Source organism: Cysteiniphilum sp. 19S12-1, assembly GCF_052030685.1.
Lineage (GTDB): Bacteria > Pseudomonadota > Gammaproteobacteria > Francisellales > Francisellaceae > Caedibacter.
Window position 1 is genome coordinate 57,672 of sequence record NZ_JBQAJM010000005.1, and the last position, 50,845, is coordinate 108,516.

Annotated in this window: 58 protein-coding genes and 1 pseudogene (1 of these 59 running past the window's edge); 25 read left to right on the plus strand and 34 right to left on the minus strand. The window is 38.1% G+C overall.

The annotated features are described in order from the left end of the window. The 9 genes in view from minD to ACTS4L_RS02675 are tightly spaced (at most 22 nt apart) and all read left to right on the plus strand, a layout consistent with a single transcriptional unit that may run on beyond the window. Positions 1 to 27 carry the end of a septum site-determining protein MinD gene (gene minD / locus ACTS4L_RS02635; RefSeq protein ID WP_440616057.1) on the plus strand. It extends 828 nt beyond the left edge of the window, so only the last 27 of its 855 coding nucleotides appear in the window; its start codon lies beyond the left edge, outside the window; it ends in the stop codon at positions 25 to 27. Position 28: 1 nt separating this feature from the next. Continuing rightward, positions 29 to 325: a cell division topological specificity factor MinE gene (gene minE / locus ACTS4L_RS02640; protein ID WP_440616059.1), complete on the plus strand. Its 297-nt coding sequence runs from the start codon at positions 29 to 31 to the stop codon at positions 323 to 325. Then, positions 325 to 1,122: an ABC transporter ATP-binding protein gene (locus ACTS4L_RS02645; RefSeq protein ID WP_440616060.1), complete on the plus strand. Its 798-nt coding sequence runs from the start codon at positions 325 to 327 to the stop codon at positions 1,120 to 1,122. Before minE ends, ACTS4L_RS02645 begins: the two co-directional genes overlap by 1 nt. 15 nt (positions 1,123 to 1,137) lie before the next feature. Next, entirely contained in the window at positions 1,138 to 1,908 is a 771-nt protein-coding gene (mlaE, locus tag ACTS4L_RS02650) for a lipid asymmetry maintenance ABC transporter permease subunit MlaE (protein WP_440616062.1), read from the plus strand. A 3-nt stretch (positions 1,909 to 1,911) separates the two neighbouring features. Next, a complete protein-coding gene (gene mlaD, locus ACTS4L_RS02655; protein ID WP_440616063.1) occupies positions 1,912 to 2,409 on the plus strand; it encodes an outer membrane lipid asymmetry maintenance protein MlaD in 498 nt (165 codons plus the stop codon). Beyond that, a complete protein-coding gene (locus ACTS4L_RS02660) occupies positions 2,406 to 3,143 on the plus strand; it encodes an MlaC/ttg2D family ABC transporter substrate-binding protein (protein WP_440616064.1) in 738 nt (245 codons plus the stop codon). Before mlaD ends, ACTS4L_RS02660 begins: the two co-directional genes overlap by 4 nt. Continuing rightward, positions 3,115 to 3,420, plus strand: a complete 306-nt coding sequence (locus ACTS4L_RS02665; protein ID WP_440616065.1) for an STAS domain-containing protein — start codon at positions 3,115 to 3,117, stop codon at positions 3,418 to 3,420. Before ACTS4L_RS02660 ends, ACTS4L_RS02665 begins: the two co-directional genes overlap by 29 nt. 20 nt (positions 3,421 to 3,440) lie before the next feature. Then, complete coding sequence (locus ACTS4L_RS02670) at positions 3,441 to 3,692, plus strand: BolA family protein (protein ID WP_440616066.1); 252 nt, start codon at positions 3,441 to 3,443, stop codon at positions 3,690 to 3,692. A gap of 22 nt (positions 3,693 to 3,714) precedes the next feature. Continuing rightward, complete coding sequence (locus ACTS4L_RS02675) at positions 3,715 to 4,149, plus strand: MAPEG family protein (RefSeq protein ID WP_440616067.1); 435 nt, start codon at positions 3,715 to 3,717, stop codon at positions 4,147 to 4,149. 9 nt (positions 4,150 to 4,158) lie between these two features. On the opposite strand, the gene ACTS4L_RS02680 is transcribed toward ACTS4L_RS02675, so the two are convergent. Together ACTS4L_RS02680 and ACTS4L_RS02685 are read right to left on the minus strand one after the other, a co-directional pair. After that, entirely contained in the window at positions 4,159 to 4,485 is a 327-nt protein-coding gene (locus ACTS4L_RS02680) for a helix-turn-helix domain-containing protein (protein WP_440616069.1), read from the minus strand. Positions 4,486 to 4,676: 191 nt separating this feature from the next. Continuing rightward, positions 4,677 to 5,600, minus strand: coding sequence for an ROK family protein (locus tag ACTS4L_RS02685; protein WP_440616070.1), 924 nt, complete (start codon positions 5,598 to 5,600; stop codon positions 4,677 to 4,679). 257 nt (positions 5,601 to 5,857) lie between these two features. Between ACTS4L_RS02685 and rpsA the strand changes: the two genes are divergently transcribed. The 6 genes from rpsA (at position 5,858) to ACTS4L_RS02715 (ending at position 10,952) form a co-directional block, all read left to right on the plus strand. Continuing rightward, positions 5,858 to 7,519, plus strand: a complete 1,662-nt coding sequence (gene rpsA, locus ACTS4L_RS02690; RefSeq protein WP_440616071.1) for a 30S ribosomal protein S1 — start codon at positions 5,858 to 5,860, stop codon at positions 7,517 to 7,519. A gap of 447 nt (positions 7,520 to 7,966) precedes the next feature. Beyond that, positions 7,967 to 8,167: a hypothetical protein gene (locus tag ACTS4L_RS02695; RefSeq protein ID WP_440616073.1), complete on the plus strand. Its 201-nt coding sequence runs from the start codon at positions 7,967 to 7,969 to the stop codon at positions 8,165 to 8,167. Positions 8,168 to 8,234: 67 nt separating this feature from the next. Further along, entirely contained in the window at positions 8,235 to 8,555 is a 321-nt protein-coding gene (locus ACTS4L_RS02700) for a TusE/DsrC/DsvC family sulfur relay protein (RefSeq protein ID WP_440616074.1), read from the plus strand. Then, positions 8,555 to 9,841 carry a lipopolysaccharide biosynthesis protein gene (locus ACTS4L_RS02705; RefSeq protein WP_440616076.1) on the plus strand — a complete coding sequence of 429 codons (1,287 nt, stop codon included), beginning with the start codon at positions 8,555 to 8,557 and terminating at the stop codon, positions 9,839 to 9,841. The genes ACTS4L_RS02700 and ACTS4L_RS02705 overlap by 1 nt, the downstream gene beginning before the upstream one ends. A gap of 325 nt (positions 9,842 to 10,166) precedes the next feature. Next, positions 10,167 to 10,700 carry a peptide-methionine (R)-S-oxide reductase MsrB gene (gene msrB, locus ACTS4L_RS02710; protein WP_440616077.1) on the plus strand — a complete coding sequence of 178 codons (534 nt, stop codon included), beginning with the start codon at positions 10,167 to 10,169 and terminating at the stop codon, positions 10,698 to 10,700. A gap of 3 nt (positions 10,701 to 10,703) precedes the next feature. Further along, positions 10,704 to 10,952: a hypothetical protein gene (locus ACTS4L_RS02715; RefSeq protein WP_440616079.1), complete on the plus strand. Its 249-nt coding sequence runs from the start codon at positions 10,704 to 10,706 to the stop codon at positions 10,950 to 10,952. A 19-nt stretch (positions 10,953 to 10,971) separates the two neighbouring features. Here ACTS4L_RS02715 and ACTS4L_RS02720 read toward each other — a convergent pair whose 3' ends face one another. Continuing rightward, complete coding sequence (locus tag ACTS4L_RS02720; protein WP_440616081.1) at positions 10,972 to 11,919, minus strand: acetyl-CoA carboxylase carboxyltransferase subunit alpha; 948 nt, start codon at positions 11,917 to 11,919, stop codon at positions 10,972 to 10,974. A gap of 12 nt (positions 11,920 to 11,931) precedes the next feature. Continuing rightward, positions 11,932 to 13,224, minus strand: a complete 1,293-nt coding sequence (locus tag ACTS4L_RS02725) for an MFS transporter (protein ID WP_440616083.1) — start codon at positions 13,222 to 13,224, stop codon at positions 11,932 to 11,934. A gap of 180 nt (positions 13,225 to 13,404) precedes the next feature. Here ACTS4L_RS02725 and ACTS4L_RS02730 point away from each other — a divergent pair, with 180 nt between their 5' ends. The 5 genes from ACTS4L_RS02730 to ACTS4L_RS02750 all read left to right on the plus strand — a co-directional run bounded on the left by ACTS4L_RS02730 (position 13,405) and on the right by ACTS4L_RS02750 (position 18,554). After that, positions 13,405 to 13,704 (plus strand): ArsR/SmtB family transcription factor, encoded by a 300-nt coding sequence (locus tag ACTS4L_RS02730; protein WP_440616084.1) that lies wholly within the window; start codon positions 13,405 to 13,407, stop codon positions 13,702 to 13,704. Between the two features lie 29 nt (positions 13,705 to 13,733). Next, complete coding sequence (locus ACTS4L_RS02735; protein WP_440616086.1) at positions 13,734 to 15,920, plus strand: heavy metal translocating P-type ATPase; 2,187 nt, start codon at positions 13,734 to 13,736, stop codon at positions 15,918 to 15,920. Between the two features lie 262 nt (positions 15,921 to 16,182). After that, the gene (locus ACTS4L_RS02740) at positions 16,183 to 17,340 is read left to right on the plus strand and encodes an iron-containing alcohol dehydrogenase (RefSeq protein ID WP_440651682.1); all 1,158 of its coding nucleotides are present in this window, start codon (positions 16,183 to 16,185) and stop codon (positions 17,338 to 17,340) included. Positions 17,341 to 17,490: 150 nt separating this feature from the next. After that, entirely contained in the window at positions 17,491 to 17,952 is a 462-nt protein-coding gene (locus ACTS4L_RS02745) for an excinuclease (protein WP_440616087.1), read from the plus strand. 68 nt (positions 17,953 to 18,020) lie between these two features. Next, the gene (locus tag ACTS4L_RS02750) at positions 18,021 to 18,554 is read left to right on the plus strand and encodes a hypothetical protein (RefSeq protein WP_440616088.1); all 534 of its coding nucleotides are present in this window, start codon (positions 18,021 to 18,023) and stop codon (positions 18,552 to 18,554) included. A gap of 6 nt (positions 18,555 to 18,560) precedes the next feature. On the opposite strand, the gene ACTS4L_RS02755 is transcribed toward ACTS4L_RS02750, so the two are convergent. Both ACTS4L_RS02755 and pyrB read right to left on the minus strand, forming a co-directional pair. Beyond that, positions 18,561 to 19,424 (minus strand): class I SAM-dependent methyltransferase, encoded by an 864-nt coding sequence (locus ACTS4L_RS02755; protein WP_440616089.1) that lies wholly within the window; start codon positions 19,422 to 19,424, stop codon positions 18,561 to 18,563. 9 nt (positions 19,425 to 19,433) lie between these two features. Beyond that, positions 19,434 to 20,369 carry an aspartate carbamoyltransferase gene (gene pyrB / locus ACTS4L_RS02760; RefSeq protein WP_440616090.1) on the minus strand — a complete coding sequence of 312 codons (936 nt, stop codon included), beginning with the start codon at positions 20,367 to 20,369 and terminating at the stop codon, positions 19,434 to 19,436. Between the two features lie 97 nt (positions 20,370 to 20,466). On the opposite strand from pyrB, the gene coaE reads away from it, so the two are divergent. Then, positions 20,467 to 21,072, plus strand: coding sequence for a dephospho-CoA kinase (gene coaE, locus ACTS4L_RS02765; protein WP_440616091.1), 606 nt, complete (start codon positions 20,467 to 20,469; stop codon positions 21,070 to 21,072). Here the strand turns inward: coaE and truA are convergent. From truA to ACTS4L_RS02790, 5 genes are all read right to left on the minus strand, one after another. Continuing rightward, positions 21,036 to 21,833 (minus strand): tRNA pseudouridine(38-40) synthase TruA, encoded by a 798-nt coding sequence (gene truA / locus ACTS4L_RS02770; protein ID WP_440616092.1) that lies wholly within the window; start codon positions 21,831 to 21,833, stop codon positions 21,036 to 21,038. The two genes, coaE and truA, sit on opposite strands and share 37 nt — an antisense overlap. A 52-nt stretch (positions 21,834 to 21,885) precedes the next feature. Next, positions 21,886 to 22,416, minus strand: coding sequence for a M15 family metallopeptidase (locus ACTS4L_RS02775; protein WP_440616093.1), 531 nt, complete (start codon positions 22,414 to 22,416; stop codon positions 21,886 to 21,888). Beyond that, the gene (locus tag ACTS4L_RS02780; protein WP_440616095.1) at positions 22,409 to 22,957 is read right to left on the minus strand and encodes a DUF4823 domain-containing protein; all 549 of its coding nucleotides are present in this window, start codon (positions 22,955 to 22,957) and stop codon (positions 22,409 to 22,411) included. The genes ACTS4L_RS02775 and ACTS4L_RS02780 overlap by 8 nt, the downstream gene beginning before the upstream one ends. Positions 22,958 to 23,078: 121 nt before the next feature. Then, positions 23,079 to 23,654, minus strand: coding sequence for a GTP cyclohydrolase I FolE (gene folE / locus ACTS4L_RS02785; protein ID WP_440616096.1), 576 nt, complete (start codon positions 23,652 to 23,654; stop codon positions 23,079 to 23,081). 13 nt (positions 23,655 to 23,667) lie between these two features. Further along, the gene (locus tag ACTS4L_RS02790) at positions 23,668 to 24,444 is read right to left on the minus strand and encodes a type III pantothenate kinase (RefSeq protein ID WP_440616098.1); all 777 of its coding nucleotides are present in this window, start codon (positions 24,442 to 24,444) and stop codon (positions 23,668 to 23,670) included. 174 nt (positions 24,445 to 24,618) lie between these two features. Here ACTS4L_RS02790 and ACTS4L_RS02795 point away from each other — a divergent pair, with 174 nt between their 5' ends. Further along, entirely contained in the window at positions 24,619 to 25,809 is a 1,191-nt protein-coding gene (locus ACTS4L_RS02795) for a Bcr/CflA family efflux MFS transporter (protein WP_440616100.1), read from the plus strand. Positions 25,810 to 25,888: 79 nt separating this feature from the next. Here ACTS4L_RS02795 and ACTS4L_RS02800 read toward each other — a convergent pair whose 3' ends face one another. From ACTS4L_RS02800 to ACTS4L_RS02830, 7 genes are all read right to left on the minus strand, one after another. Continuing rightward, complete coding sequence (locus tag ACTS4L_RS02800) at positions 25,889 to 26,521, minus strand: hypothetical protein (protein ID WP_440616101.1); 633 nt, start codon at positions 26,519 to 26,521, stop codon at positions 25,889 to 25,891. 262 nt (positions 26,522 to 26,783) lie between these two features. After that, a complete protein-coding gene (locus ACTS4L_RS02805) occupies positions 26,784 to 27,950 on the minus strand; it encodes an acyl-CoA desaturase (RefSeq protein ID WP_440616102.1) in 1,167 nt (388 codons plus the stop codon). A 108-nt stretch (positions 27,951 to 28,058) separates the two neighbouring features. Continuing rightward, positions 28,059 to 29,069 (minus strand): glucokinase, encoded by a 1,011-nt coding sequence (locus ACTS4L_RS02810; RefSeq protein WP_440616103.1) that lies wholly within the window; start codon positions 29,067 to 29,069, stop codon positions 28,059 to 28,061. A gap of 38 nt (positions 29,070 to 29,107) precedes the next feature. Beyond that, positions 29,108 to 29,989: an SGNH/GDSL hydrolase family protein gene (locus ACTS4L_RS02815; protein WP_440616104.1), complete on the minus strand. Its 882-nt coding sequence runs from the start codon at positions 29,987 to 29,989 to the stop codon at positions 29,108 to 29,110. Beyond that, complete coding sequence (locus ACTS4L_RS02820) at positions 29,976 to 30,695, minus strand: glutamine amidotransferase-related protein (RefSeq protein WP_440616105.1); 720 nt, start codon at positions 30,693 to 30,695, stop codon at positions 29,976 to 29,978. Before ACTS4L_RS02820 ends, ACTS4L_RS02815 begins: the two co-directional genes overlap by 14 nt. A 25-nt stretch (positions 30,696 to 30,720) precedes the next feature. Continuing rightward, positions 30,721 to 31,629, minus strand: a complete 909-nt coding sequence (locus ACTS4L_RS02825; protein ID WP_440616107.1) for a ParB/RepB/Spo0J family partition protein — start codon at positions 31,627 to 31,629, stop codon at positions 30,721 to 30,723. Beyond that, entirely contained in the window at positions 31,626 to 32,267 is a 642-nt protein-coding gene (locus tag ACTS4L_RS02830; RefSeq protein WP_440616109.1) for an AAA family ATPase, read from the minus strand. The genes ACTS4L_RS02825 and ACTS4L_RS02830 overlap by 4 nt, the downstream gene beginning before the upstream one ends. Before the next feature lie 182 nt (positions 32,268 to 32,449). Here ACTS4L_RS02830 and ACTS4L_RS02835 point away from each other — a divergent pair, with 182 nt between their 5' ends. Then, positions 32,450 to 33,052 carry a UPF0149 family protein gene (locus ACTS4L_RS02835; protein ID WP_440616110.1) on the plus strand — a complete coding sequence of 201 codons (603 nt, stop codon included), beginning with the start codon at positions 32,450 to 32,452 and terminating at the stop codon, positions 33,050 to 33,052. Between the two features lie 27 nt (positions 33,053 to 33,079). Then, positions 33,080 to 33,949 carry a MipA/OmpV family protein gene (locus ACTS4L_RS02840; RefSeq protein WP_440616111.1) on the plus strand — a complete coding sequence of 290 codons (870 nt, stop codon included), beginning with the start codon at positions 33,080 to 33,082 and terminating at the stop codon, positions 33,947 to 33,949. A 148-nt stretch (positions 33,950 to 34,097) separates the two neighbouring features. On the opposite strand, the gene ACTS4L_RS02845 is transcribed toward ACTS4L_RS02840, so the two are convergent. The 7 genes from ACTS4L_RS02845 to ACTS4L_RS02875 all read right to left on the minus strand — a co-directional run bounded on the left by ACTS4L_RS02845 (position 34,098) and on the right by ACTS4L_RS02875 (position 40,186). After that, positions 34,098 to 36,347, minus strand: coding sequence for a heavy metal translocating P-type ATPase (locus ACTS4L_RS02845; RefSeq protein WP_440616113.1), 2,250 nt, complete (start codon positions 36,345 to 36,347; stop codon positions 34,098 to 34,100). A gap of 34 nt (positions 36,348 to 36,381) precedes the next feature. Beyond that, positions 36,382 to 36,789: a heavy metal-responsive transcriptional regulator gene (locus ACTS4L_RS02850; RefSeq protein WP_440616115.1), complete on the minus strand. Its 408-nt coding sequence runs from the start codon at positions 36,787 to 36,789 to the stop codon at positions 36,382 to 36,384. 173 nt (positions 36,790 to 36,962) lie between these two features. Beyond that, the gene (gene def / locus ACTS4L_RS02855) at positions 36,963 to 37,478 is read right to left on the minus strand and encodes a peptide deformylase (protein WP_440616116.1); all 516 of its coding nucleotides are present in this window, start codon (positions 37,476 to 37,478) and stop codon (positions 36,963 to 36,965) included. A 271-nt stretch (positions 37,479 to 37,749) separates the two neighbouring features. Continuing rightward, positions 37,750 to 38,421 carry a uracil-DNA glycosylase gene (gene ung / locus ACTS4L_RS02860; protein WP_440616117.1) on the minus strand — a complete coding sequence of 224 codons (672 nt, stop codon included), beginning with the start codon at positions 38,419 to 38,421 and terminating at the stop codon, positions 37,750 to 37,752. Between the two features lie 5 nt (positions 38,422 to 38,426). Next, entirely contained in the window at positions 38,427 to 38,927 is a 501-nt protein-coding gene (locus tag ACTS4L_RS02865) for a hypothetical protein (RefSeq protein WP_440616118.1), read from the minus strand. Positions 38,928 to 38,941: 14 nt separating this feature from the next. Beyond that, positions 38,942 to 39,721, minus strand: a complete 780-nt coding sequence (gene rlmB / locus ACTS4L_RS02870; protein WP_440616119.1) for a 23S rRNA (guanosine(2251)-2'-O)-methyltransferase RlmB — start codon at positions 39,719 to 39,721, stop codon at positions 38,942 to 38,944. Positions 39,722 to 39,727: 6 nt separating this feature from the next. After that, positions 39,728 to 40,186, minus strand: a complete 459-nt coding sequence (locus ACTS4L_RS02875; RefSeq protein WP_440616120.1) for a hypothetical protein — start codon at positions 40,184 to 40,186, stop codon at positions 39,728 to 39,730. A 211-nt stretch (positions 40,187 to 40,397) separates the two neighbouring features. Between ACTS4L_RS02875 and ACTS4L_RS02880 the strand changes: the two genes are divergently transcribed. Further along, positions 40,398 to 41,849 (plus strand): APC family permease, encoded by a 1,452-nt coding sequence (locus ACTS4L_RS02880; protein ID WP_440616121.1) that lies wholly within the window; start codon positions 40,398 to 40,400, stop codon positions 41,847 to 41,849. A gap of 20 nt (positions 41,850 to 41,869) precedes the next feature. Here ACTS4L_RS02880 and ACTS4L_RS02885 read toward each other — a convergent pair whose 3' ends face one another. From ACTS4L_RS02885 to ACTS4L_RS02925, 9 genes and pseudogenes are all read right to left on the minus strand, one after another. Next, positions 41,870 to 43,582, minus strand: coding sequence for a BatD family protein (locus ACTS4L_RS02885; protein ID WP_440651684.1), 1,713 nt, complete (start codon positions 43,580 to 43,582; stop codon positions 41,870 to 41,872). Further along, positions 43,575 to 44,672 carry a tetratricopeptide repeat protein gene (locus tag ACTS4L_RS02890; protein WP_440616125.1) on the minus strand — a complete coding sequence of 366 codons (1,098 nt, stop codon included), beginning with the start codon at positions 44,670 to 44,672 and terminating at the stop codon, positions 43,575 to 43,577. Before ACTS4L_RS02890 ends, ACTS4L_RS02885 begins: the two co-directional genes overlap by 8 nt. Next, a complete protein-coding gene (locus ACTS4L_RS02895) occupies positions 44,663 to 45,685 on the minus strand; it encodes a vWA domain-containing protein (protein WP_440616127.1) in 1,023 nt (340 codons plus the stop codon). The genes ACTS4L_RS02890 and ACTS4L_RS02895 overlap by 10 nt, the downstream gene beginning before the upstream one ends. Then, a complete protein-coding gene (locus ACTS4L_RS02900; protein WP_440616128.1) occupies positions 45,682 to 46,689 on the minus strand; it encodes a vWA domain-containing protein in 1,008 nt (335 codons plus the stop codon). Before ACTS4L_RS02900 ends, ACTS4L_RS02895 begins: the two co-directional genes overlap by 4 nt. Continuing rightward, complete coding sequence (locus ACTS4L_RS02905; protein WP_440616130.1) at positions 46,686 to 47,156, minus strand: DUF4381 domain-containing protein; 471 nt, start codon at positions 47,154 to 47,156, stop codon at positions 46,686 to 46,688. Before ACTS4L_RS02905 ends, ACTS4L_RS02900 begins: the two co-directional genes overlap by 4 nt. Next, positions 47,146 to 48,075 carry a DUF58 domain-containing protein gene (locus tag ACTS4L_RS02910; RefSeq protein WP_440616131.1) on the minus strand — a complete coding sequence of 310 codons (930 nt, stop codon included), beginning with the start codon at positions 48,073 to 48,075 and terminating at the stop codon, positions 47,146 to 47,148. Before ACTS4L_RS02910 ends, ACTS4L_RS02905 begins: the two co-directional genes overlap by 11 nt. A 21-nt stretch (positions 48,076 to 48,096) precedes the next feature. Continuing rightward, positions 48,097 to 49,053, minus strand: a complete 957-nt coding sequence (locus ACTS4L_RS02915; RefSeq protein ID WP_440616132.1) for an AAA family ATPase — start codon at positions 49,051 to 49,053, stop codon at positions 48,097 to 48,099. A gap of 182 nt (positions 49,054 to 49,235) precedes the next feature. After that, positions 49,236 to 50,042: an ABC transporter permease gene (locus tag ACTS4L_RS02920; RefSeq protein ID WP_440616133.1), complete on the minus strand. Its 807-nt coding sequence runs from the start codon at positions 50,040 to 50,042 to the stop codon at positions 49,236 to 49,238. Continuing rightward, positions 50,032 to 50,751 (minus strand): annotated as a pseudogene (locus ACTS4L_RS02925) (ATP-binding cassette domain-containing protein); the annotation flags it as partial. The pseudogene ACTS4L_RS02925 and the gene ACTS4L_RS02920, both read right to left, overlap by 11 nt. Positions 50,752 to 50,845: the final 94 nt, after the last annotated feature.

Here is a 50,845-nt window from a genome sequence, read left to right on the forward strand (position 1 = left end):
TTAAAGCGACTATTTGGAGGAAAGTAACATGGGATTGTTTAATTTTTTTAAAAAGCCTGTCGCGAAAAATAGCGCACATATTGCTAAAGAGCGCTTGCAAATCATCGTATCACACCAACGAAATGAAGCTCACTCTGGGGTTAAAAAACCAGATTTCATTAATAGGTTACAAGATGACATTCTTGAAGTTGTTAAAAAATATGTCAACATTGGTCACAATGACATCAAAATTGACATCGATAGCCAAGGAGACAGATCCGTCCTCGAGCTTAATGTCACTATTCCTGAAGAGTCAAACCAAGCTAAGCAAGCATTAAACGCCTAATGTCTTACGATCACCTTGCTGTAAGTTTTGATAAAGTAGTCTTTTTCCGTGGTGAAAAATGCATTTATAAAAACTTAACATGCAGCATCCCTAAGGGAAAAATCACCGCAATACTAGGCCCATCGGGCACTGGTAAAACCACGCTTTTGCATCTCATTGGTCGCCTGATAAAAGCTAAAAACGGTGATATTCGTGTACTTGATCATGAGCTTCATTCACTAGATAAAAAAGCATTACTCGCTTTACGCAAGAAAATGGGCGTTTTATTCCAATCTGGCGCCCTTTTCACGCAATTATCAGTATTTGACAACGTTGCCTTCCCACTGCGTCAAAATAGCAACCTAAGTGAGCGCCTAATTCATAACTTAGTATTAATGAAGCTGCAATCTGTTGGACTGCGTGGCACAGCCGATATGATGCCTAGTGAACTATCAGGCGGCATGGCTCGACGCGCCGCCCTTGCACGCGCCATTGCATTAGATCCTGAGCTTATGCTTTATGATGAACCCTTTACTGGTCAGGATCCTATTTCTTTAAAGGTGATTTTAACCTTAATCAAAGCACTCAATGATGCACTACATATGACCTCAGTCATTGTTTCGCATGATATTGATGAGGTAATGAGCATTGCCGATCATGTCATTATCATTGCCAATCAACAAGTAATGCTCGAAGGTTCTCCTGAATTCATCAAAAATAGTAAAGATCCATTTGTCTCGCAGTTTCTATCCGGTAGCGCAGACGGTCCGGTGGCATTTGATTATCCTGCGCCTAACTTCTTAAGCACATTGCAATAAATGAGGAAGTGATTCATGCTAAAAACCATCCAAATGCTTGGTCGCAACACCTTAAATACAATAACCAATCTCGGTGAATCAATATTACTAGCACTTGAGATGATATTTGGTCGCTGCAATCCGCGCGGCATTATTACGCAAACCTACCACGTTGGCATCAACTCGGTTTTGATCATTTTGGTTTCAGGCTTATTCATTGGTTTTGTCTTAGCATTACAAGGTTTTTATACACTTGCTAAATTTAGCGCTGAATCAGCTTTAGGTCCAATGGTTGCCTTAAGCATTATTCGTGAGCTTGGACCGGTGGTCACTGCTTTGTTGTTTGCTGGACGCGCTGGCAGTGCACTAACCTCTGAAGTGGGATTAATGAAAGCAACTGAACAACTAGCTAGTCTTAATATGATGGGCGTTGACCCAGTGCGTTTCATCTTAGCACCAAGATTTTGGGCATGTGTTTTAAGTGTGCCTATTTTAAATTTGTTTTTCTCGAGCATCTCAATTTGGGGCGGATACCTTATTGGCGTCAAATTGCTAGGGCTTTTTAGTGGCACATTCTGGGGTAACATGCAAGCTTCAGTATTATTTTATGACGATGTGATGAATGGTATTTTAAAAAGTTTAGTCTTTGGCATTGCTGTGGCGATTGTCTCGCTTTATCAAGGTTATAATTGTCGCGCTAATTCCGCAGGTATTGCACAAGCGACGACAAAGACTGTCGTCTATTCCTCTTTAGCAATTTTAGGTCTAGACTTTCTAATGACCGCCTTAATGTTCAAAGGAGTTTAAAAAATGTATAAAAAATCTTACGAGCTATTAGTAGGTGTTTTTGTCCTTCTTGGCATTGTTGCACTTATCTTTATGGCATTAAAAGTTAGTGGACTGTCACTTGCTGGCTTTGATAATAGCTCTTATCAAGTCAAAGCGCAGTTTCAAAATATCGGTAGCTTACGCCCAGGAGCTGCTGTACGGATTGCTGGTGTTGAAATTGGTAAAGTTGATAGTATTACACTAACACCAAACTACAATGGCTTTATTGCTGACGTTACTTTAAACATTAATAAACGCTATAACAACATTCCAAGCAGCTATGGCGCTGCCATTGATACAAGTGGTATTTTGGGTGATAGCTTTATTGCACTGCACCCATCAGATATCGACATACCCGGATTATATAACAGTAAATACTTAGAAAATGGCAGCACAATAGAGTTGTCAAACACCTCTTCAGCCATTAACCTTAACTCACTGATTAACACCTTTGTATCAGGTTCTGGAGATAAAAAATGATCGATAAAACAAAGAAAATAACGACATTTGCAAGCGCCACTTTAATGCTTGCCAGCATGCAGATAAGCTTTGCAGCCAACACTAAACCTGCAACAACTGTAACAACCACAACTTCTGCAGGTACCAAACCAACTGTTGAGACTAGCAAATCATTAGCAGGTACTGATCCGGTAACTTTATTGCAAAAATCTATTGTTGAAACACAAAAAACCTTGATTCAGTCAAAGAAACAATTAAGTCAAAACCCTAAAAAACTTATCCAGTTAATTAACACGCATGTAATGCCACTTTTAGCGACAAATATCATTGCGCAACTATTGGTTGGCAAGGAACGCTGGCAAGCTGCTGCTAAGGCTGAAAAAGAGAAATTTATCACTGAAATTACCCAAATGTTGGCATATTCATATGCTGAGAATATTGCTCAGGCCGGTAATTATGATATTCAAATTTTTCCTTTTAGTAATGATTCATGGCAAGGACAACGTCTAATAGTTGTAACAGGCAAAATCATTAATTTGCAGAATCAATCCTCTTCTGATTTGAGTATTAAAATGCTTAATGAAGCAAGCAAAGATACCAAGCAGGCAAAATGGAAAATTTATGATCTAGCCGTTGCCGGCGTCAGCATATTAGATAACTTCAAAGCACAGTTCAAAGACTATAAAACCCTTAAAGATATTAACCTTGCCATTGAGAAAAAGAACAATGAGCTTATCAATAAAAAATCCAAATAGTTTTAGCCTAAACGGCGATCTTAATTTTAGCAACGCTTCAAGCATTGAAAAAGAACTAGATCATGCGCTTAAATCTGTAGCATCAACACTAGAAATTGATCTTAACAATACTCAAGAGATTGATAGTGCCGGCATCGCACTTCTTATGCACATTATCCATCACTGTCAAAGCAATAACATTGATCTGCAATTTACAGGTCTTGTTTCAGAAAATGCTAAATCCTTGATTAACATCCACGGTTTGGATAATCTATTTTCACCTTTTGTAAAACAATAACAAATAAGAGATCATAAATCATGAATACAGTCGAGTTAAAAACTTTAATCGAAAACAGACTGGGGGATAACACCACTGCCTTAATTGAAAGTGATGATAATGTGCATTTCAATGCAACGATTATCAGTGATGCTTTTAACGGAGTACTTAGTAAAGTTAAACAACAACAAATGGTCTATGCCGCAATTAACGAGCACATTGCATCAGGTGAGTTACATGCTATTGCCATGAAAACATATACACCGGAAAAATGGCAAGCACTCGCTAAATAAACTTAATAATTGGAGTATCACAATGTCAACAACGGCTTGGTCAATACCGATTATTGTGATGATGATTCTTACCATTGTCAGCGTTTTTATTACCCTGTTTAATCGTATTCAGGCCATTCGCAAAGGAAAAATCACGTTGAGCGATTTACGGACAATGGATTTTTGTAAGAAAGAGCATCCTTGGCTTGAAATCACATCAAGACATCTTGATAACTTATTTCAAATGCCAGTACTTTTTTATATTTGCTTCATTATCATCTTGCTCAATCCAGAGCTGATGCAGATCAGTTATTTACTCATCCTTGGTTGGCTATTTGTCAGCTTTAGAATCATTAACTCAATGATTCATTTAACAACAAACAACTTAAGCTTAAGACTCTGCTCGTTTCTATTATCAACTGCTTTTTTATTTACGATAATTTTAATGCTACTGATTGAGTTGATTAAGCTGCATTAATCATCAAACTTAATTTTTTCTGTCAACCGTAAAGTATTGGTGATCAATAGACCAAGAACGGTACAGTACATTATATGTATTGACGGAAACAGCATTAAGGCTTGACTGATAAAGCGTTTCATAAGCTTTTGCCGCATTACCATCTGTAGGACCTAACAACTCAATATTGTATTTACGACACCATTTACGCACAGTGGTGGTTTTAAACCCAAACTTACCCGCAACGTCCTCATAACTTAAGCCTTCGCTTGAGTAACTCTTTAGTACTTCCTCTGCCGGTCTTCCATATTTCTTTGACAGAATGATTTCAAAGCTCTGAGAATATTGATTTGCCATTATTTTACTACTCCTTCCTCCATCTAAACATCGTGTTCATTCTTAGCTTCATGCTGTTAGTCACCTTAAGACGTTTAAATTTCTGTTTACTTCTGTTTATTTTCGTTTTAATTACTTTATGTAACCTAACCTCGCGCTATCATTGATAACCAATGTTAAGGCATCCGTCAAGCATTTCACGCAAATAATCATTAACACACCCTTAATTTGCTCAATAAACACGCAACCCCTTGGACACCAGCATGATTCCCAAGATGGGCTGGCATAATTTTCACTTCTTTATAAAAAGGTAATACTTTCTCATGAAAGCGCTGCCTTAATGCGTCGATAAAAAATGATTCCTCCGAAATCGCGCCACCAATAATAATCAACTCCGGCGCTAATATATGCGTCAATGAAATGAGCCCGACAACAACCTGATGTAAATACGCTTCAAAGACCTTTAATGCAATAGGTTTTTTATTAAATAACTGTTCTTTAAAATACGCTATACTTACTTCTTCACTTTGTGTTGCAGCGCAATATTTTTCTAATAAAGTTTTGGCTGAAGCATAACCTTCCCAAGCACCTGGTAACATGCTTTTTATTTTTTGATTGTTTTGTTGATTATCTTGCGCATTTGTCAGCATATAACCAAACTCACCTGCCGCATTATTAAATCCACGATACAATTGACCATTAATAATAATCGCGCCACCAATACTGGTGCCTAAAGTTAAAAAGAGATAATTCTGGCAGTGATGACTCTGCCAATAGGTTGATTCACCAATAGCTGCTGCATTAACGTCATTTTCAATCACTACAAGCTCAACACCTGCTTCTTGTTTAAAACGCTCGACTAGCGGATAATTTTCTAGCGCTTTGACATAAGGTGAGCCAAAGGCAATACAGCCCCTTTGGATATCAACAATTCCATGACACGAAAAGCCAACACCCACGATCTGATATGTCTTCTTTAATTCTACAAAACGCAGCATAAATTGCTGAAGCAGCGCCTCGGGGTCAATGATTTTTCCTGTGTGATATTTATCTGATACAACGATGTTTCCCGCTAAATCAATCAATGCATATTTGGTATAGGTACCCCCTAGGTCAAAACATAGATAACTCTTCATACTGTATTAATGATCTTTAGTTAAGAATTTATGGCATTAGCATATACCGCTTCAACTATTTCATCTAATGAAAAGCAGAGGAAGTATTTAACTTTTGAATTTTTTGCATAAAACAGTAACAACTGATTGAAAACGTCAAGACAATCCTTTAAAATCTTGCCACCTTTTATTTAGGCTGAGTTTATGCAGTTTTCCAGTGAATGCAGTAAACTCAATGTATAACTAACCACTGGCTTAAGATATATTGGAACTAAACCATGACTGAAAATTTTAAAGACCTCTTTGAAGCTTCACTAAAAGAAACTGAAATGCGTGTTGGCAAGATCATCAAAGCAACTATTGTTGCTATTGATCGTGAATTTGCTTGGATTGACGCAGGTTTAAAATCAGAATCTATTGTTTCTCTTGATCAATTCAGAAATGATCAAGGCGAAATTGAAGTTCAAATTGGTGACCAAGTAGATGTTGTACTTGACGCATTAGACAACAGCAACGGTGAAACACGTCTATCACGCGAAAAAGCAAAACGCATCGAAGTTTGGGGCGCGCTTGAGAAAGCATGTGATGACCAAGAGACTGTATTAGGTCGTATTACAAACCATGTTCGCGGCGGCTATACAGTTGAAGTTAAAGGCCTGCGTGCGTTCTTACCTGGATCTCTTGTTGACGTTCGTCCATTGCGTGATATCTCTCACTTAGAAGACAAAGACATCGAACTTAAGATCGTTAAACTTGATACTAAGCGCAACAATATCGTTGTTTCTCGTCGCGCGGTTATCGAAGCTGAAACGCAAGAAGATCGTGAAGCATTATTCGAGAAGTTGAGCGAAGGTTCAGTTGTTAAAGGTGTTGTTAAAAACATTACTGACTTTGGTGCATTTATTGATCTTGGCGGCGTTGATGGTTTATTACACATCACTGATATGTCTTGGAGCCGCATTAAGCATCCGAGTGATATGTTAGCACTTGGCGATGAGATCGATGTTAAGATCATCAAATTTGATAATGACAAAGGTCGTATTTCTCTTGGTATCAAGCAGTTGGGCGAAGATCCTTGGGCGAGTGTTGCCGAAGAGCTTGCTGTTGGTACTAAGCTTATGGGCAAAATCACTAACATTACTGACTACGGTTGTTTTGTTAAGCTTAAAGAAGGCATTGAAGGTCTTGTTCATACATCTGAAATGGATTGGACAAACAAAAATGCTAACCCACACAAGTTAGTTTCTTTAGGTCAAGAAGTTGAAGTAATGGTTCTTGAAGTTGATGCGTCACGTCACCGTATTTCGCTTGGCATGAAGCAATGCATTATCAATCCATGGCAAGCATTCGCTGATGCACATAAGCCAGGTGATAAAGTCAATGGTAAGATCCGTTCTATCACCGACTTTGGTATCTTCATCGGTTTAGATGGTAACATCGATGGTCTTGTGCATATTTCTGACGTTGCTTGGAACAAAGCAGAAGATGTTGTAAGCCAATTGAAGAAAGGTGAAGAAATTGAAGCAGTGATGCTTTCTGTTGATATCGAGCGTGAACGTATCGCCCTTGGTATTAAACAGCTTTCTAATGATCCATTTACACAATACACCGCTGCAAATGACAAAGGTGCTAAAGTTACTGGTGTTATTACAGCGGTTCAACAAAACGGTGCTAACGTTGAGCTTGCACCTGAAGTAGAAGGCTTCATTCGCGTTGCTGATATTTCACGTGAACACACTGAAGATGCACGTCATGTCCTTAAAGTAGGTCAGGAAATTGAAGCGCGCGTTAGCAATATTGACACTAAACGTCGCAGCATCAACCTTTCTATCAAAGGCCTAGATGAAGATATGGAAAAAACAGCTAAAACGAATTACAAAGCTGAGCAAATGGCGCCAACAACCATTGGTGACTTAATTAAAGAAAAACTAAATAAATAAAAACAAGTAATACGTTAAGGCAATGATCACGTTGCCTTTTTTGAATTTGCTTGATTTATCTTTATATTAAATTAAAGGATTTAATTTATTTTGCGAATCATATTGACACTTTTACCCAAAAAACTTTCAACACCTAGAAAAGCGTCAAGATGGTTTGTGTTACTTCCTGCTTTTTTTATTTTGTTAATTACTACATTATCATTGAGCGCTTGTACGCATCACTCCTGTGAAGAAAATGACAACTCTACACGCTCTATTTCAGTACTATTAAATCAATACATTAACAACAACTATTTTGAGTTGTTAGAAAAAATTCGTCATAAAAAAGGCATTACAGCAATCTATTTTGCCTCACGCGAAAGAGTTACCCTCCCGTCACAAACAAAAATTCAACAATGCTGGGTCTCAACAAATAATTCAAGGCATTCGCAACCCGCTTTTAAAACAATGTCTGATAATTCATTTTACACCTTAAGCAATAACAGTAATGCCCCCTGCTATTTAAATATGGTTATTGACTACAATCCTTCAAACAAGCTATGGGATGTTCACATTTATAACTTCAACCCTGATCAATTACCGTTTTCTTGGGTGTACAAACAGGTTCTAGGCAATATTGAAGTTGGTTTATATAACCTAACCGTTTAATTTCAACTTCACTATATCACTAAATTCCTCTACTATAGGGCGATTGTAAATTTCCTTTTCTGCATTAATGACCCAATTTACCATACCACTTGATGAGCACGGCTTTTTAAAAGACCACACACAGTGGTCAACTGATATCGCTTATGCTTTTGCCAAAGAAGAGAATATTACACTAACCGATGAACATTGGCAGGTTATTTATTTTTTACGCGAATACTACAAGACACATAACGCAGCACCAGCGATTCGCCTTTTGGTTAAATCACTCAAAGAGCAATATGGCAATGACATTGGCAATAGCCTTTATCTACAAACCCTATTCCCTGTCTCCCCTGCGCGGCAAGCTGCCAAAATTGCAGGATTACCTAAACCCAAAAGATGCATTTAATGATGTTAATAGCACAAGCTAAAAAACTACTTAACAACGAGATTTTAGTCAAATCTCTGGGCACTATGTTTGTACAAGGCTTAGGACAAATGACTGCCTTTGCTTCTGCCATTTTACTGGCACACTATCTAACTATTTCTGAATATGGACAATATATGTTTGGTGTGACCATTGCCACTATTTCTGCAGTGATTGCTACCCTTGGTGCTGATGGCATCTTAGCTCGTAGCTGGGGCTGGTCTAGCAACAGTGGGGGTAGACGTACAAAAGAAGTTTTCCAACTACACAATTGGTTTTGGCGCCGCGGGATAATCATTCTTGCACTTGCCTGCATTGGCTGTTTTAGCTATATCTATTTATTTGATCCCAATGCCAGTTTTATTGAAGTTTTTGCTTTCTTATTTGCGCTACCTTTTTTTATTGCTAATCTTCTGCAGTCTTTTTATGTCGCCAATAGAAAAGTGATTTATGCAAACTTAATTCAATTTATCATGCGTCTGATTATGCTACTGATCATTGGCATCTATATTGTAATCAAAATTCATAATGCCCCGCTACTTGTGGGCTCAATGTTTGCCGCGATTACCCTTTACATGCTTATATTATGGTTAAAAGTCAGCATCAAATACGGATTTAAAAGTCATAAGCCACACGGCAGTAATCTCGCTTTTATGTTATTAAAATGGGGTAATTTATTGCTAAGTCAAATTGACATTGTCTTACTGAAAATATTCTCTAGTAATGAAAGTATTGCTTATTATGCCGTGGCACTTCAACTAAGTGCTTTAGTTGTCTTTGTTTTAAATGCAGTTAGCGCCAATATTATGGCACAAGTGGCTAATGATTATAAAATGTTAGCACATGATGCATTCCAAGCCAAAATCACTGAATATACACGTATTATTTGCGGGTTATCCACTCTTGGCATGGTAACTTTAGTTATTGCTGGCTACTGGATTACTATGCTTTATGGTCAAGCATATACACAAGCCTATTCGCTGTTTTGTGTGTTAATGATTGGTCAAGCGGTTAACGTCCTATGTGGTAGTGTCTTTACGATCTTAAATATGGCAGGATTTGAAAAAACAACGTGTCGTGTTTTTTACATCGCACTTGTTATCAACATTATCCTCGGCATTGCACTTATTCCAAGTTTACATGCCTTTGGTGTCGCAATTGCTTCAGCAATTGCGATGATTTTCTGGAATCTGGTATTAACTTATTTTGTGATCAATAAACTTGGCATTAACCCAACTATCTTTACCTTTTTCCACAAACAAAACTAACCTTATAAATATAAATGTGACTGTGCTTGCAATGAACAAAACTTGATATATTCTTTTTTGATTTTTTGCCAAGTTGATGCTTTTTGTTGTGTCTGTTTTGTTATGATCATTTTCTGCTCCTATTACTCAAATTTCAAACTATTATTTCTAACGATCACGCGATCGAATTGATTGCATTATATTTAGAAAAATGTGAAGAAACCGTTTCAAGAGGGTATTGCCATGTAAAAAAATTGTTACATTATTGTTTTCACTCTCTTAAGTTATCACTTTATAGCAATTACCCTGCTAAAATCAAAACAGTGCAATTGGCAGGAGAATATAGATGTACCCGCGTAATATTAGCATAGGCTTTATCTTAATAAGTATAGGAGTTATTGCAATGGCAACTGATTACCAACATTTTAATGCCGATATAAAAAAGCAGAAACTTAGTACACTATCAACGCTGCAATACCAAGTCACTCAAGAAGAGGCAACAGAAAAGCCCTTTGATAATAGCTATTGGAATAATAAAAGCGAAGGTATTTATGTTGATATAGTTTCTGGCGAACCACTGTTTAGCTCGACTGACAAGTTTGACTCAGGCACAGGTTGGCCAAGCTTTACAAAACCAATAGATACAAAATATATTCAGGAAAAAGAAGATCGTAAATTCTTCTTTCTTGTACGCACAGAAGTTAGATCTCTGGTAGCTGACTCACATTTAGGACATGTTTTTAATGATGGACCAAAGCCAACAGGACTTCGCTACTGTGTTAACTCAGCAGCACTTCAATTTATTCCTAAAGACGAGATGCTAAGTAAAGGCTATGGTGATTACCTTTATCTGTTTGATAAAAATAACCCATCGAAATAAACTATGCGCGTTATCTTTAAAAAAACCTTACTCATCGTCATTGTCATCATTCTATTTGCACTGGCCTTGCTGGGTGCGGTTTTGCCCATCATTCCGGGGTTTGTATTCTTTTTCGCAGGAATCATTGTGCTTTCATGGCTTGTCCCACCAATACGAAAATGGCTTCACAAACTATTGCATCGCTTTCCAAGATTAGAGAAACATGTATTAAAAGCAGAAAATAAATTGAAGAAATGGTTTGGACATTCTTAATAGCTGCCCTTTAAAATAATTACCCCTCAAATGCACCAAAAGACATTAATTTGTCATAGCGTTTTGCCAAGCGATCATCATTAGATAGTGCACTTAAATCACCTAACAAACGCTCTAAAGTCAGCTTGATTTCCTTTGCGGCTTCAGTAATATTGCGATGCGCACCACCCAAAGGCTCTTTGATGACCTCATCAACAATGTTATGCTCTTTTAAACGCTTAGCAGTAATACCCATAATCTCAGCGGCATCGGCGGCTTTTTCGGCTGTTTTCCATAAAATTGAAGCACACCCTTCTGGTGAAATTGTGGCAAAATAGCTGTACTCGAGCATCACCAGCTTGTCACCCACACCAATACCCAACGCTCCTCCTGAGCAACCTTCACCAATCACCATGCAAATAATTGGCACATTAAGCTTAGACATTTCAAGCAAATTGCGCGCAATCGCCTCACTTTGCCCGCGTTCTTCGGCTTTAACACCGGGATAAGCACCTGGTGTATCAATAAATGTAATCACAGGCACATTAAACTTTTCAGCCAATTTCATTAAGCGGAGTGCTTTACGATAACCTTCTGGATGCATCATGCCAAAATTATGACGCAGTTTATCTTTTGTTTTGCGCCCCTTTTCCTGACCAATCACCATCACTGCTTGATCGCCCAATTTGGCTAACCCGCCAACAACTGCTTTATCATCTGCAAAAGCGCGATCACCGTGCAGCTCTTGGAAATCAGTAAAAACTTTATTAAGCAAATCTAAAAAATATGGGCGCTCAGGATGACGCGCCAATTGAATTATCTGCCAATCGCTTAATGAATTATAAATCTTCTTCATTAAATCGGTCGTTTTACCTTGTAATTTCTCGATTTCCTGTTGAACATCTTCACTATGTGCATTGGATTTAGCCAACGCTTCAATCTTTGCTTCTAATTCAGCAATTGGTTTTTCAAATTCAAGAAATTGCATATTTTCCCTTACTTAGTCCACTTGACGCTTACAATACGTCTCTTTAATGAATAAAGCAAATATAATACTAATGATAAAGCCAATTAGCAAAATCCCCATACCAAAATTAAGCCCAGGGGCTGCCATATCATCCAAACCTTTACTGTGATTAAACCATGTTGTCATCACGCCAAATAATGGCATAGCGATTACGCCACCCCATAATAATGAATTCATCGACACAATACTTGTTGCAATGGCATTATTTTTCATCGGGTTGGTTTCACCAACAAATGGATAAGCAACGGTTTGCGCACTCGTAACAAACCCTAGTAAGAAAAATAATACTGATAATTGTGCAACACTCACTGTGCAAAACATAATAATGGCAATGATGATCACTGATGTTACACCGCCAAGAATCAGTGGCTGTTTACGGCGACGCATACGTTCAGTCAACCAACCCCAAAACGGATAAGCAAAGATCATACCTAAAAATATATACCCCGTAATCGAACGCGCTTCTAGCATGCTAACATCATGCGTTTTCATCAAATATTCATTTGACCACATGCCACCCAACATCCATGTGCCAATATTGATCAAGCCGACATAAAGACCAGCGTACCAGTTTTGTGGCTTGGATAACACAAGCTTTAAGGTTGCTAAGATAGACTCAGATCGCAAAGCTTTAGTTTGCATTGTACGCGCTGCTACTAATTCTTTTGGGGCATTACGCACAACAATAAAAATAAGGATTGCTAACACTAAACCAAACAAGCTAATTATGCGTAAGGTCTGGGCTAAACCAAAAGCGTCAAGCAAATAGCCAACAGGCGCTTGTGCTGCATAACCACCTAGCATACCAATCGCAATAATAATACCAATGACAAAACCTAAGCGATTTGCTGGGAACCAGTTTGTTGCGATGCGAATACAACCGACAAGACTAAAACTCGCGCCCATACCCATAAATAGGCGAGAAATACCCATCACATATATACTTGTTGTCAATGTCATTGCAAAAATACTCAATGCACAGACGAGTAAAGCGATTGATATAGCTAAACGCGGTGAGAATCTATCTAGAATATATGCTGCAGGAATTAAACACGCGATATTCGTATAAAAATATAAACTGGCAATAAAACTCACACTTACTGGGGTCAAATCTGGATAAGCGTTTAAAATAGCAGGTGTTAATGTATTAAAAGCATTACCTAAGCCAAATTCAAAGAAAAAGAAAAATGAAATTAAAATTACCACTGCCCAAGATTTTGCCAATGGCATTTGAGCTAGTTTTTCCTGATACGAGGTGGAAGTCATAACACTCCGAATTGTGAACTGTATTTTCAAGGGCGACAAATATAACAAAAAAATAATTTTTTTACAGTAAATTTTTAATTACTGGCATCAACACGAATGTGATATTAACTGCTTTACATCACTGACCTTTTCATCTAAATTGTATAAATTATTTTTTATATAAAAATTTATGGATTTATGATGAGTGATGTAGATGAACTTATTTTGACGAGAATTGCTGATGTGTGTCAGATCATGGGTGATGCCAATCGTATGCGCATTTTATTCTTATGCGCAAAAGAGGCAACGCCGGTTAATCACTTTGTCGAAAAACTTAGAGTCTCTCAGCCTCTGGTTAGTCATCATTTAAAGCTAATGAAACAACAACGTCTGATTAAAGGTGAGCGTCAGGGTAAACAAGTACTCTATTCCTTATACGACGAGCATGTGTATTGTATTTTACAAGATATGTATAAACACTGGTCGGATGAAACCCATTAATCAAACAAAGGGGAAAAAGGTGAAGCAAAATGTTTGAATATAAAATTTATGGCATGGACTGTTTAGATGAAGTTTCTGTAGTAAAACGAGAGCTTCTGCCTTATGTCAAAGATGAAAGCCTTTTACAGTTTAACCTATTGAAAGGCAAGCTTATGATCCACAATCAAACACAACAATTTACACAAGCTGAAATTGAAAAAAGGCTCAAAGCGACAGGCTACCAATTTATCAGTTGGCAACAATATGAAATCAAACAACAAACCAATAGCGAAAGCTTTTGGCAAAAGCACATGCGCAGCCTATTAACACCGATTTGTGCACTGTTTTTAATCATAGGTTTTGCCATCCATGGCAGCTATCATGGATTTTTAGATGCCCTTATTGGTGAGCATGGTGCAGCAACTGCTCAACCTGTTAGCTCGATTGTTTTTTATGTTTTGGCGTTAATCGTTGGTGGCTTTTTTATTTATCCTAAAGCATGGGCAGCGTTAAAACGTATGCGACCTGATATTAATCTTTTAATGACCATTGCTGTTATTGGTGCGGTATGTTTAGGACAATGGCTAGAAGCTGGCATGATTGTCTTTTTATTCTCGATCGCTTCACTATTAGAATCTTGGAGTGTTGGTAAGGCTCGAAAAGCGATTCAATCATTACTAGAAATAGCGCCTGAAACTGCTAATGTTTATTGCTCACACCATAAAAATATCGATGTTAAGAAGGTTGAAGAAGTTAACATTGGTGCAACAATCGTCATTAAACCCGGTGAACGTGTTCCTTTGGATGGTGTTGTTAAAGAAGGTGAGAGCTTTATTAATCAAGCACCAATCACTGGAGAGTCATTACCTGTTGAAAAAAAATCAGGTGATCCTGTCTTTGCCGGCAGTTTAAATGAAGATGGTCTCTTATACGTCCAAGTTACAAAACTTGCCACTGAATCAACGCTGTCAAACATTATCCGTCAAGTGGAATTAGCGCAAGCGAATAAGGCAAAATCCGAGATGTGGGTTGAGCAATTTGCCAAATACTACACTCCTTTGATGATGCTATTTGCCCTGCTAGTCGCGATTACCCCACCATTATTATTTGGTGGCAGTTGGTACAACTGGATTTATGAAGCCCTAGTTATTCTCGTCATCGCCTGTCCTTGCGCTTTAGTTATTTCGACACCTGTGAGTATTGTTTCAGGCTTAAGTGCCGCTGCTAACCTTGGTATTTTAATCAAAGGGGGCAGTTTTCTTGAGTTACCCGCAAAGCTTAAAGCGATTGCTTTTGACAAGACAGGGACGATTACCCAAGGAAAACCGGTTATTCAGTCAATTATTAATATCTCAAAAGAGTATAGTGATAATGAATTACTACAACTTGCTGCTGCACTTGAAGAAGGCAATAATCACCCCTTAGCACATGCTATCTTTAATAAAATGGCGGCGCTTAAATTAGAAAAAACCTTTAATGCTTCTAATATTCAAATTATTAAAGGTAAAGCGATTACCGGACAAATTAATGATCACAATTACTGGATAGGAAGCCATAAATATCTACATGAAAAAACAGAAATCACAACAAGCCTAAGCGCTTTTCATGACCAAATTCTTGCATTAGAGAAAACAGGACATTCATTATTAATCTTCGCTAACAGCAATCATATTCTAGGGCTTTTTGCCGTTGCTGACAGCATCAAAGATAATGCAAAAGAAACCCTAACTAAACTCAATGCTCTTGGTATTAAAACCGCGCTATTAACCGGTGACAATAAGGGAGCTGCACAGTTTATTGCAGAGCAAGCCGGACTTGATGAGGTTTACTCTGAGCTTTTACCCGAAGATAAAGTAGCCAAAATCAAAGCGCTACAAGCACAATATCAAACAGTTGCAATGGTTGGTGATGGTATTAATGATGCCCCTGCTTTGGCAACGGCTGACTTAAGTCTTGCTATGGGGGATGCCGGCAGTGACGTTGCGATTGAAACAGCTGATATTGCATTGATGTCCGATGATTTAGCTAAATTGCCATGGTTAATCAAACATGCCAAACGTGTTAAAACCATTATTCAGCAAAACATCACCTTTGCTTTGGGACTTAAAGTCATCTTTATGGCACTAGCACTTCTTGAACTTGCTAATATCTGGATGGCTATTGGTGCTGATATGGGGGCATCTTTACTCGTAGTCTTTAACAGTTTGCGTTTATTAAAAAGCAAAAGTCAGAATTGATTTTGTAACAAAACTGAAACGTCGGTTTCTTTTGACTTCATCGGTTTTTTATGCGCTTGAATCCTTACGCCAATTGTCATTTTACACCATAATCTAAACAGTGAGTTTGGCGTTGTTTATCGCGGAATGCCTTATGGTATTAGCAATGAAATACCTCATAAATAAGCGCAAATCGCTATAAAGCCATGAGGGGATATGCTACACTTTGACTCCGTTAATGCCACCGAATCGATGATGGCATAAATCTAAAATGGAGCATCTTATGGAAAACTTTATCTATTACAACCCAACTCGTATTTACTTCGGTCAAGGGCAAATTGCACAATTAAGTCATGCCATTGCCAAAGATCAAAAAGTACTATTAATCTACGGTGGTGGCAGCATTAAACAAAATGGTGTTTATGACCAAGTAAAAAAAGCGTTAGCTGACCATCAAGTAACTGAATTCTCAGGTATTGAACCAAACCCTGAATATGAAACCTGCCTTAAAGCAGTTGAACTCATCAAACAAAATAATATTGATTTTGTATTAGCTGTTGGTGGCGGTTCGGTTATTGACGCTACTAAATTTATAGTTGCAGCTGCTAAATTCAAAGGTGATCCATGGGATATTTTAGCTAAACATGCTGATATTACTGAGGCTGTACCTTTTGGCTGTGTGTTAACACTGCCTGCGACAGGTTCTGAAATGAACTCAGGATCAGTTATCTCGCGCCGAGCGTTGAATAAAAAACTTGCCTTTATGCATGAAAAAGTATTCCCTGTTTTTTCAATTCTTGATCCCGAGACAACTTACACCCTGCCGGCAAGACAAGTTGCCAACGGTGTTGTTGATGCCTTTGTCCATGTGATGGAGCAATATTTAACTTATCCGCAAAATGCTCAATTACAAGATCGTTTTGCTGAAGGCATTCTCAGCACGTTAATTGAAGAAGGTGAAAAAGTACTGACTCAACCTAATGACTATGATGTGCGTGCTAACATTATGTGGGCAGCTACTTTAGCACTGAACACGCTCATCGCTCAGGGTGTAAAAACCGATTGGGCAACACATATGATTGGGCATGAATTAACAGCCTTTTACGGCTTGGATCATGCGCAAACCCTTGCGATTATTCTACCAAGCATCATGGAGTATAAGAAGGATAAAAAACAAGCCAAATTAATTCAATACGCTGAACGTGTATGGCAGGTTGATAAAGCGCTTGATGATGAAACAAAAGTGCAAATCGCTATTGAGAAAACACGCGCCTTTTTTGAGCAAATGGGCAACCCAACCAAAATTAGTGCTTATCAATTAGCTCAGGATAAATTTGACGACATTATTAATAACCTGAAAGATAATGGTCTTATTGCATTGGGAGAGCATGCTGACATCACCCCTGAGGACAGTTTAAAAATTTTGCAAATGAGTTACTAAATAATAGTGACAAACCTTCACCTCTCCCCTTGCGGGGCCGCTCGTGCAGCATAGGCTCTACGGGTGAGGGGTAATTGAATTTATTCTCTTTCACTTATTAAGACATCCTGATAAAATTCACCCACTAATATCATACTTATTTATCAAAAAATGAAAAAATCTAAACTCATCAACATAACCTTGCCAATATTTGTTGCAACAACAGCTTTGGCAATAAGCGCTTGCTCATCAAATACTGGATTAGGCAATTACAACATCAATCAAGCGATGAGCTCAATGCCTACAAAGGTAAAAACGCAAACAAGTGATTTTAAATTTTACTTCGGCAAAAACTCAGCTCCCGCAGGCGCTAAAGACTTAGGTGAGATTACAACAAGCCGTCGTTCTAATGCTTTTGCTAAAGATCCTGTCGCTTCTTGTAACTGGGTATTCTATTCAGCACTGCTAAGCTTAGAAAACCAAGCCAAAGAAATGGGTGGCAATGGCGTTGCTAATATTCAATCGAATTGGAAAAATAACACGACATCAAGCACAGATACTTATGTGTGTGAAAATGGTTTATGGATGTCAGGCGTGGCATTAAAAGGTAATGTAATAGCGTCAAGAGTTTAACAGCTTTAGATTAATACCATTTCTTTAGCTATACTCAACAGCATATTAATAAGATTAAGGATTAATCAATGAACACATCAAACAAACCAGTTAGAGCTCGTCGTTATTATAAGCTTATCATTGCAATATTATTAATCTTAACTTTATCAAGTTGCGCAAAGCTGATCTCCTACCCTGATAAGTCTATTGAGAACATATCCAAAGCCCAATCAATAATTGAACAAGCTATTATGGAGCAACCTGAAAAATTTAAACCTGCAGCAGTCTATTTTAACGATGATTACATATTACTATCTTATGGTTTAGCGACCGCCTCCAGTGGAAGAGGTTATAGCTCCGCAACTCCAATATTAAACTCCACTACTGTCATAGCTGGAGGAAGCAGTTCATCATCTTCATTGACATATGAGAAACATAAACGTATTTACTATACTTCAATCTCTAAAGTTAAACTTTACAAGAAAAATAGTTATTTCATTATCAACATTATTAACACATCAAATCGTGCGCTGTATAAGATCTATATCTACGATAAGATTCAGGCATTTGATGTTGCAAATGCTTTAAATTTATTAGCTTCAAAATCAAGCAGTAAAAAATAGCAATCTTTAGCGCTTTCTGACACAAATAAACCGATGTGGCATCTCTTTTTGATCCTCTAATACATCAAATCCTGCTTCAATAAATAATTCATGTAAATCCAACTGATGAAATGCTTTAACAAAGGGTTCATTTAATTTGCGTGCTAATATTTTGAAATAAACACCTGTTACCCCATGGCTTTTACATAATTGCCATATTTTATCTTGATACTGCACTGGTGATGGTTCAGCAATGACAAATAACCCACCCTTTTTAAGCACACGTGAAGCTTCCGCGATGAGTTGTTTGATGTATTTTGGTGGAATTTCATGTAACACATAGCATGCACTTAATCCATCAAAGCGCTCATCAGCAAATGGCAATGCCTCAGCAACACCTTGAATAAATTTTATATGTGGGTAGTCTAAAGCAGCATGCTTTAGTAAATAGGGACTAGGATCAATCCCCCAAGTATCGTAAGCGCCTTCTTGATAAATTACATTGGCAGTTTTTCCACCACCACAACCGATATCCAAAACTGCATGACAATCTTTAAGATACTGTGATATTTTTTTGCGTATGGAATCAACTTGATTAAGCATCGCAATATCAAAGCCTTTGATATAACCACGAGTTAATAGCTTTGAATAGTTTCCACAAGGAATATTATGAAACTCCTGTAAAACATACTTAGGAATAGGCATTGCCTGCAATAATTCCTCATCTACACATACCGTTTTATGCTTTGGATAAAAAATAGCTTTTATTAGCTTAGCCCATGCAACAGGTGATTTAAAATTTAACTCATCAACCCAGCTTTTAGGTAAATCCAATTCATCCCAATTTTGGATTTTAGGATCTTGGGAAGTCTTATTATCAACTTGCTGCATGATTGAAAATCATACCTTTAACAAATTATAAAGGATCGCTTGACGCATAAATACGCCATTTTTAGCCTGCTGGAAATACCACGCGTATTGAGTGCTATCAACCGAATTGCAAATCTCTTGCACACGTGGTAGTGGGTGCATAACAATTAAATCATCATGCGCACCATTGATTAACATATCCGCCGTAAGCACATAATCCATCGTATGCCCATCTTCTTCGGAAAAACGCTCTTTTTGCAAACGCGTCATATATAATACATCAACCACACCAATGACATCAGCTAAGCTTTCAACACAATGCACCGTTATGTTTTTCTTTTTAAGTTGAGTTAAAATTTCTTCCGGGATTTGTAATGCCTGAGGTGCCACATAATAAATAGTAATATCTCGATAATTCAATAACGCATAGCTTAATGAATGCACGGTGCGACCATAACGCAAATCCCCAATCATCGCGATTTTAACACCATCAATCTTTCCAAACTTTTGTTCTATCGTAAAGAGATCAAGCAAGGTTTGCGAAGGATGTTCATTAGCACCATCACCAGCATTAACCACAGGAATATGCGAGACATTTGCAGCAATTTCAGCACTCCCTGCTTCAAAGTGACGCATAACAATCGCATCCGCATAGCCATTAAGCATTTGGATGGTATCGCTTAAGCTCTCGCCTTTCTGACCAAAAGAGGTATTATGCGCATCAGCAAAACCAATGACTTTAGCACCTAAGCGATGAATCGCTGCTTCAAAGGATAAACGTGTGCGTGTCGATGCTTCAAAAAAACAGCTGGCAATAATCTTATCACTCAAACTATTTATGAGTTTACCGTGCTCGGCATCATGCGCAAGTTTCATCAGTCGATCAAAATCATCACGTTTTAAATCTTTGATACTGACAAGGTGCTTTGTTGTGTTCTTGGCGGTAGATAATATCGTCTCAGGCATATTGTGTCCCTTAAGGTGTTAATTACTTTAATTACTCTATGCATATCAGGTAAACAGCGCTATCCTATCAAGAAAAAATAACAAGGTATATTAAAACATGTTTCCCGTTGCATTGACTGGCGGTATTGGTAGCGGTAAAACAACAGTTGCTAATCTTTTTCATGAGCTGCATAACATTGATATTATCTGTGCGGATCAAGTTGCTAGAGAAGTTATCCTCTTATCTGAAGTCATTGAAGCGATTATTAATGAGTTTGGCGATACAGTCATAACTAACGGTATGATTGATAGAAAAGTCTTACGCAGCATTATCAGTCAAGATACATCAGCACGCACTTGGTTAAACAATCTTATGCATCCGATTATTCGCCAACAGATCGAATTAAAACTCTCAAAAAGCCAATCCATCTATACGATCATCGATATCCCACTTTTAACAACGGCAACACTTGCTAACTATCCTTATCTTAAGAAAATCATCTCGATATGCGCCTGTATGGAAACCAAACTTGATCGCATTATAAAACGCGATAACCAAACAAAATCACAAGCTTTATTAATGATTCAAAGCCAAATTAGTGATGATGAACGCCACACATTTAGTGATTTTGTAATTAAAAACGATGGTGATATTTCTGATCTTATACCACAGATTAATGCTACTCATCACAGTATATTGTCATTCTTAAACGGCACTTCTTGATAGGCAATAATATCTAATTCTCGTGGATAACCCACTTCAATTAAGTACAAACCTTGAGGAGGTGCTGTAATACCTGCTTGCGTGCGATCTTTTGCATTGGTCAATTCTTTGATCCAATCGGGTGATTTTTTGCCTAAACCCACCTCTAGCATTGATCCGACAATATTTCTGACCATATGATGCAAAAATGCATTTCCTTGAATATCAAAAATAATAAACTGTCCATGCTGAATAAAGTGCGCATGATGGATATTACGCTTGGCACTAATTGATTGACATTGTGATGAACGAAAGGAGCTGAAGTCCTGCTCACCAAGCAAATACGCGCAAGCTGTATTCATTTTGCTTATATCCAATGACTGATTAATCCAAGTTACTCGCTCATGCCATAATGCACTGGCAGTTTTATTCTGATAAATCACATATTGATAGCGTCGATATAATGCACTAAAGCGCGCACTAAACTCCGCATTAACCTCATAGACAGCAGAGACATTAATATCATTAGGCAAATGCGCATTAACACCCAATACCCATGCCTTTTCTTGCCTGATTGCTGAGCTAGAAAAATTTATCACTTGTGCTGTAGCATGCACACCGGTATCCGTTCTACCGGCGCAGACCACTTCAATCGGTTCATTGGCAATAATGGATAATGCTTTTTCTAAGCGCGCTTGTACACTATCGCTATGATTTTGGCGCTGCCAGCCACAGTAATTGGTGCCTGCATATTCAAGTATCAACGCATAATGTTTTAACATACTTTAATGGTTTAAAATCGGTATTCACTAAGATCGTGAATCATAGCACAACTTAAGATGTTTTATAACACCAATGCCAAGGTTCATAAATAAACCCATAAACATTGTCTCGTGGATAGCTTAAAGTGAATTGAAACTCATGGGCATGCATTGACAGCCATTTAAAGGCTTTGGTTTGCTCAAAACTTTCTGTTAGCACTTCACACTCCTCATCTGAGGTGAAATCCAAAGCGCAGCCCGTATGATGTTCACTAAACCCAGGCAAAGCAGAAACTTTTAAAATATGTTCTAGCAATAAGCCTTTATTTAACTTATTTAAAATAATATTGGCTTGATACAAGTAACTACGAAATGCTGAAACAACCATCAAGTTAACACCTTCTTGCAAAGCGCTTTGCTGCATTTTTTGCCATGCATGATATGCCTCATGCTGCATATAATAATCTCGATCAAAAACATCTTTACCGCCACAAATGAGTCTCGACTCTGGACACTCTTTAAAAAATGGTTGATTTGTATTATCTGCAAATGCTATTGGCAAAATTGCATAAGCACTATCAAGTTTGTGATTATTACTAGGCATCAGCTGGCTTTCCTTGCATAAATAAATTCTCGGCAATTGCAGTTAATGGTTCATGCAATAACTCAAGCGGTGTTTTCTCAAAGCCTGGCATTTTTGAGCTTGTGCTGTTAATATGCACTTCATCAATGAGTTGGTTCGTTCTTAGATCATATATTTTAATACTTAACTCAACTTGATCGGCAACACCGGTTAATAATGTATAACTTTCTGTCCATTTACTGATTCTAGGCAAAATAAAGTAGTCATATTTTTTATTCCGCGCGGCTAAGTATTCAAACTGTGCCGATTGGAAATGTGATGCAAGCGTCAAGGTTTTAAAGTGATCTTTTAGTGCATCATTCAAAATTAACAGTGTTTCCTTGGCACTTTCAGGATAACTGCGTAAATCATCATAACCATTATTGGGATATGCCATATATGCCGTAGCATCCTTAGGTAACTTTACTAACCCATCACGAAAATGGATATCATTACTTTGAGCTGCAACTGTCTTTTGCATCGAGTTAGCAACGATTTCATGCGTGCTCGCACAACCTGTCATTAAAAAGCAGAGACCTAAAAAAAGCTTTTTCATTGTTGTTAAAAATAAAACTTACGATACAAATATTATACAGACTATAATGCTTAGACCAAGTAAACGCAGCGCTTTTTTTTAACTTTTCTTACAGCCCTGAAATCAGTGACATCAATTCACTGCGACTTTTCTCATCTTTTCTAAAAATTCCACGCATACAACTTGTGACTGTAGAGGTTTCAGACTTGTGTACCCCGCGTGTTGTCATGCACTGATGCATTGAATCAATAATCACTGCAACACCTTTGGGCGCTAATGCTTTTTCAATTGCCAAGGCAATTTGCATTGTCAAACGCTCTTGTGTTTGTAAGCGTTTGGCAAACACATCTAACACACGCGCTATTTTGCTAATGCCTACGACTTTGCCGTTAGGCAGATAAGCAACATGTGCTTTACCGATAATTGGCACCATATGATGCTCACAGTAGGACTCTAAGCGCATATTTTTTAAAAGTACAATTTCATCATAGCCTTCAACATCTTCAAATGTCTTTGATAAGATTTCATCTGGTTCTTCCTCGTACCCCTTGAAAAACTCAGCATATGACTTAATAACACGCTTTGGTGTTTCAATTAACCCTTCACGATTAGGGTCTTCACCGATGTATTCTAATAAAGTTTTTATTGCTTCTTCAGCTTGTTTAGCGTTTGGTTTTTTTATCATGATTTGTACTTCATTATTTATTTTTATCAAATGCTATTTTAATGCCTTGCAATACCAAGTCTGGCACAATGGCATCAAATAATCCTGGAACATTAAATAATTGTGAAAAACCGCCGGTTGCAATCGTTATAACCGCATTTAGGTCTGTTTTTAATTCCTGAATCATTGCTGATTTAAGCTCTTTTAATGCACCCAAATGCCCATAGTAAATACCTGATTGCAGATTAGTATCAGTATCTTTACCTATTGCCATCATTGGCTTGACAATACTCACTGACGAAAGCTGGGCAGCATTACTACTTAACGCTTCTAGAGAAATACGTACTCCTGGCAAAATAGCACCACTTAAATAGGCTTTATCTTTACGCACGACATCAAAAACTGTCGCTGTACCCAAATCAATCACCAAAATATCTTTGTTGGCAAATAACTCAACAGCGGCAATGCACCCTGCAATTCGATCAGCACCAACATCTTTGGGTGTCGCTACTTGCATCTTTAAGCCTGTTTTGACACCAGGTTGCAAGAAAAATGGTTCAAAATCAAAATACTTTAAAATGGCAGAACGCAGTGAATAATTAATTGCCGGCACCACAGAGGCAATAGCAACACCCTTTATTTTATTTGGATCAAGACTATTTTCACTCAATGCTTGCCTTAGAAAAATACCTATTTGATCTGAGCTACCATGTGCTGATGCCGTAGTATAACGAAACTGTAATATCAATTCATCATCATCAAAAACACCCGCATGAATATGAGAGTTGCCAACATCTAAAGTAAGTAACATTTATCTTTTTCTGTCTTTTAAATATTTCTGCTTAGTTTAAGTCGCAGTATATACACATCATTCATTCATTTACAGCATTAATCCATGTTTTTTCAGTGTCTGAGGCTATTATTTTTTATGGTTTGCGTTATGATGGCGGCAAGTTTATTCAACCCTAGTTATTGAAGTATAAACATGGCTAATTTTGATCGTCATTTTTATCGCATTTTGTTGCTTATTATTTTGCTCACTGCCGCAGGGCAAATGACCAATACCATTTACGTACCTGCATTAACGCAAATGGCACATGAGTTTTCCGTTAGCGTTGGGCGCATGCAAGCGGTCATCGCTTGTTACCTATTTCCTTATGGTTTATTGCAGTTTTTTTATGGCCCTTATTCCGATCGCTTTGGTCGCAAACCAATGATTTTGTTTGGTGTTTTCTTTTTTGCACTGGGGTCTATCTTAGCTGTTTTTGCAACGCACTTTATAACCCTTTTGATTGCAAGCTTCCTACAAGGAAGCGGTATTGCTGTTGCTGGGGTCATGGCGCGAACTGTAATGCGTGATCTATATTCTGGGACGAAACTTCATAGCGCCAATAGCATTATGGCAATTGCACTTATTTTTGCACCATTACTTGCCCCATTGCTAGGGGGGATTTTTACTGATCTCCACAGTTGGCGCGCTATCTTTGTTTTTCTAACCATTTACGGTATTTTGCTTCTTGTCATTCAATGGCTTTTTTTTCCTGAAACCAATACACAAAAATCAAGTAAAGGTAATCTTCTAGCCAAGTATAAAACTGTGCTATCCAATGGCAATTTCATGATTAATTTGATTTTGCTTATCGTTGCCAATGCTGGCATTGCTGTATTTGAAGTTAGCTCAGGGGCTTTGTTTACCTCTGTTTTAAAGCTTTCTCCGGCAGTTGCTAGCTTGTTGTTTATTATCCCTTTGCCTTGTTATATGTTTGGAAGCTTCCTCTCAGCGCGCCTTGCACGACGTTATAGTCTTGATCACTTATTACTCATTGGTTGTTTTACCCTTTTGATTAGCGGTATAGCGCTTGGCTTATCCTATTATATATTTGGCGTAACAAGCTTAAGTATTATTCTGCCAGGCTGTTTGTATTTCTTAGGATGCGGTCTGATTTTTCCTACTGCAACCACTAAAGCGTTAGAAGAATTCCCAAGCATTGCCGGAACAGCAGGAGCTGTTTTGGGTGGTGTACAAAACTTCGGTGCTGGATTATTAACGGCATTAGCTGCCTTTATTCCCTTAAAGAATCAGTTACCTTTAGCTATTATTTTATCGGTATTATCTGTATGTGCACTAGTGAGCGTGATGATGAGTCAGCGCTCACGTATTGTGAAAATAAGTTAAATATAAAAAAAACAAGCCCATCCCCTTTGAGAAAATGAGCATGTATACGGTTGGTGGGTAATTTTTTATTAGTTATAAATTAAAAATTTAAAGACATCTTTTGTAATTCACTCACTGGCACTTGCTTGACTTCTTTTTGCATTTTGCCATCTTTGCCCAACCATTCTCTGGTTACTGTAGCGGTCTTGCCATCTTGATTGGTTTGAATGCTTACGGCATTAAATGAACGCTGCATCTGATTAGCATTGGCATTCGGACTGGCATTTGATACTACCGTTTTTTGTGCAGGCTGAGCTGCTGCTTGCGTTGGTACATTTTGTGACTGTGCTTGACCCATTTGCTGCTTCAGCTGCTGCATTTGCTGTTGAAGCTTATGTGCTGCTTGTTGATATCTTTGCTCAAATGCTTGACGTTCAGCATTTAACTGTTTTTGCTGCATATTAAGTGCATTGACCGCTTGTTGGTATTGTGTTTGCATTTGCGCATGCTTAACTTGTGCCGTATTCACCCAGCCCACTTGTCCTGTTTTTGTATCGGCAACTTTAATCCAATCACCTTTTTGGAAGAATTGAATATATTGATTTTGATTCTGATCGGTGAGCTCAGACACCACTTTAGCATTAGTAGTTGGCTCATTGTAAACTTGATAGGTGGCAGCAAAAGCGGCACTAGAGACGGCAATTAAACCCAAAGATAATAATAATTTTTTCATGCTAATTCCTTAAGTGTTAAGTTAATTTAAATCGTCAATCAAAAGATTGATTATGCTCAAAAACATAACAAAATTAAAAGGGAAATCTTAACAAAAACTTAAGGAAACAAGCACTAGATATAAAAGTTTGAAATTCACTCTAAGTAATAATGCAAAAATAAGTTGAGCTTCAATTGCACCCCTCACCCGTGCAGCTTAAGCTGCACGACCTCTCTCACAAGGGGAGAGGTACTAGTTGACGCAAATTATTATTGATTCATTACTAAGCAGCACGTCCATTTTGTGACTTAGCAAATTTAGCTGATGAATATGCCATCACACGCCATACTTTGCGTTCAGTTTTGAATTGACGCTTTAATTCCTTATAGCGCTCTTTAAGTTGAATAATTTGTGTTGAAGACAGTTTATCCTTTTTTGCTTGTAGACAAGCTTGCTTGGCTTTTGCCCAATCTCTGATGCTATCAAAAAGTAACTTGTATTGCGTCTCTAGACGCTGCTCAAAATCAACAACCAATTTAATATAACGCTTATCTTTAAGTTTGTTTTGTGCTTGTTTTAATTGCATCGACGCGCGAGCTGCTTCAATCACGGGTTTTGGTGTGGTTTTTAGATCATATGCCCAGCCAATTTTTGACGCGCTAAAAATAATCCATTTTGAAGGATCAAAGTCATACCATTTAACACCATTACGATAGTCACCAGCGTATTTGTGATGATAGTTATGATAGCCTTCGCCATAAGTTACTAATGACAAAATAGGATTATCTCGCGCAGTATTCTCATCTGAGTATTTTTGTTTACCCCAAACGTGCGCCAACGAATTAATAAAGAATGTAAAATGATGATTAAGCACTAAGCGCAGTAAGCCCGCCAACAACAAACAACCTCCGATACTACCATAGGTCGCACCGATAAGCATTGGCAGCAATACACACATAAAGATAGCTAATGGCACATAATATTTATGTTGGAAAGCAACAATTTTATCTTTCTCAAGATCATTAACGTTTTCGATTTTGCCTACTTTCTTTGGTAATTCTCTTAACATCCAAGTGAAATGACTATACCAAAAGCCCTTCGTTGCTGCATAAGGGTCTAGTTCTTTATCATCAACATGGCGGTGATGCTTACGATGGTCTGATGACCATTTGATAATACTGTTTTGTAAAGCTGCCGCACCAAATAGCATAAAAAAGATCTTAAGGGGTGCTTTTGCCTTATAAGCGCGATGCGACCATAAGCGATGATAGCCTGCAGTAATCGACAAACCGGTTGCTATCATAAAAAAGGCAAACCAAAGCCAATCAGCTAACGAAAAGCCATAAGTGACGGCATAATAGGGAATGAATATTAATGCCGCAATCGGTGTTAATGTTAAAACCGACACACTGACAATGTCTAGTGGTCGTTTTTCTGTATTGTTTTGCATATATCTCCTTTTTTAAGTTAATTCAGCAAAAAAAATGTGAAAGCGTAGAAAAAAATAATCAAAAAGCTTCACTACCCATCTTATCGCAAATATCTAAAAATACTAGGATTATTTTTCGCACAACGATAAGGCAAAAGCGCTCGCCCCTTTAATACCAACATCAGTATCCATCACAACAAAAACCGGAATCTCTTTCATTAAGCCTGTCATACGTCCTTTGTCATGAAAGTTTTTCATAAAGCGACCATCTTGCATTTGTGTAATAAGCTTTGGCGCAATGCCACCGACAATATAAAGCCCACGTTTTGGCAAAGTGGCAAGCGCCATATTCCCAGCAACTGCACCATAAACCCGAATAAAGATATCCACAGCCCTTAATGACATCGGATCACCCTTTTCAACAGCATATTGCGTGATTAATTGCGCTTGATCGCCACCTTTGTGCATATCACGCCTTAACTCAGGTGACTCCGGCTGATTGTATAAAGGGTTAGCAACCACATATTTATAGATGTTAACAAGACCAGGGCCGCAGCAAATACGCTCAATTGAGACGCGATGAAGTTTCTTCTTTAAAAATTGAAACAAACCAATTTGTTCATCGTCTACAGGGGCAAAATCTTGATGTCCTCCTTCACTTGGGTAAACAAAAGTCTTGTTGTCATGTTTAGTGACGATTCCCATACCAATGCCCGTGCCAGCACCAACCATCGCAATAGGTGCATTTTGATCAATTGGTGCTTGTTGTAAACAGATCAAATCTTTAGTTTCTAGCGAATCTAGACCATAGCCAATCGAGGCAAAATCATTGATCAATTTAACCTTACTAATATCTAGGGTTAATACTTCAGCTAATTCAGTTTCCGTGAGCCCCCACGGTAGGTTGGTAAACTCAATCGCACCATCTTTAACAGGACCTGCCACTGCAATGCAAGCGGCTTTAATCAGCACTTTATCAACTTTAGATTCAGCAAGAAACTTCTCAATAATGGCAGATAAACTTTTAAAATCAACCGCCAAATATTTTTTAGCAAATAATACTTTTGACTTTTTATTGTTACACTCAGTCAATTGCAAGCGTGTATTGGTTCCACCAACATCACCAGCTAATACGATCATCTTGTTTATCCTTGTTATTTAATATGGTTAATAATTCACTACAGCGGATGTAGTAAGTCAAATATTTTTTCAGCAAGCATCTTTTGTGCTTTTGTTGTTGGATGCACATAGTCCCAAAACAAGTGTGTTTGTGGATCATGCTCAATGGAAATGTCTGTTTGGATTTCACCATTAGCATCAACACCACCAAAGCTTTTAATACAGGCTTCAGTTGCATTATCAAAACCAAATGCCATTGGTGTTTCTAACGCTTCGTGCAATAAGGTATAAGCATCAAATAAATAAATCTGTACGAAAGGGTATTTTTCTTTAAGCTTATTGACACCGCTTTCAAGCTGCTTATTTTGCTTAACAATATTGCGCTTGATGTATTTCTTAAGCCAAACAACTATCGGTTTTGGAAAAGGGGTCACCTCATAAGCGGGTGCGACCGTCACATCCGGCACATTCCAAACAACAATCCTCTTAGCCCCTAGCTTAATAACGCGATCAATGCTAGAAAGTAAATCACTGGCAACGCGATAGACTGCGGCCAGGTTTAAAAAAGGCTTTTCATTATGCACGGCAAATAAGAAGTTATTGCCACCACCATTTAGCATAATAAGTGCGTCATCGGCAAAGCGCCCTTGTTGTGCAACATAGCGATCAATCTGATTTTGCACTGAAAAAGCATGCGCTGTTAATAGTGATTTTGGATTTTTACCTGAGGTGCATGCGCCACCTATAGCATAGTTATTTAATTTAATATCCGCTATTGTTTGCTGCTTTTCTTTGAGCATCTTGCCAAGATACTCACAAGCGACCAATCCATCACTAAAGCGACCACGATCATAAGGCTCGCCCGGAATTTCCAGTGTTTTAATTATATTGCCATTATCTTGTAGGCTATCGCCAAATACTACAATACTACCAACAGTCATCATCAGCTCCTTCAAAAAAATTAACCATCCATTGCGCAACTACCCTACCGTGATCACGCATTCTCAAGCTATCTATACCTGACTCAAAGCAATGTGATAATGCTTCTTTTTGCTCTTTTATTAATAAATGATTATGCGCACGCAACATTTCAGGATGAGCTTGCATTCCCCATACCAAATTATCAATGATAAACATCTGTACAGGGCAAAAGGTGTTTGTGGCAATTAAAGTGGCACTTTTTGGCAGCTCAACCACTTGATCTTGATGATAGAAAGCCAAGCTTAGATGATCATTAAATGGACACATCCAAGTTTGTCTTTCAAGTATTTTAATACACTGTACACCAATACCCCAACCTTTCACAGAGCGCTCAACGCGTCCACCTAAGGCCTGTGCTAGGATTTGATGACCAAAGCAAATACCAATCATCTTTTTGTGTAAACTAAAAAGCTGCTTTATATAATCCTCTAGCACACAAATCCATGGCAGGCGTTCAAATGATGTCGCTTTACTACCCGTAATAATAAACTTATCATAATGATTAATATCTTTTGGGTACTTACCAACGGTCACATCAAAAACATCAATATCGACAATGGTTGAGACTTTCAAAAAAAGATTGGCAAACATATCAGGATAATTTCCCCCTGAAACACAGTGGCGATATTCCGGAATATGATCCGCTTGCAGTAAGGCTATTTTCATTAAGATCTCTTTGAACCTCAACTCGTTAAATCATCTCTTTGAGCTGCATCAAAGCCGCTTTTGATAACTTGAACGTATAGAGTTTACTGGCATGTTCTTTATCTGCTTTAAAACCAATTAAGCCATCATCTAAATTCAAGATTTCCTCAATCTGAATGGAGCTTTCTTTATTGTCAAGCTTTTCTTGTTTCTTATACCATGTTTCTTTAGCACGCTTGATCGCTTGACGATAAGCGCCATGAATTTTATTCTCTCGCACTTTTTGCACAAATTGATTGGCAACTTGCGGTAATTCATCTTCAAGCTTTTTCAATTCATACAATGTACGGACATCATCGATCAAACCATCCTGACTTAACAGGCGAATTGCTTGTGACGATTTGGCAAGTTTTAAGCGCATCGATACCCAACTTGGTTCACGCCCTAAAGACTCAGCAACTTCTGCTTTATTCACTTTACGCTTCATCACCAGCTCAGTCAAAGCGTCCGCTTCTTCAAAGGGAGAAACTTTTTCACGTTGCTCATTCTCAAGCAGTTGGATAATTAAAATATCATTGTCCGCTTCATCACGTAAAATGCATGGCACACTTTCAAGCTTGAGCTCTTTTGCCGCTCTAAACCTACGCTCACCGGCAATGATATGATAAAAACCATCATCTTTTTTAGGTGTTACAATAATCGGTTGGATAATACCCTTTTGCGCGATACTCTGCGCTAAAGTGTCAATATTTCTAAAGATTTTACGCGGCTGATTGGGATCTGGCATTAATTCATTTAAATTGATATTAAGCAATCCACCTGATTGTGCTGCATGCTCATTTAAGGTTTTAAGCTTAAGCGCCAGTAGCGCTTCCTTTTTATTATCAGCACTGCCATCAACACTGCCTAATTCATGCACCCTTTTTCTATTGGCTAAGGATATTTTGGCACTCATGCAGTCACCCTTAAGAATGAGGCCACGATTTCCTTGGCTAATCTTCTGACCTGAACATGTACATTGCTCTCAGGCGCGTAATCACCGATATACATACCAGAGGCCTCAGCTTCAACAAACTTAACACTTTGTGGAATAAACGTACTAAAAGATTTGCCCTCTTCTGCAAGCACATTAAGCAAACTGCGTGACATATTCGAGCCTTTAACAACGCGATTAGCAAGTAGCTTATAGGGACGATCAGCAGTTAAAGCTAAATCCTTTGCTTCCAGAAGTCCAGATAAGTCCATACCACTAGGGGCTGCTGGAATAATTACTAAATCAGCCAATAAAGCGGCTTTTAATGCTGCTGTTTGGAAATTCGGTGGTGTATCAATAACGATATAATCCACCTTTGATTTGACTTCTGCAATTGCCTCTCTGGCGTGCTTTTCATCCACTTGAATAACATTATCAGCCGAATCTTCATTTTTAGCCGCCCACGACCAAGCATCTGGCTTGTCTTTATCCATATCAACAACTAATACAGAATGACCTAATTCCTTAAGTCCACCATAAATATTCATTGCGGTTGTTGTCTTACCAGAGCCCCCTTTTTGCTGTAAAAGGGCAATTACTTTTGCTGTCTTCATCTTCAACTGATTAAGTTACGTTTAATGCTTGTGTCAGTATATAACACTCATCAAGCATTTTACAGACTTTCTGCCATGGCTTTTTTGCTTTATTGTTCATGTAACTTAGTGTTTATTTTGATTCGCTTGCTAAGTTTAACTATACTCTCCAGCATCTTTCAAAAAATGATAAATAACAAGGATGCATTATGCATAACAAAGCCTCAAGCAAAGCCACTAAATTTGATTCAAATAAAGCCAACGAGCTCGATGATCTGCTGCTTAATTTATATCCGGAGCCTGCCGATGATTTTGATAAAGATGAGCATATTTTTTCTTTATCCATGTTAGATGGGTATCTGACAGCTGTATTGCTTTGCCCTGACATGATAGATCATGAAGATTGGTTAGAAGGTGTTTGGCAAGAAGACGCACTACCTCAATTTAAATCTGAGACAGAAAAAGAAAAGCTAATTAAACTGTTAATTGCTGAACACAGCCGTGTCAAAAAAGCATTTGCCAATGAACTAACTGAGTTTGAACCACTTGTTTATCACGAGATGCATAATGATCAAGCATTACCTGCAATTGATTTATGGCTTGATGGTTTTGAACGTGGCTTTGAGTACTTCGTAGATGCTTGGATATTAAACCCGCAAATTGAAGCCGTTATTGATGATATTTTAGGGTTTGATGATGATTGCGATTTCGAGCATCTGTCATTAGATCAACGTAATAAATCATTAGAGAGACTCACTGATTTCATCATTCAGTTATATGCATTAATTTGCAGCAACCCGAGCGCAAAATAAGACAAAATAAAATAGGACTATTTCTGTATGATGAAAAAAGACCTCACTAAAACATCTTTTTGTCTTTTGTTGGCGCTTTCTTCGCTTGCATATTCTGACACTCATACCGCAAACAACAATACCAAGACGATCTCATCGGCTGACAATAACAAAACGAAACAAGTGCATAATAAATACAAAGCATTCAAACCAGAAGCGTATCCTTTTGGCATTGGCTTTGGTGGTATTTTCTCGCCAAACCCTTACAAAAACACCTCGCCAACCATCTTACCCATCCCCGTCATTAGCTATCAAGGTGAAGATCTCTCGATCAATGGGCCATATATTGCTTATCGGTTTTTAAATACTAAGCACACTAAAACACAGGCACAGTTATTTCTATATCCTGAGACATTTAGAGCTAACCAAAGTGATGATCCGCAGTTACAACAGCTTGATAATCGCAACTACCTTGTGATGTTGGGACTAACGCAAGGCTTCAAAAGCACTTATGGTGACTTAGCATTCGCTGCTAATATTGATGTCACAACGCGTACCAATGGCTATTTGCTAAGCGCTGAATATCGTAAGCGCTTAATATTGCCAGTAAATAAAAATTTGCTTTTCTTTGTCACTCCTTCAATTGGTTTAAGTTATAGCAGCAAGGAAATCACCGATTATTACTACGGGATTACAGCATCTCAGTCACAACGATCAGGTTTGCCACAATATACAACAAATGGCGCACTTAGCCCTTATGTTGGTTTGATGACAGCAGTAAACTTCTCAAAACATTGGAATCTTTTCATTGCCACCAGACTAAATCGCTTATCAAATGAAATTTACAATAGCCCAATGGTTAGCAATCAATATATTTTTACAACGGTTGTTTCGTTTACTTATAACTTTGCTTTATAACATCTACTAATTACTCAACAACTGTGCCTTGATAAATATTCATCTGACAACTAAAGTGATAGCCCCCTTTGGGGAGATTATGACAACCAAAACCAATACACTACAAAAATGGCAATAATGATTAATAGAACATTCACAATAACCGTAATCATGCTGCTTCTCCTTGAACTGTATTATTGTTTTCAATTCTTTTAACTTTAAAAAATCGTAAACGGTTGGCGTTGGTTACGACTGTTAACGATGATGCAGCCATTGCAGCCGCCGCGATCATGGGACTTAAAAGCACACCAAAAATAGGGAATAACACGCCAGCTGCCACTGGAATACCTAAGCCATTATAAATAAAAGTACCAAAGAGATTTTGCTTGATATTCTTCATCGTAGCGCGTGAGACTAAAACAGCATCAACAACACCTATAAGAGAGCTGCGCATCAAGGTAATATCTGCACTTTCTATCGCAATATCCGTACCATTACCAATGGCAAAACCCACATTCGCTTGTGCTAATGCTGGCGCATCATTAATCCCATCGCCAACCATAGCAACCGTTTCATTTTGTTGTTGTAAAGCTTTGATATGCGTCAGTTTATCCTCAGGCATACTTTCGGCTAAGACATTATCTATACCAAGCGTTTTGGCAATTGCCTGTGCGGTTTGTTTATTATCCCCTGTGATCATCGTAATTTGGATATTATTGCGTTTAAATGCATCAATAGCTTCTTTGGCATGTTCTTTAATCGGATCAGCAACAGCAATAACTCCACTTAATACATTGTTGATTGCTACATACATTACCGTTTGAGCTTCATGGCTTTTAGTTGTGGCAAGTGCTTCTAACTTGAGATTTTCAAGTCCATGATTTGCCATAAGTTTATGATTACCAATAATAACAGGCTCATTATTAACCTCGCCTGTCACACCAAGTCCGGTATAACTCTGGAAATTATTAACTGGTAATAATTCTGCTGAATTTAGCACTTTTTTGACAATTGCCTCAGCCAATGGATGCTCAGAATATGCCTCTAAACTTGCGGCTATTTTTAATAAATCTTGTTCATTCATACCATCAACACAAGCTACACTAACAACCTCAGGTTGCCCTTTCGTAATCGTACCGGTTTTATCTAATAGCACATGGGTGATTTTACTTGCAGTTTGTAAGGCTTCACCATTCTTGATTAAAATACCCAATTGTGCGGCTTTACCCATACCAACAATAATGGAAATTGGCGTTGCCAAACCTAGTGCGCATGGACAGGCAATCACAAGTACCGTAATGCCTGTCACGAGCACAAAACCTATGCCAAATCCTAAATTAAACCAAACAAGTGCTGCTGCAATTGCACACAATATGACAAAAGGGACAAAATAACCTGATACCGTATCGGCAAAGCGTGCAATAGATGGCTTGGTATTTTGTGCTTGTTTCACCAAAGCAATGATTTGCGAAAGTACCGTATCTTTAGTCAGTTTGGTCACACGATAGCTAAAACTACCTGTTTTGTTAATAGTACCTGAGAATACTTTATCTCTTTTTGACTTTACAACGGCTACGGGCTCACCGGTCAACATTGATTCATCGACATAAGAGCTGCCCTCGATCACATCACCATCTAATGCAATTTTAGATCCTGGCTTAACACGGATTAGATCACCCAGTTTCAATTGATCAATAGCAACCTTTTCTTCTTGTCCATCAGCATTAATGCGATAGGCAAACTTGGGTTGCAAATCAATAAGTTGTTTAATCGCTTCGGATGTTTTGCCACGCGCTTTTTGCTCCAACCAAGCACCAAGATTAACCAGTGCTATGATAATGAGTGCTGCCTCAAGATAATCGTGTCTGGCATTTTCAGGAATCATCTCTGGCAGCATAATCACAATCATTGAATAAATCCACGCAGCTAACGTCCCTAAGCTAATGAGTGTATCCATCGTTGCATGATGCTGCAAAAAGGCTTTATAGGCTGATTTATATATGTGTCCTGCTGCCGTTACCATAATAACGACTGTTATCAAAGACATAATCAGCCAAAATATATTAATGCTATGCGGCATAATTGCTGGTGAGTATGAGCTCATACCATAGAACATTAAAAATAAGCCAAAAATACCAGGGATAATTACCTTTTGCCATAGCTTAGGTTTTTCAGCTAATGTGTCTTTCTCTGAGCCTTCGGTGATTTGTTCAGCAATGTAACCTAATTGCTTTAAGTATTGAACAATATCCACAGCCTCAAGACTTGTTGCAACCTGAAGCGTTCTATCAGCAAAGTTGACATGCCCTTTTGTAATTTCTGGCATTTTAATAAGCGCCGATTCAATCTTACCAACACAGCTCATACATGAGACATTTTTCAATGCAAACGCATACTGATTTATTCTTGCATTACTCATTATCAGCTTGCTCCTTTTTACTTCTTGTTGCTCCTTACAGCTTCTTCCCATCTTTTTGATTTTGATAAAGGTCTTTTAAAATTGGACAGTCTTTGCTTTCTGCCTTGCCGTCACAAGACTGCTCAAGCTTTGTAAGATGCTGCTTTAACTTTGTCAATAATGTGATTTTCTCATTAACATCTTCTAGTTTTTGCCAAATTTTTTGCTTAACTTCAGCGCTTGATAGATTTTTACCCTCCATGGCAAATAACTCAGAAATTTCTGCCAAACTAAAGCCTATATATTTGGCATTTTCAATAAATCGAATCTTATCAATAATTGATTGATCATATTGTCGGTAACCACTAGCACTGCGCTTGGGCTTTAATAAACCAATCTTTTCATAATGCCTTAAAGTGACCGTTGTAATCCCTAATTGCTGCGAAAGCTCACCAATATTCATAACATCTCCAGATGATTTACGATGGGTATAATATAAGATTAACCTTAGGGTTAAGGTCAATGAATTAGTTTGAAATTATTTAAGAAATTTAAGTTAAGCAAAAAATAGTACACTTTAAAGTGATGAAAATAACCAATAAGGTAATGAGTACTTAATAAATATATCTATGCAGTTTAACCTTCAGCATTTTCCTGCATCAATTTTTTATACTTCTTCTCAATCATCTTGCGCTTTAGAGCTGATAAGTGATCAAAGTAAGTAATTCCATCCAAATGATCAATTTCATGTTGAATGCAACGCCCATGATAGCCATCACATTCCATTTCATATGCTTCACCAAACTCATTTAAGGCGCGCATTTTAACCCATTCGGCACGCTTAACCTTAGCTGAGACGCCAGGAAATGATAAACACCCTTCCTCGTCATCAATTTCACCCTTGCGTTCAATGATTTCAGGGTTAATGGCTACAATTTTTTGATCTTTATTCTCAGAGCCATCCATAATAAACAAACGCATATTGAGTCCCACTTGTGTGGCAGCTAAGCCACCGCCATGCTCGACATACATCGTTTCAAACATATCAGCAATCGTTTGACGCAAATCATCATTAATCGCATCAATAGCGACAGGATCTGCCTTTTGCTTTAAAAAGGGATGTGGATATTTTAATACAGTTAATCGTGCCATGTTGATAAAGCTTCATTTATAACAGTTTGTAATTGCTAGTTAGTCTAACATAAATTGCTTTTGAGCTTAACCACTTGCGTCACACTTTAATGGCATACCCCTTTTAAAGATCACTAACCATCCATGGCAGCTTCGTATTGGGTTCTCACGTCATCCTGGCTCAGGATAATAAGTCATAGGGTGTCATTGCGAGCATGGATGCGTGGCAATCCATTTTATCAGGGATGATTGATTTAACTTCGTTTCAAAGCCTATATTTACAAGCTACTCGTTACATTTTCCAATCAATTGGCAATAAACCATGCGCTAATAAGTAATTATTTGTTTGTGAAAAATGTTTTGAGCTAAAAAAGCCACGATGTGCTGATAAGGGTGAGGGATGCGGTGATTTCAAAATTAAATGCTTGTTATCATCAATTAATTGCGCTTTTTTTTGCGCAGGCGCGCCCCACAATAAAAAAACCACATGGCTTTTATATTGATTGATTTGTCCAATAACATGATCAGTAAATTTTTCCCAACCTTTATTGGCATGTGAATGCGCTTGATGTGCCTCTACGGTTAACACGGTATTAAGCAAAAATACACCTTGTTTTGCCCAAGCACTTAAATCACCTGATGATGTAACTTCAATACCAAGATCATTCTGTAATTCTTTATAAATATTCATAAGCGACGGCGGTAGCTTAACACCCGTCTGCACTGAGAATGCCAAGCCATGTGCTTGATTGATATTATGATATGGATCCTGCCCCAAGATAACGACTTTGAGCGATTCAAATGGACATAATTTAAATGCGTTAAAAACATCTTCCTTTTGCGGAAAAATTTGTTTTCCTTGTTGTCGCGCATTATCAACAAAAGCCAATGTTTCTTTAAATTCAATGCTTTTTTTATAATCAGCCAAAACATCTGACCATGAGAGATCTAGATCTACTTTCATTTTAGTTATGCTCTGATGACATTAAGCTCACTGGCCATACGAAACCACTCAGCAGCCATTGCATAATCACCGCTATTATATGCATGCAAGCCTCGCAGCATCGGTGATTTATTATAGGTATTACGTTGTACACCAATATAATACCAAAGACTGGCTGTCTTCATATCCTTGACAACACCACAGCCAAACTCATACATATAGCCAATCACTAAAGTCGCATTAGTATCAGCACTTCGCGCAAAAGGCAAAAGCTGTTGGTAAGCAAGAGGGCAATTGCCCTGCTCAAAGTTGTGATAGCCCAACTGATAGTTTTGCGGCTCATCATTTGTCAATTTAATTGACGACAATAAGGCATTTGCATCAGCTTGAACCTGACGCTGCGAGGTATTTAAAGTTAAATTACTTTCATAACGACTATGCAAAGCATCCACCATAATGCCCGCAAAGATAAACAATAAAATGACCAGAATAACCCACTGCATGGGTTTTGACTTTTTTAATTTCAAAACAATCTCCTAGTTTAATAGTTTAGGTTTTCTGCCAATAGTTCACGACGCTGACGCACAACTTCATACATAGCAACACCAGCTGCAACCGAGACATTGAGACTCGATACCTGACCCTGCATTGGCAATTTTGCTAGATAGTCACACATCTTACGTATTCCAAAGCGAAGACCTGAACCCTCAGCACCCATCACCAAAGCTATCGCACCGCTAAAATCGCTATCATAAATCAGACTCTCTGCTTCACCTGCTAATCCAGTAACCCATATACCTTCATCTTTTAAGACACCAATAGCACGCGCAAGATTAGTGACAGCGACAAGCTTCATGCTACTTACTGCACCACTTGCAACCTTCTCAACCGTTGCATTAATGGTTGCACTGTTATCTTTTGGGAAAACAATAAAATCAACCCCAGCGGCTTCCGCACTTCTAATGCATGCACCTAAGTTATGCGGGTCTTGAACGCCATCAAGGATTAAAATAAAAGGCGTTTTTGAGCAGGCAGCTACCAGATCAGATAAATCACTCTCTTCATATAACTTAATATCGCTTTGGCAAACTGCCAATACATTTTGATGTACCACATCTTCAAGTGCGTGAGATTGCAGTAATGATTGAAACTTTTCTTTATTGACAAGCTCAAACTCAATATTTTTCTTAGCCATCAATGATTTTAATTCACCCAACCTTGGGGATGTGTCTTTACCTTTAAGACAATAGATGACTTTAATACCATCGGCATGTAGTTTAAGACGCGCCTTGATCGCGTGTATTCCATAAAGTAGTGACATAATTAATTAAAAACTCTCTTTTCTTTGACTTTTTGGCGCACGTAAATATAAATGGCCAATAGGAATTCCTTCAACCTGTAACCCATGGGTAATCCGATCGACGATTTCTTGGCATTTTTCTTTACACTCCTCACCACGAAACCCTTTGGTTACCAACCAATCCGCAATTTCATTCAAAAACATTTTAAGCTCAGATAATAATTTTTTATTGCGCTCGTTCGGACTATAGCGAAAGCGATTAAAATCAAGTGGTTGACTCCACTGGCGATACAAATTACTTAGCTCAAACACCACATCAGTGACCATTTGCTCAATCGCAAGCTCAAGTTTCCCCTCAGGCATAATATGCATTTCACGCATCGATTGAATCTGCTCACGTCGGACATCTGCAATGGTTCTCACAGGCTCATTTTGCAGCTCACTTAAACGCTTCCTGTTCGATAAAGTGACTTTATTCTTGGACATAATTATTTAGCTTATGAAGATATATGCCAAGCATTATATACTTATCACTTTATTTTTTGCAGCGTTTTCTTGGCGTTTTACACTATCCCTTAAACAACGATTTAGCACTTGAATAACATTTAAATAAATCAGCAAAATTTATAATGATTTTTATCCAGAGACTGATACGATATTGACGTCTAGGGTATAAAATTTTAGGGAGATTACTTAAGTGCAAGCACACAAAATAGGATTATTTTCAGCCATCGCCATTCCGGTAACGTCAATGGTTGGCTCTGGCTGGCTTTTTAGCGCACAGCTCAATGCACAATTAGCAGGAAACTACGCATTTATCGCATGGATAGGAGCGGCTTTTATCGCCATTATTGTTGGGCTATGTTTTGCAAAACTTTGCGCATTATTTCCTGAACGTGGTTTAAATGCCAAGTGTGTATCATTAAGCCACGGCAAAGATTTTGGCATGGTCTTTGCTTTTGCTATCTGGTTTGGATTGTTGGCAATGATTCCAACCGAGGCGCAAGCAACCGTGCAATACTTAAGTCCCTTTATCAAGTTTACGACTTTATATCATGGTGAAAGCCTGACTTGGTCAGGCAAGCTATTTGCCATTATTATCTTAGCGGTCTATTTTATTGTGAATTACTTTGGCATTAAGCTATTAGCCTATGTCAATAACATCTCTACCGTCTTTAAAATCAGCATCCCAACGCTAACCATTATCGTTTTATTAGCTGCACACTTTGATACAACAAATCTTAATCTTGCGGTTAATCACTACACAGCAAGCTCAATTCAAACGGCACTTATTGGTGCTGGTCTTGTCTATGCTTTTAATGGCTTTCAGGTGGTTGCTTCCTTCGCTAGTGAGATTAAAAACCCAAAGCGCAATATTCCATTGGCTATTGTTATTTCCGTAGCCATCACACTTGCTTTATATATGCTACTGCAATTTACCTTCATGACGGCAATGCCGCACGATGTTGCTGCTAAAGGTTGGGCTGCTCTTAATTTCTCAAGCCCTTTGGTTAACTTAACCATGCTACTTGGTTTAAACTTCCTAACCATTTTATTAATTGCTGATTCGATTGTCAGCCCATCAATTACTGGCTTAACCTATATGGGATCTTGTTCAAGAATGCTTTTTGCGATGGCTGAAAAAGGACAAATGCCACGTTGGATTGCCAAACTTTGTCCAGTACATCATTTATCTAAGCGCTCTTTATTTTTAAATTTCATCATTGGCATTATTATCCTACTAAATTCAGCAAGTTGGGCATCGTTAATGGTAATCACCACCGCCTTTAACGTGCTAGGTTATATGGGTGCGCCACTTTCGCTAGCTGTATTAGGTAGTCGCAAACTATCGACAAAACTGATGACTTTATTTGTGTTTATCATATTGGCACTGCTACTAGCAACCTTACCAGAAAAAGACTTTTTACTGAGTAATCTTGCTGTCACTGTGATGATGGCAATTTATGCTGTGCTACAAATAAAACAAGGTGGCTTTAACTGGTTCGCAGTGAGCTTTGTCATATTCTTATGGATTTTGATGTTAGTAGCAAGCTCAGCCATTGCCACGATTGTCTTGGCAATTGTTTTCTTTTTAATGGTTACTAGTCAACGTTTTGTGACCAAACTGGGGCATTCACTGAATAAATAAAGATAGATATTTATAAGAACCTACTTTGGATAAAGTGGTGTTAATACTTCTTGATCCTTATCACCTTTTCTCTTGTATGACTTGATATGTTGATATAACGCATCATATTCATCAAACTTGCCATTAGCATATAACGCTTTATTGACTAAGATAAGCATTTCCTTAAACTCTTTATCATCAATAACAGAAGCAACATCCATTGCACTGTAAAAGTTTTGATTGAATAAGGCATTACCCCAAGAGACAATTGCATTATTGACGGTAACTAAACCCTTATTGTCACACGCCTGTTTAATATCTTTAAGCGCCTGATTAATATCCGGCTTTGCAGGTGATGTTTGTTTATGTGACGTGGGCGATACTTTCTGAGATTTAAACTTTCTCACAACAATAAGCAATAAAATCAATGTTACTAACCATAAGATCGCAAAGATAATCGCTAACACCATCCATAGTTTACTATGCACTACCTTAATGACTGTCTTTGCAGGCTGCACTACGGGTGTTGCATTTACCGCACTAGTTTGCACAGGTGTTACCACTTTACCTGGTAATACTTTAAAGGTTTGGGCTGGCAAAATGGCAGTTTGCTCTGTTTGTGATTTGACGTCAAACCAATGCACTTTGATCTGTGGAAACTCAACAATACCTTTCTGTGTTGGGATATAGGCTACCTTAAAAACTTTAGTTGCCGCTGGCAGATTATTCTCCACATAATCTTTGCTTTGTGCTTTATCTGGATAGGCATTGATGCTATCGGCATGCGGAAAGGTTAAATTAGGCAAGCTAGCTGCTTGTACACCTGTTGCTGTTAATACGATCGTGCGCGTCACCGGCTCACCAACAGTTAGTTCATTTGAATCACTAGACCAACTGTCCTTTAACGTCACCGAGTTGGCAGGCAACCAATCATTGATATCAATATTTTGTGGAATGGGTTTCACATGCAGCGTTAATGGGTTTGACTTCACCAATATTGGTTTGGCACTTTGCATCGCAAAAAATGAATTGGGATTGTTTTGTAAAACCGCTGCCTGAATAATGCTTTGTGGAATACTAATCTCACCAGCTTGATTGGCTGTAATTAAAAACTGCTGCTCAACCACATGATAGGTTTTGCCATTTTGTTGTGCTTGATATTGACTATTTTTGCCAAAAGGCTCAATACTTGCATTGGCTAATTGCAACGGCTGCATACTTAAATTAGATAATGGCTCTGCATAATACAGCTTTAAGGTATATAACACAGGTGTGTTAACATAAGCACTATCACTTGAGAGAGATGCATCTAAAAAGACATTTGCTGTTTGTTTACCCTGAGTTCCTTGTGCTGCCTTTGTTACCGTAATTGTCAATGTCTTAGTTTGCTCACTCCCAACAGTTAACGCTGGAATAGTGATGTTTCCAACTCTTTTAGGCAATAAAGTCACAATGTACGAAATATTTGAAGTGCTTTTACCATTGATAACACTAGTCTGACTACTGGTACTGGTACCATAAACATCAAAATCTTTCTTCAATGGTGCCAAATCAGGCTGCTCATTCATATCATCAAGCTTAATCGTCAATGTCAAACTCTCACCATCAGCTATCTGTGTACGATCAACTGACGCAGAAACCGTGGCATACAACGACTGCACCATGAAAATAAATAAAGCAGGTGTAAGCACAAGAATATTTACTATTGTCTTTGCCTTACTTGCTTTTCCTATTTTGCGAATAAACCTAATCATTATTTTCTCCGTTTTGCGATGTTTGACGCATCTGATAATCTCTTAAGAATTTCTGCTTTAATAAGCCACCTGGGTCATCTGGAATCTGTGACAAAATCGCATCAACCTTCTTCTGACGCAGTGCATCTTCACGCGCTTGTGCACTTGAAACTGCTGCCTTTTGCGGCAGATCCTTAGCCTCTTTTTTGTCTTCTTCATTCTCTTTTGCTAATGTCTGCGAATGTTTGTCTTTTTGATTTTTATCAGTTTCATTGTTTTTCTCACTTTGAACACTTTGATCATTTGGAGTGTTTTCAGTCGATGGTTTATTATCTTGTTGTTTTTTTTGTTGATTCATATTCTGTTGATTGTTGCTTGGATCACTTTGACTCTGCTCATTTGTCTTATTTTGCTCATTCTTCTTGCTATCTTTATCACTCTGCTGTTGATTAGCATGTGACTGATCTTGTTGAGTTGACTTATTCTGTTGATTCTGATTATTTTTGTTACTTTGTTTATTTTGCCCATCTTGCTGATTTTTCTGATCACTATTTTGTTGATCATGCTGACTCTGCTGATCTTGATCTTTTTGATCTTTTTGATCTTGCTTATTATTTTGATTGTTTTGCGTATTCTGCTGTTTATTCTGCTGATCTTTATTCTCTTTATTTTGAGCATTATTCTGATCCTGCTTTTGTTGCTTTTTTTGCTGATTCTTTTGCTGTTGCTGCTGTTTTAATAAATTTTCAACATACTCAAGATTGGCTTTGGCGTCAGCAAAATCGCTATCTTTGGCTAACGCCGCTTTATACGCATTTATTGCTTTTTGATACTCATGCAATTGCGCTAAAGCATTGCCCTGATTATACAGACCCACTGCTGAATCATCTTTTTCAAAAGCACTCAACGCCGCTTTATAATCTTTAGCACGATATAATGCAGCGCCTTGCCAACGACTATCACGAAACATCGCTGCTGCTTCTTTGTTTTTATGCTCATTAAATAAATTCGCAGCTTGTTGATTTTCATTCAACCACAGATCTTGCCATGTATTTGCCCATAATAACGTTGGTAACAACAATACAAGTCCGCTAATACGTTTTATCGACATACTCTCTCCAACCAGCCTTTTCGTGCAATCAATGCCATCAGAATAATCAATAACCAAATAAGCCAATGTCCTTGATCTTTCCACAATGCATTGGCTTTCTGTGCTTCTGTTTTTTGCGTCTTAGCATCGCCATCATGGCTTAATATTTTTGTGACATCTTGATCATTATCGGTAATCAAGCTAAATTGCCCATCGCCTGAGCTTGCAAGTTTTTGTAATTCAGCAGCATTCATATTAGCAAATACAATTTGTCCCTTTTTATCAGTAACAAAACCGCCATCGCTATTTTTGATCGGTCCACCTTGTGTCGTCCCAATCGCTAATACAGAGGTTTTAATACCTTCTTTTGCTAAATTTTTGGCTTCCGTCAATGCCACAGGAGATGGTGTACTATCAGTAACTAAAACAATCTGACCGTGAGTAAATCCCGCTTGTTTGATGAGTTTGGCTGATTCTACTAATGCTTTTTGGATATTGTCACCGGCAACGGGTACAACGCTTGAATCTAACGAGGGCACCATATTGGCAATGGTATTACTATCAGCCGTCAGTGGTGACACCACAAAGGGTTCACTAGAAAATACGATCATTCCTGTTTGCCCTTCTTTAATAGATTTAAGTAAATCCAGTACCTTAAAGCGTGCCCGTTCTAAACGTGTAGGAGGGACATCATTGGCATTCATAGTTTGCGAAACATCCAAGGCAATCACACGTGCTGCTACCTTTTGATAAACTGGTTGTGGGTATTTTGACCAAGTTGGTCCTGCCAATGCGACAATTCCAATACACCACAATAAGAAAATCATCACTGGCAACATACGACGCTTACGCGCTTGCTGACCTACTAATAAATGTTTTAATAAATGTGGATCACAATGCATGCTCCAATTATTAGCAGATGTTTTTACCCTTAAAATCATAATGAGCAAAACAATTGCAGGTATGATCAGTAAAAACCACCACGGACGTAAGAAGTGAAATGAGTGAAATAAGTGAAAATCACTAAAGCTCATATGAAACTCCTTTGACTTGTTTTAATCCATAACAACGCCAGAATAAAGCTTAAGATCATAGCTACACCCAAAGTCCATGGATAAAAAGGTGTCACCGGACGAATGGTAATCTTATCGGATTTGACAGGCTCTAATTGATTGATCTTATTGTAGATTGCTTGCAACTCTTTACCATCTTCAGCGCGGAAAAACTCGCCACCCGTCATTTGTGCAATTTTTTTTAAACCATCAATATCTAGGTCACTTGATGGATTAACCATCTGTGGACCAAACATCGTCTGCACTGTCATCTGCTTTGCCCCTAAACCAATAGTATAAATCTTTATATGCTCATCTTTGGCAAGCTTTGCTGCTGTTTCAGGATCAATAACACCGGCGTTATTGCCGCCATCGGTTAAGAGAATAAGCGCGCGTGACTGTTTGGGATAATGCATCAACTGCTTAATCGCAAGACCAATCGCATCACCTATCGCCGTTTGAATACCCGCAATACCAACGGTTGCATCATTAAGCATTTGCCCAACCGTTTTGCGATCAAAAGTCAAAGGCGTCTGTAAGTACGGTTTAGATCCAAATAAAATAAGTCCCAAACGATCGCCTTCGCGCTTTTGGATAAATTCATTAGCAACGGTTTTTACCAGATCAATTCTTGATTCTGCTTTGCCATTAACCATCATATCAGGTGTACGCATACTGCCTGAGAGATCAACTGCCAACATCAAATCACGCCCTGTTTGTGGCAACGTTAAAGGCGCACCTAACCATTGTAGACCCGCGCCTGAAATTACTAATAAAAGCCAAATAATCAACAATATATATTTAAACCATGACAAATGTTGCGTGCGTTTTGCTTCACCTTCAGCCATTGTTTGTTGCAATGAGGCATAAAACGGAATCTTAAGTCCTTGTTTTGCATCACTATTGTTTACTTTTGGCAAGACATAACGAAAGATGATGGGAAGCAATAATAAAACGAAAACCCAAGGGTAAGCAATTGTTATCATAACACTTTCCTTAACCATTTTTTCGATAATGCAATGAGTGCTTGATGCTCATCAGCACCTACTTCTTTTGACGTATAGCTATCTAATAACAAACGTCCATCACCTTGACTAAAATCATCTGTTTTAAGCTGTTGATCTAGGAACTTCAACCAATTCTCACCAAAGTGTAAATGTACATTGTCAACTTTAAGCTTTTGCATAGCTACCTGCTTTAAAAAAATAGAAACCTCTGATATCAATGCTTGTGGATTTTCTGTCTGAGCAGTTTGTATCGTTTTATCAAACATCCTTATTATTGCTTGCTTGTGGCGATATCCTTTAATCTTTTTGACTAAGAGCCATATCATCAGCACAATCACAAATAAGACAATAACAGCCACAATATACCATCCCATTGCCAGAGGCCAAATCGATACCGCAGGCGGAAGATGAATATCCTTTAACCCTGCTAATACATCAGTAGCCATAACGCATTACTCCATGATTTAAGGTTTTAACCACATCATCATTCGTTGCCAATGCGACAAATTGCATATTGTGTTTGCTTGACAATGCTTTGATCCTATCTAGTCGCTTATTAAATGGCTCGGCATAGCGCTTATGCACCTCTTTATCCGCGGCATTCAACTCCAAGAAATGCAACTGCCCATCACTAAAGCAGTATTGACCCTTGCTAGGTAGGCTTGCTTCTAATGGATCATAAGTAAATACTTGGATAATCTCACTCTTACGATTGATTAATTTTAAATACTGTTCAGCTTCATCATCAAAATTCACAAAGTCACTGATCACAATCACAACGCTGCCACTTTTAAGCGTTTTGGATAAATTCTTCAGTGTCATAGCCATTGAATGGCTATTTGATGGTTTTAGCATATTATCTGGGCCACTTAAGCATTTAAAGAATTTCAGCAAGTGTGTGCGGCTACGCGCTGGTGTTAACTGATATAAACCATCGTCTGAAAATACTACACCACCAACTTGTTCATGATGATTCAGTGCTGCCCAGCCTAATAATGCACAGACCTTAGCCGCTAACACACTTTTAAAACAAACGCGCGTTCCAAATTGCATCGATGCAGTTTGGTCGACAATAAAATAAATAGCACGTTCTCGTTCTTCTTTATATACCTTGGTGTATGGCTTTCCAAGACGCGCGGTTAGTGGCCAATGCATTAAACGAATATCATCTCCTGGCTGATAATGTCTAACCTCTTCAAAGTCCATCCCCCGCCCTCTGGCGCGTGAGACATGCTGACCGACCTGATTGGTATTAACACGTTGACTATTAAAAAATTGAATATTTTGCGCATAAAAGCGCAAACTCAATAATTCATTAATGTCTGCCGTTATCCCTTGTTGATCACTTGTGTTTTTTGAACTCATTAGCGTATTCTCCTTTTCCACTTATGGAATCGGCACGGCTTTTAAGAGTGCATCAATCACATCATCACTGGTAATATTATCAACTTCAGCTTCAAAGCTTAAGAGTATTCTATGCCTTAACACCTCATGAATCACAGCGTGCACATCATGTGGTGAAACATAATCCTGCTGATTCAACCAAGCATGCGCGCGTGCCGCGCGCTCCAACGCAATCGTACCACGTGGACTTGCACCAAAGCGGATCCATTTGCCAAGATCTTCACTGTATTTCACTGCATCGCGCGTGGCTAATACCAATTGAATCATGTACTCCTCAACGGCACTAGAAACATGCAGATCCAATACTTGCTGCTGCGCTGTGAAAATTTGCTGCTGTGTGATCAGCGGCGGTTTTTGTAAGTTCACAGAACGATTGCCACGATTTAATGCCAAAATTTCTTTTTCCATTGCCGCATCTGGGTAACCAATTTTAACATGTAGCATAAAACGATCTAATTGCGCTTCAGGTAGTGGATAAGTCCCCTCTTGCTCAATTGGGTTTTGTGTTGCCATCACTAAAAATAAATCAGGTAGTGAATACGTTTGTTTACCAATGGTAATCTGCTTTTCACCCATGGCTTCTAAAAGGGCTGATTGCACTTTAGCAGGAGCGCGATTGATCTCATCGGCTAATAATAAATTATGAAATAAAGGACCGGTTTGAAACTCAAAGCTTTGACGCTCAGGAATATAGATCTCAGTCCCGGTTAAATCAGCAGGTAACAAATCAGGTGTGAATTGAATCCGATGATAAGAACACTCAATACATTCAGCTAATGTTTTAATTGCGGTGGTTTTAGCAAGACCGGGCGCGCCCTCAACCAACAAATGCCCTGATGATAATAAGGCAATCAACAGACGCTTTGTTAAAGCACGCTGCCCAACAATACGTGCATCTAAATACGCTAATAAACTTTCAAAATCCTGATATACCGACATAAACCCTCCTAAGGTTTTAAAGACTTTATATAAGGCTCATAGATCAGCTTATAATACCTCCATCATCGAATACTTCGATACTAAGCACTATAAAATGATTTTTCTGAGCTGCACATAGTTTTAATGGTCTTTATTTTATAAATCCATTTATGAATTTCAAGCCTCGTTCTGCTGAATTTTCTTTACAAGACGTATTTTCTAAACATAGTAATGACAAGTGGGATAACGCTCCAAAGCACTAGCCAAATGACACAATAAGTGAAAGATAAAGGTGCCTCACCCACACCATAAAATTGCTGTATTGATTGTGGAGCAATACTTAATATCCCCTGTATTCTAAACAAATCTATCGGGCTAAGTAGCAATAAAACACTAATGCTTTGCGAACTTATAACACCATTGAAAGTTACAACCAATAACACAAACAATAAATCAAAAAGAAAAATAAAAAACAACCAAATAATGATTGTCAATGCAATCGTATAGGTGCGGTTTTGGGAAACCGTTGATATAAATAACCCAATTGAAATAAAGCTTGTACTTAATAAAATACAACTCAATATGAGATTCAAAAAGACAGACATCGTCACAGCAAAAGGACTCAACACGTATAGTGATATTATAAATGCTATTATGATACTGATGATTAATGTGACTGACTGCCCTAACCATTTACCCAAAATAAATAGACATGAGGATACCGGATAGGTCAATAACAATTCAAATGTTTTCAATTCACGTTCTTTTAAAACCGTGTCATAAGATAAAATCATTGCAAACAGCGGAATAATATACATATAAATGTGCAGTAATGACAATAAAGTAACCGCTTGGTTATTGCTCATATTTTCTGCTGAAAAATTACCGCTAAAGTGAATCATTGTAAAATTAATCAGCAAAAATAACAGTGTTACGATAGCCGTCCAACCATTTTTTAATAATGCAAGGTACTCTCTTTTGGCAATATGATAAATTAGTTTAAACTTCATGTGCATGTGACCGTAATTCGTTTTCAATTTCTAAAGAGTCGACTTGGATATCTGCAATCGCATAACCGTATGTTTGCAATAGACCAATTAGTTGCTCAACCTCAACAGGTCTCAAAAGCGTATTAAACGTATATTCATCCAAATAATTTATTGATGCTGTGATTTTTGATATTTGACCTTTTATAGACTGATCAAGCGTTTTAGGTACTCTCACCCAAAGTCGCTTATTGATCGCATTGGTATCATTGATATTAACATGTCCAAACTTAGCATTGAATTGACGTATAATTTTCCCTCGGCTCATTAATAAGATATTATCCGTATTATCCCAAAGCTCAGAAAACAAATGTGAGGTAATTAAAACTGCGGCTCCCTTTTTTGCAAGTGATTTGATCACAGTGTAAAACAACTGCACCCCTTTGTAGTCAAAACCATTTGAAGGCTCGTCAAAAATAGCAACCTTAGGTTGATGAATGATCGCTTGAGCCAAGTTTAGGCGCTGTCGTAACCCTTTAGATAGCGCAGATACTTTTTTATCTTTATGCTTTAAAAGTCCAACCTGATCAAGGGTCTTTAAGATTATTTCTTTGGAAGGTCGGCACTGGCGAAGATATGCAAAAAAACTTAGCACATGATGTACTTTCTCATTAGGATACATATTCAAATCTTCAGGCATATAGCCAAGTACCTTATGATAATCATTAATATTCTTTTGAGTTAAGCATTCTGAAGTTTAGAGTTTTAAACATTAAATTTTCAATCAGTCGATCTAATTGTTAGCTCACGCAACTAAGCTTTTAAGC

Bases quoted from the DNA above. Each gene is read 5' to 3' on its own strand.
- minE (WP_440616059.1), top strand. From the start codon at position 29: ATGGGATTGTTTAATTTTTTTAAAAAGCCTGTCGCGAAAAATAGCGCA.
- ACTS4L_RS02645 (WP_440616060.1), top strand. From the start codon at position 325: ATGTCTTACGATCACCTTGCTGTAAGTTTTGATAAAGTAGTCTTTTTC.
- mlaE (WP_440616062.1), top strand. From the start codon at position 1,138: ATGCTAAAAACCATCCAAATGCTTGGTCGCAACACCTTAAATACAATA.
- mlaD (WP_440616063.1), top strand. From the start codon at position 1,912: ATGTATAAAAAATCTTACGAGCTATTAGTAGGTGTTTTTGTCCTTCTT.
- ACTS4L_RS02660 (WP_440616064.1), top strand. From the start codon at position 2,406: ATGATCGATAAAACAAAGAAAATAACGACATTTGCAAGCGCCACTTTA.
- ACTS4L_RS02665 (WP_440616065.1), top strand. From the start codon at position 3,115: ATGAGCTTATCAATAAAAAATCCAAATAGTTTTAGCCTAAACGGCGAT.
- ACTS4L_RS02670 (WP_440616066.1), top strand. From the start codon at position 3,441: ATGAATACAGTCGAGTTAAAAACTTTAATCGAAAACAGACTGGGGGAT.
- ACTS4L_RS02675 (WP_440616067.1), top strand. From the start codon at position 3,715: ATGTCAACAACGGCTTGGTCAATACCGATTATTGTGATGATGATTCTT.
- ACTS4L_RS02680 (WP_440616069.1), bottom strand. From the start codon at position 4,485: ATGGCAAATCAATATTCTCAGAGCTTTGAAATCATTCTGTCAAAGAAA.
- ACTS4L_RS02685 (WP_440616070.1), bottom strand. From the start codon at position 5,600: ATGAAGAGTTATCTATGTTTTGACCTAGGGGGTACCTATACCAAATAT.
- rpsA (WP_440616071.1), top strand. From the start codon at position 5,858: ATGACTGAAAATTTTAAAGACCTCTTTGAAGCTTCACTAAAAGAAACT.
- ACTS4L_RS02695 (WP_440616073.1), top strand. From the start codon at position 7,967: ATGTCTGATAATTCATTTTACACCTTAAGCAATAACAGTAATGCCCCC.
- ACTS4L_RS02700 (WP_440616074.1), top strand. From the start codon at position 8,235: ATGACCCAATTTACCATACCACTTGATGAGCACGGCTTTTTAAAAGAC.
- ACTS4L_RS02705 (WP_440616076.1), top strand. From the start codon at position 8,555: ATGATGTTAATAGCACAAGCTAAAAAACTACTTAACAACGAGATTTTA.
- msrB (WP_440616077.1), top strand. From the start codon at position 10,167: ATGTACCCGCGTAATATTAGCATAGGCTTTATCTTAATAAGTATAGGA.
- ACTS4L_RS02715 (WP_440616079.1), top strand. From the start codon at position 10,704: ATGCGCGTTATCTTTAAAAAAACCTTACTCATCGTCATTGTCATCATT.
- ACTS4L_RS02720 (WP_440616081.1), bottom strand. From the start codon at position 11,919: ATGCAATTTCTTGAATTTGAAAAACCAATTGCTGAATTAGAAGCAAAG.
- ACTS4L_RS02725 (WP_440616083.1), bottom strand. From the start codon at position 13,224: ATGACTTCCACCTCGTATCAGGAAAAACTAGCTCAAATGCCATTGGCA.
- ACTS4L_RS02730 (WP_440616084.1), top strand. From the start codon at position 13,405: ATGAGTGATGTAGATGAACTTATTTTGACGAGAATTGCTGATGTGTGT.
- ACTS4L_RS02735 (WP_440616086.1), top strand. From the start codon at position 13,734: ATGTTTGAATATAAAATTTATGGCATGGACTGTTTAGATGAAGTTTCT.
- ACTS4L_RS02740 (WP_440651682.1), top strand. From the start codon at position 16,183: ATGGAAAACTTTATCTATTACAACCCAACTCGTATTTACTTCGGTCAA.
- ACTS4L_RS02745 (WP_440616087.1), top strand. From the start codon at position 17,491: ATGAAAAAATCTAAACTCATCAACATAACCTTGCCAATATTTGTTGCA.
- ACTS4L_RS02750 (WP_440616088.1), top strand. From the start codon at position 18,021: ATGAACACATCAAACAAACCAGTTAGAGCTCGTCGTTATTATAAGCTT.
- ACTS4L_RS02755 (WP_440616089.1), bottom strand. From the start codon at position 19,424: ATGCAGCAAGTTGATAATAAGACTTCCCAAGATCCTAAAATCCAAAAT.
- pyrB (WP_440616090.1), bottom strand. From the start codon at position 20,369: ATGCCTGAGACGATATTATCTACCGCCAAGAACACAACAAAGCACCTT.
- coaE (WP_440616091.1), top strand. From the start codon at position 20,467: ATGTTTCCCGTTGCATTGACTGGCGGTATTGGTAGCGGTAAAACAACA.
- truA (WP_440616092.1), bottom strand. From the start codon at position 21,833: ATGTTAAAACATTATGCGTTGATACTTGAATATGCAGGCACCAATTAC.
- ACTS4L_RS02775 (WP_440616093.1), bottom strand. From the start codon at position 22,416: ATGCCTAGTAATAATCACAAACTTGATAGTGCTTATGCAATTTTGCCA.
- ACTS4L_RS02780 (WP_440616095.1), bottom strand. From the start codon at position 22,957: ATGACAGGTTGTGCGAGCACGCATGAAATCGTTGCTAACTCGATGCAA.
- folE (WP_440616096.1), bottom strand. From the start codon at position 23,654: ATGATAAAAAAACCAAACGCTAAACAAGCTGAAGAAGCAATAAAAACT.
- ACTS4L_RS02790 (WP_440616098.1), bottom strand. From the start codon at position 24,444: ATGTTACTTACTTTAGATGTTGGCAACTCTCATATTCATGCGGGTGTT.
- ACTS4L_RS02795 (WP_440616100.1), top strand. From the start codon at position 24,619: ATGGCTAATTTTGATCGTCATTTTTATCGCATTTTGTTGCTTATTATT.
- ACTS4L_RS02800 (WP_440616101.1), bottom strand. From the start codon at position 26,521: ATGAAAAAATTATTATTATCTTTGGGTTTAATTGCCGTCTCTAGTGCC.
- ACTS4L_RS02805 (WP_440616102.1), bottom strand. From the start codon at position 27,950: ATGCAAAACAATACAGAAAAACGACCACTAGACATTGTCAGTGTGTCG.
- ACTS4L_RS02810 (WP_440616103.1), bottom strand. From the start codon at position 29,069: ATGATCGTATTAGCTGGTGATGTTGGTGGAACCAATACACGCTTGCAA.
- ACTS4L_RS02815 (WP_440616104.1), bottom strand. From the start codon at position 29,989: ATGACTGTTGGTAGTATTGTAGTATTTGGCGATAGCCTACAAGATAAT.
- ACTS4L_RS02820 (WP_440616105.1), bottom strand. From the start codon at position 30,695: ATGAAAATAGCCTTACTGCAAGCGGATCATATTCCGGAATATCGCCAC.
- ACTS4L_RS02825 (WP_440616107.1), bottom strand. From the start codon at position 31,629: ATGAGTGCCAAAATATCCTTAGCCAATAGAAAAAGGGTGCATGAATTA.
- ACTS4L_RS02835 (WP_440616110.1), top strand. From the start codon at position 32,450: ATGCATAACAAAGCCTCAAGCAAAGCCACTAAATTTGATTCAAATAAA.
- ACTS4L_RS02840 (WP_440616111.1), top strand. From the start codon at position 33,080: ATGATGAAAAAAGACCTCACTAAAACATCTTTTTGTCTTTTGTTGGCG.
- ACTS4L_RS02845 (WP_440616113.1), bottom strand. From the start codon at position 36,347: ATGAGTAATGCAAGAATAAATCAGTATGCGTTTGCATTGAAAAATGTC.
- ACTS4L_RS02850 (WP_440616115.1), bottom strand. From the start codon at position 36,789: ATGAATATTGGTGAGCTTTCGCAGCAATTAGGGATTACAACGGTCACT.
- def (WP_440616116.1), bottom strand. From the start codon at position 37,478: ATGGCACGATTAACTGTATTAAAATATCCACATCCCTTTTTAAAGCAA.
- ung (WP_440616117.1), bottom strand. From the start codon at position 38,421: ATGAAAGTAGATCTAGATCTCTCATGGTCAGATGTTTTGGCTGATTAT.
- rlmB (WP_440616119.1), bottom strand. From the start codon at position 39,721: ATGTCACTACTTTATGGAATACACGCGATCAAGGCGCGTCTTAAACTA.
- ACTS4L_RS02875 (WP_440616120.1), bottom strand. From the start codon at position 40,186: ATGTCCAAGAATAAAGTCACTTTATCGAACAGGAAGCGTTTAAGTGAG.
- ACTS4L_RS02885 (WP_440651684.1), bottom strand. From the start codon at position 43,582: ATGATTAGGTTTATTCGCAAAATAGGAAAAGCAAGTAAGGCAAAGACA.
- ACTS4L_RS02890 (WP_440616125.1), bottom strand. From the start codon at position 44,672: ATGTCGATAAAACGTATTAGCGGACTTGTATTGTTGTTACCAACGTTA.
- ACTS4L_RS02895 (WP_440616127.1), bottom strand. From the start codon at position 45,685: ATGAGCTTTAGTGATTTTCACTTATTTCACTCATTTCACTTCTTACGT.
- ACTS4L_RS02900 (WP_440616128.1), bottom strand. From the start codon at position 46,689: ATGATAACAATTGCTTACCCTTGGGTTTTCGTTTTATTATTGCTTCCC.
- ACTS4L_RS02905 (WP_440616130.1), bottom strand. From the start codon at position 47,156: ATGGCTACTGATGTATTAGCAGGGTTAAAGGATATTCATCTTCCGCCT.
- ACTS4L_RS02910 (WP_440616131.1), bottom strand. From the start codon at position 48,075: ATGAGTTCAAAAAACACAAGTGATCAACAAGGGATAACGGCAGACATT.
- ACTS4L_RS02915 (WP_440616132.1), bottom strand. From the start codon at position 49,053: ATGTCGGTATATCAGGATTTTGAAAGTTTATTAGCGTATTTAGATGCA.
- ACTS4L_RS02920 (WP_440616133.1), bottom strand. From the start codon at position 50,042: ATGAAGTTTAAACTAATTTATCATATTGCCAAAAGAGAGTACCTTGCA.